Annotated in this window: 53 protein-coding genes, 1 other RNA gene, 2 pseudogenes and 1 riboswitch (2 of these 57 cut by a window edge); of the genes and pseudogenes, 29 read left to right on the top strand and 27 right to left on the bottom strand. The window is 71.2% G+C overall.

Annotated elements, in window-relative coordinates; translation table 11 throughout:
* From OG241_RS16700 to OG241_RS16675, 6 genes are all read left to right on the top strand, one after another.
* Positions 1–1,119, top strand: partial view of a glycoside hydrolase family 125 protein gene (locus tag OG241_RS16700; RefSeq protein WP_405816197.1) — the 3' portion only. Its footprint begins 258 nt before the window's first position; only the last 1,119 of its 1,377 coding nucleotides appear in the window; its start codon lies off the left edge, out of view; its stop codon occupies positions 1,117–1,119.
* Between the two features lie 47 nt (positions 1,120–1,166).
* Entirely contained in the window at positions 1,167–1,937 is a 771-nt protein-coding gene (locus OG241_RS16695; RefSeq protein WP_405816196.1) for a response regulator transcription factor, read from the top strand.
* A complete protein-coding gene (locus OG241_RS16690) occupies positions 1,924–4,032 on the top strand; it encodes a sensor histidine kinase (RefSeq protein WP_405816194.1) in 2,109 nt (702 codons plus the stop codon). The genes OG241_RS16695 and OG241_RS16690 overlap by 14 nt, the downstream gene beginning before the upstream one ends.
* Before the next feature lie 123 nt (positions 4,033–4,155).
* Positions 4,156–4,563 (top strand): sortase-dependent protein, encoded by a 408-nt coding sequence (locus OG241_RS16685; RefSeq protein WP_405816192.1) that lies wholly within the window; start codon positions 4,156–4,158, stop codon positions 4,561–4,563.
* Between the two features lie 100 nt (positions 4,564–4,663).
* The gene (locus tag OG241_RS16680; RefSeq protein ID WP_405816191.1) at positions 4,664–5,314 is read left to right on the top strand and encodes a class F sortase; all 651 of its coding nucleotides are present in this window, start codon (positions 4,664–4,666) and stop codon (positions 5,312–5,314) included.
* A gap of 67 nt (positions 5,315–5,381) precedes the next feature.
* Positions 5,382–7,916, top strand: coding sequence for a protein kinase domain-containing protein (locus OG241_RS16675; RefSeq protein WP_405816189.1), 2,535 nt, complete (start codon positions 5,382–5,384; stop codon positions 7,914–7,916).
* 293 nt (positions 7,917–8,209) lie between these two features.
* Here OG241_RS16675 and OG241_RS16670 read toward each other — a convergent pair whose 3' ends face one another.
* The 9 genes from OG241_RS16670 to OG241_RS16630 form a co-directional block, all read right to left on the bottom strand.
* Positions 8,210–8,431 (bottom strand): hypothetical protein, encoded by a 222-nt coding sequence (locus OG241_RS16670; protein ID WP_044473203.1) that lies wholly within the window; start codon positions 8,429–8,431, stop codon positions 8,210–8,212.
* Between the two features lie 274 nt (positions 8,432–8,705).
* Positions 8,706–9,347 carry a YoaK family protein gene (locus OG241_RS16665; RefSeq protein WP_405826264.1) on the bottom strand — a complete coding sequence of 214 codons (642 nt, stop codon included), beginning with the start codon at positions 9,345–9,347 and terminating at the stop codon, positions 8,706–8,708.
* Between the two features lie 230 nt (positions 9,348–9,577).
* Entirely contained in the window at positions 9,578–9,997 is a 420-nt protein-coding gene (locus OG241_RS16660; RefSeq protein WP_405826262.1) for a transglycosylase SLT domain-containing protein, read from the bottom strand.
* Between the two features lie 315 nt (positions 9,998–10,312).
* On the bottom strand, positions 10,313–11,173 hold the full coding sequence (locus OG241_RS16655) for an ECF transporter S component (protein ID WP_405816188.1): 861 nt from the start codon (positions 11,171–11,173) through the stop codon (positions 10,313–10,315).
* Complete coding sequence (locus OG241_RS16650) at positions 11,134–12,831, bottom strand: ABC transporter ATP-binding protein (RefSeq protein ID WP_405816187.1); 1,698 nt, start codon at positions 12,829–12,831, stop codon at positions 11,134–11,136. Before OG241_RS16650 ends, OG241_RS16655 begins: the two co-directional genes overlap by 40 nt.
* On the bottom strand, positions 12,828–14,069 hold the full coding sequence (locus OG241_RS16645; protein ID WP_405816186.1) for an energy-coupling factor transporter transmembrane component T: 1,242 nt from the start codon (positions 14,067–14,069) through the stop codon (positions 12,828–12,830). Before OG241_RS16645 ends, OG241_RS16650 begins: the two co-directional genes overlap by 4 nt.
* Positions 14,062–14,706, bottom strand: coding sequence for an SCO2322 family protein (locus OG241_RS16640; protein WP_405816185.1), 645 nt, complete (start codon positions 14,704–14,706; stop codon positions 14,062–14,064). Before OG241_RS16640 ends, OG241_RS16645 begins: the two co-directional genes overlap by 8 nt.
* On the bottom strand, positions 14,703–15,953 hold the full coding sequence (locus OG241_RS16635) for a prenyltransferase/squalene oxidase repeat-containing protein (RefSeq protein ID WP_405816184.1): 1,251 nt from the start codon (positions 15,951–15,953) through the stop codon (positions 14,703–14,705). Before OG241_RS16635 ends, OG241_RS16640 begins: the two co-directional genes overlap by 4 nt.
* A gap of 109 nt (positions 15,954–16,062) precedes the next feature.
* Positions 16,063–16,214, bottom strand: a riboswitch (cobalamin riboswitch).
* Positions 16,215–16,233: 19 nt separating this feature from the next.
* Positions 16,234–17,271: an MBL fold metallo-hydrolase gene (locus tag OG241_RS16630; protein ID WP_405816183.1), complete on the bottom strand. Its 1,038-nt coding sequence runs from the start codon at positions 17,269–17,271 to the stop codon at positions 16,234–16,236.
* 212 nt (positions 17,272–17,483) lie between these two features.
* Between OG241_RS16630 and OG241_RS16625 the strand changes: the two genes are divergently transcribed.
* Both OG241_RS16625 and OG241_RS16620 read left to right on the top strand, forming a co-directional pair.
* Positions 17,484–18,941, top strand: coding sequence for an aldehyde dehydrogenase (locus tag OG241_RS16625; protein ID WP_405816181.1), 1,458 nt, complete (start codon positions 17,484–17,486; stop codon positions 18,939–18,941).
* A 5-nt stretch (positions 18,942–18,946) separates the two neighbouring features.
* A complete protein-coding gene (locus tag OG241_RS16620) occupies positions 18,947–19,180 on the top strand; it encodes a ferredoxin (protein ID WP_405816180.1) in 234 nt (77 codons plus the stop codon).
* Positions 19,181–19,301: 121 nt separating this feature from the next.
* Here OG241_RS16620 and OG241_RS16615 read toward each other — a convergent pair whose 3' ends face one another.
* Positions 19,302–20,210 carry an NmrA/HSCARG family protein gene (locus OG241_RS16615; RefSeq protein ID WP_405816178.1) on the bottom strand — a complete coding sequence of 303 codons (909 nt, stop codon included), beginning with the start codon at positions 20,208–20,210 and terminating at the stop codon, positions 19,302–19,304.
* Between the two features lie 120 nt (positions 20,211–20,330).
* Between OG241_RS16615 and OG241_RS16610 the strand changes: the two genes are divergently transcribed.
* On the top strand, positions 20,331–21,041 hold the full coding sequence (locus OG241_RS16610) for a TetR/AcrR family transcriptional regulator (protein WP_405816176.1): 711 nt from the start codon (positions 20,331–20,333) through the stop codon (positions 21,039–21,041).
* 241 nt (positions 21,042–21,282) lie between these two features.
* Here OG241_RS16610 and OG241_RS16605 read toward each other — a convergent pair whose 3' ends face one another.
* A complete protein-coding gene (locus OG241_RS16605; protein ID WP_405816175.1) occupies positions 21,283–21,945 on the bottom strand; it encodes a TetR family transcriptional regulator in 663 nt (220 codons plus the stop codon).
* Positions 21,946–22,199: 254 nt separating this feature from the next.
* On the opposite strand from OG241_RS16605, the gene OG241_RS16600 reads away from it, so the two are divergent.
* The 3 genes from OG241_RS16600 to OG241_RS16590 are packed head-to-tail and all read left to right on the top strand — an operon-like array spanning position 22,200 to position 25,446.
* On the top strand, positions 22,200–23,630 hold the full coding sequence (locus OG241_RS16600; protein ID WP_405816173.1) for a glycosyltransferase family 4 protein: 1,431 nt from the start codon (positions 22,200–22,202) through the stop codon (positions 23,628–23,630).
* A complete protein-coding gene (locus tag OG241_RS16595; protein WP_405816171.1) occupies positions 23,624–24,379 on the top strand; it encodes a methyltransferase domain-containing protein in 756 nt (251 codons plus the stop codon). The genes OG241_RS16600 and OG241_RS16595 overlap by 7 nt, the downstream gene beginning before the upstream one ends.
* Positions 24,376–25,446 carry a prenyltransferase gene (locus tag OG241_RS16590; protein ID WP_405816169.1) on the top strand — a complete coding sequence of 357 codons (1,071 nt, stop codon included), beginning with the start codon at positions 24,376–24,378 and terminating at the stop codon, positions 25,444–25,446. Before OG241_RS16595 ends, OG241_RS16590 begins: the two co-directional genes overlap by 4 nt.
* Before the next feature lie 75 nt (positions 25,447–25,521).
* Here OG241_RS16590 and OG241_RS16585 read toward each other — a convergent pair whose 3' ends face one another.
* The 6 genes from OG241_RS16585 to OG241_RS16560 all read right to left on the bottom strand — a co-directional run bounded on the left by OG241_RS16585 (position 25,522) and on the right by OG241_RS16560 (position 31,605).
* Positions 25,522–25,815 (bottom strand): hypothetical protein, encoded by a 294-nt coding sequence (locus OG241_RS16585; protein WP_405816168.1) that lies wholly within the window; start codon positions 25,813–25,815, stop codon positions 25,522–25,524.
* 54 nt (positions 25,816–25,869) lie between these two features.
* Positions 25,870–26,880: an LLM class F420-dependent oxidoreductase gene (locus OG241_RS16580; protein WP_405816167.1), complete on the bottom strand. Its 1,011-nt coding sequence runs from the start codon at positions 26,878–26,880 to the stop codon at positions 25,870–25,872.
* Between the two features lie 111 nt (positions 26,881–26,991).
* Positions 26,992–27,834, bottom strand: coding sequence for a hypothetical protein (locus OG241_RS16575; protein WP_405816166.1), 843 nt, complete (start codon positions 27,832–27,834; stop codon positions 26,992–26,994).
* 149 nt (positions 27,835–27,983) lie between these two features.
* Positions 27,984–28,913: an N-acetylmuramoyl-L-alanine amidase gene (locus OG241_RS16570; protein ID WP_405816165.1), complete on the bottom strand. Its 930-nt coding sequence runs from the start codon at positions 28,911–28,913 to the stop codon at positions 27,984–27,986.
* A 22-nt stretch (positions 28,914–28,935) separates the two neighbouring features.
* Positions 28,936–29,589 carry a class I SAM-dependent methyltransferase gene (locus OG241_RS16565; protein ID WP_405816163.1) on the bottom strand — a complete coding sequence of 218 codons (654 nt, stop codon included), beginning with the start codon at positions 29,587–29,589 and terminating at the stop codon, positions 28,936–28,938.
* Between the two features lie 264 nt (positions 29,590–29,853).
* Positions 29,854–31,605, bottom strand: a complete 1,752-nt coding sequence (locus OG241_RS16560; protein WP_405816162.1) for an MFS transporter — start codon at positions 31,603–31,605, stop codon at positions 29,854–29,856.
* 235 nt (positions 31,606–31,840) lie between these two features.
* Here OG241_RS16560 and OG241_RS16555 point away from each other — a divergent pair, with 235 nt between their 5' ends.
* Together OG241_RS16555 and OG241_RS16550 are read left to right on the top strand one after the other, a co-directional pair.
* Positions 31,841–32,386, top strand: coding sequence for a SigE family RNA polymerase sigma factor (locus OG241_RS16555; RefSeq protein ID WP_405816160.1), 546 nt, complete (start codon positions 31,841–31,843; stop codon positions 32,384–32,386).
* Positions 32,386–33,246 (top strand): hypothetical protein, encoded by an 861-nt coding sequence (locus OG241_RS16550; RefSeq protein WP_405816159.1) that lies wholly within the window; start codon positions 32,386–32,388, stop codon positions 33,244–33,246. The genes OG241_RS16555 and OG241_RS16550 overlap by 1 nt, the downstream gene beginning before the upstream one ends.
* 152 nt (positions 33,247–33,398) lie before the next feature.
* Here OG241_RS16550 and OG241_RS16545 read toward each other — a convergent pair whose 3' ends face one another.
* Together OG241_RS16545 and OG241_RS16540 are read right to left on the bottom strand one after the other, a co-directional pair.
* Positions 33,399–34,031, bottom strand: coding sequence for a response regulator (locus OG241_RS16545; protein WP_405826260.1), 633 nt, complete (start codon positions 34,029–34,031; stop codon positions 33,399–33,401).
* Between the two features lie 5 nt (positions 34,032–34,036).
* On the bottom strand, positions 34,037–35,485 hold the full coding sequence (locus tag OG241_RS16540) for a sensor histidine kinase (protein ID WP_405816157.1): 1,449 nt from the start codon (positions 35,483–35,485) through the stop codon (positions 34,037–34,039).
* Between the two features lie 331 nt (positions 35,486–35,816).
* Here OG241_RS16540 and OG241_RS16535 point away from each other — a divergent pair, with 331 nt between their 5' ends.
* The 3 genes from OG241_RS16535 to OG241_RS16525 are packed head-to-tail and all read left to right on the top strand — an operon-like array spanning position 35,817 to position 38,820.
* Positions 35,817–36,677, top strand: a complete 861-nt coding sequence (locus OG241_RS16535) for a MaoC/PaaZ C-terminal domain-containing protein (RefSeq protein ID WP_405816156.1) — start codon at positions 35,817–35,819, stop codon at positions 36,675–36,677.
* 55 nt (positions 36,678–36,732) lie between these two features.
* The gene (locus OG241_RS16530) at positions 36,733–37,809 is read left to right on the top strand and encodes a Zn-dependent alcohol dehydrogenase (protein WP_405816155.1); all 1,077 of its coding nucleotides are present in this window, start codon (positions 36,733–36,735) and stop codon (positions 37,807–37,809) included.
* A 36-nt stretch (positions 37,810–37,845) separates the two neighbouring features.
* A complete protein-coding gene (locus OG241_RS16525) occupies positions 37,846–38,820 on the top strand; it encodes a 3-oxoacyl-ACP reductase (protein ID WP_405816154.1) in 975 nt (324 codons plus the stop codon).
* Between the two features lie 57 nt (positions 38,821–38,877).
* Here OG241_RS16525 and OG241_RS16520 read toward each other — a convergent pair whose 3' ends face one another.
* Positions 38,878–39,045, bottom strand: coding sequence for a hypothetical protein (locus OG241_RS16520; protein WP_405816152.1), 168 nt, complete (start codon positions 39,043–39,045; stop codon positions 38,878–38,880).
* 97 nt (positions 39,046–39,142) lie between these two features.
* Positions 39,143–40,402, bottom strand: coding sequence for a hypothetical protein (locus tag OG241_RS16515; protein ID WP_405816150.1), 1,260 nt, complete (start codon positions 40,400–40,402; stop codon positions 39,143–39,145).
* A 245-nt stretch (positions 40,403–40,647) separates the two neighbouring features.
* On the opposite strand from OG241_RS16515, the gene OG241_RS16510 reads away from it, so the two are divergent.
* From OG241_RS16510 to OG241_RS16500, 3 genes are all read left to right on the top strand, one after another.
* Positions 40,648–41,526, top strand: coding sequence for a Nif3-like dinuclear metal center hexameric protein (locus OG241_RS16510; protein ID WP_405816148.1), 879 nt, complete (start codon positions 40,648–40,650; stop codon positions 41,524–41,526).
* Positions 41,523–42,266, top strand: coding sequence for a zinc ribbon domain-containing protein (locus OG241_RS16505; RefSeq protein WP_405826258.1), 744 nt, complete (start codon positions 41,523–41,525; stop codon positions 42,264–42,266). The genes OG241_RS16510 and OG241_RS16505 overlap by 4 nt, the downstream gene beginning before the upstream one ends.
* 83 nt (positions 42,267–42,349) lie before the next feature.
* Positions 42,350–43,510, top strand: coding sequence for a bifunctional RNase H/acid phosphatase (locus OG241_RS16500; RefSeq protein WP_405816146.1), 1,161 nt, complete (start codon positions 42,350–42,352; stop codon positions 43,508–43,510).
* Here OG241_RS16500 and eda read toward each other — a convergent pair.
* Complete coding sequence (eda, locus tag OG241_RS16495) at positions 43,485–44,132, bottom strand: bifunctional 4-hydroxy-2-oxoglutarate aldolase/2-dehydro-3-deoxy-phosphogluconate aldolase (RefSeq protein WP_405816145.1); 648 nt, start codon at positions 44,130–44,132, stop codon at positions 43,485–43,487. The two genes, OG241_RS16500 and eda, sit on opposite strands and share 26 nt — an antisense overlap.
* A 157-nt stretch (positions 44,133–44,289) precedes the next feature.
* A complete protein-coding gene (gene yaaA, locus OG241_RS16490) occupies positions 44,290–45,072 on the bottom strand; it encodes a peroxide stress protein YaaA (RefSeq protein WP_405816143.1) in 783 nt (260 codons plus the stop codon).
* A gap of 164 nt (positions 45,073–45,236) precedes the next feature.
* Here yaaA and OG241_RS16485 point away from each other — a divergent pair.
* The 5 genes and pseudogenes from OG241_RS16485 (at position 45,237) to rnpB (ending at position 49,588) form a co-directional block, all read left to right on the top strand.
* Positions 45,237–46,680, top strand: a pseudogene (locus OG241_RS16485) (RNB domain-containing ribonuclease).
* A 119-nt stretch (positions 46,681–46,799) separates the two neighbouring features.
* On the top strand, positions 46,800–47,381 hold the full coding sequence (locus tag OG241_RS16480; protein WP_405816142.1) for a Uma2 family endonuclease: 582 nt from the start codon (positions 46,800–46,802) through the stop codon (positions 47,379–47,381).
* Between the two features lie 31 nt (positions 47,382–47,412).
* Positions 47,413–48,276: an AraC family ligand binding domain-containing protein gene (locus tag OG241_RS16475; protein ID WP_405816141.1), complete on the top strand. Its 864-nt coding sequence runs from the start codon at positions 47,413–47,415 to the stop codon at positions 48,274–48,276.
* Positions 48,273–49,103, top strand: a pseudogene (locus OG241_RS16470) (DMT family transporter); the annotation flags it as partial. The gene OG241_RS16475 and the pseudogene OG241_RS16470, both read left to right, overlap by 4 nt.
* Positions 49,104–49,170: 67 nt before the next feature.
* Positions 49,171–49,588, top strand: an RNA gene (gene rnpB / locus OG241_RS16465) — RNase P RNA component class A.
* 930 nt (positions 49,589–50,518) lie between these two features.
* Here rnpB and OG241_RS16460 read toward each other — a convergent pair.
* Both OG241_RS16460 and OG241_RS16455 read right to left on the bottom strand, forming a co-directional pair.
* A complete protein-coding gene (locus OG241_RS16460) occupies positions 50,519–51,523 on the bottom strand; it encodes a Gfo/Idh/MocA family oxidoreductase (RefSeq protein ID WP_405826256.1) in 1,005 nt (334 codons plus the stop codon).
* Positions 51,524–51,654: 131 nt separating this feature from the next.
* A complete protein-coding gene (locus OG241_RS16455) occupies positions 51,655–52,437 on the bottom strand; it encodes a TIM barrel protein (protein ID WP_319291145.1) in 783 nt (260 codons plus the stop codon).
* A 259-nt stretch (positions 52,438–52,696) separates the two neighbouring features.
* Here OG241_RS16455 and OG241_RS16450 point away from each other — a divergent pair, with 259 nt between their 5' ends.
* Entirely contained in the window at positions 52,697–53,740 is a 1,044-nt protein-coding gene (locus tag OG241_RS16450) for a LacI family DNA-binding transcriptional regulator (RefSeq protein ID WP_319291142.1), read from the top strand.
* 211 nt (positions 53,741–53,951) lie between these two features.
* Here OG241_RS16450 and OG241_RS16445 read toward each other — a convergent pair whose 3' ends face one another.
* Both OG241_RS16445 and OG241_RS16440 read right to left on the bottom strand, forming a co-directional pair.
* Positions 53,952–54,650 (bottom strand): TetR/AcrR family transcriptional regulator C-terminal domain-containing protein, encoded by a 699-nt coding sequence (locus OG241_RS16445; RefSeq protein WP_319291139.1) that lies wholly within the window; start codon positions 54,648–54,650, stop codon positions 53,952–53,954.
* Between the two features lie 59 nt (positions 54,651–54,709).
* On the bottom strand, positions 54,710–55,015 hold the full coding sequence (locus tag OG241_RS16440) for a hypothetical protein (RefSeq protein ID WP_319291137.1): 306 nt from the start codon (positions 55,013–55,015) through the stop codon (positions 54,710–54,712).
* On the opposite strand from OG241_RS16440, the gene OG241_RS16435 reads away from it, so the two are divergent.
* The 3 genes in view from OG241_RS16435 to OG241_RS16425 are tightly spaced (at most 34 nt apart) and all read left to right on the top strand, a layout consistent with a single transcriptional unit that may run on beyond the window.
* Positions 55,014–55,934: an alpha/beta hydrolase fold domain-containing protein gene (locus OG241_RS16435; RefSeq protein ID WP_319291134.1), complete on the top strand. Its 921-nt coding sequence runs from the start codon at positions 55,014–55,016 to the stop codon at positions 55,932–55,934. The genes OG241_RS16440 and OG241_RS16435 overlap by 2 nt on opposite strands.
* Positions 55,931–56,071 (top strand): hypothetical protein, encoded by a 141-nt coding sequence (locus OG241_RS16430; protein WP_319291131.1) that lies wholly within the window; start codon positions 55,931–55,933, stop codon positions 56,069–56,071. The genes OG241_RS16435 and OG241_RS16430 overlap by 4 nt, the downstream gene beginning before the upstream one ends.
* 34 nt (positions 56,072–56,105) lie before the next feature.
* Positions 56,106–56,480, top strand: the beginning of a protein-coding gene (locus OG241_RS16425) for a hypothetical protein (protein WP_319291129.1). The gene runs 729 nt beyond the window's last position; the window shows 375 of its 1,104 coding nt (coding positions 1–375); its start codon is at positions 56,106–56,108; its stop codon lies beyond the right edge, outside the window.

The following is a 56,480-nucleotide window of genomic DNA, read 5'->3' as shown; positions in this document are numbered from 1 at the left end:
CGCCCGTACCTCCTCGCCGCCGACGACCCGGTCGTCGCCGCCGCGCTCACCGGCGTCCTGCGCCGCCAGCTCTGGTACGTCCTCGCCGACCCGTACGCCAACGCCTTCAACGCCGAACCCGACGGCTCCGGCGCCGGTCACACCGACGACCCCACCCCCGACCCGCTGGTCTGGGAACAGAAGTACGAGATCGACTCGCTCTGCGCCCCGCTCCAGCTCGCCTACGGCATCTGGCGCGCCACCGGCAGCCTCGGCCACCTCACCGCCGACGACCGCTTCGTTCGCGCCGCCCGCCGGATCATCGCCCTGTGGCGGACCGAGCAGGACCACGAGAACCGCTCACCGTACGAGTTCCGGCGCCTCGGCGACTACGAGTACGACACGCTGGCACGCGGCGGCCGGGGCGCGCCGACCGCGCCCACCGGAATGACCTGGTCCGGCTTCCGCCCCAGCGACGACCGCTGCCAGTACGGCTATCTGGTCCCGGCCAACGCCATGGCGGCCGTCTCCCTCACCGGCCTCGCCGAACTGGCGACGGCGATCGGAGACCTCCACCTCGCCGCCGACGCCGCCGCCCTCTCGGGCGAGATCGCCACCGGGGTACGTACGCACGGGGTGACCGCGGGGGCAGACCCGGCGGTGTACGCGTACGAAGTCGACGGTCTCGGCGGGCAGTTGCTGATGGACGACGCCAACATCCCGAGCCTGCTCTCCCTGCCCTACCTAGGCTGGTGCGACCCGGGCAACCAACTCTACCTGCGCACCCGCGAGTTCGTCCTCAGCGACGCCAACCCCTTCTACTACGCGGGTGGTTCGGCCGTCGGCATCGGCAGCCCGCACACCCCGCCCGGCCATGTCTGGCCGCTCTCCCTCACCATGCAGGCGCTGACCAGCGACGACGGGGCCGAGCGGGTGCGGCTCGCCGAGCTGCTGCTGCGCACCGACGCGGGCACCGGCGCCATGCACGAGAGCTTCCACGTCGACGACCCCGCGACCTTCACCCGCCCCTGGTTCGGCTGGGGTGACGCCCTCTTCGCCGAGCTGCTGCTCGACCTCACGGGCCGCTCGACGACCCGTCTGCATCCGCGCCTCGCCGGCACCGAACTGCCCTCCCGGTAAAGCCGCTTACGGCTCTCCCGGCGTCGGCGCTCGCTACGATCTGCGACGTGTGCGCAAACATCATGGTCGCCGAAGACGACGCGAAGCAGGCCGAACTGGTGCGCCGCTATCTGGAGCACGAGGGCCACACGGTCACGGTCGTCGAGGACGGCCGGGCGGCTCTGGAAGCGGTCCGGCACCAGGAACCCGACCTGGTCGTCCTCGACGTGATGATGCCGGGAGCCGACGGCCTCGATGTCGTACGGATCCTGCGCGCCGAGCGCCGGGAGGTGCCGGTGCTGATGCTGACGGCCCGCAGCACCGAGGACGATCTGCTGCTCGGCCTCGATCTCGGCGCCGACGACTACATGACCAAGCCGTTCAGCCCACGCGAACTGACGGCCCGAATACGGACGTTGCTGCGCCGCAACCGGCGCGGCACCGACCCGGACCCCGTGACCATACCCGGCCTGGCTCCCGCCCCGGAACCCGAAGTGGACCCGGACGAGAAGGTGTTGGTGGTCGGTGCGCTCAGGGTCGACCCCGCGCGGCACGAGGTGTCCGTCGCCGGGGCGCCCGTCGACTGCACGCCAGGGGAGTTCCGTATCCTCGCGGCGATGGCGGCCGAACCCGGCCGGGTCTTCACCCGGGCGCGGCTCCTGGAGGAACTGCACGGCTTCGACAAGTACATCAGCGGCCGGACCGTCGACGTGCACGTCATGAACCTGCGCAAGAAGATCGAGCCCGCCCCCGGACGGCCGTCCCGCCTCGTCACCGTCTTCGGCGTCGGCTACAAACTGACCGACCCCGCGAGGAACGTGCGCCATGCGTCGTCGTGACCCGAAAGGCGCGGCGGGGAGCGCGCCGGCAACCCGGCTGCCGCTCCGAAAGAGCCTGGCCGGGCGGCTGTTGACCGTGACGGCGCTGGTGGCCTCCTGCTCGGTCGCCGCCACCGCCTGGCTCGCCGTGCAGACGACCTCCGTCGCGATCCGCCAGGAGCAGGGCCAGAACCTCAAGTCCGACGCGAAGATCTACGACACCCTCCTCGGCTACGCGGCCACCCACCCCGACTGGGACGGCGTCGACACCACCGTGCGTGAGCTGGCCCAGGAGTCCGGACGCCGGATCGTGCTCACCACCCGGGGCCGCCGCCCGTTCGTCGACTCGGCCGGCTCGCGCTCCACGCACGGCGGTTCGGCGGCCCTCTCCCTCGCGCCGCAGCCCTCGGCGGTCGTGAACCCCCTGGCCGTCGACACCGTGCTGGTGCCCGACGCGGCCGGAGCCGGCGCGGACCTCATCGATCCCCGGGCCGTGGGGCCCTTCCGGCTGCCCGCGAAGGAACGCGCCGCGCTGCGCAAGGCGTCCGCCGCGCGGGTGCAGTGCCTCAGTAAGATGGGTATCGCCGCCGACATCGTCGACACCCCGGGCGGCCGCCCCCGCGTCCAGTTCGTGAGCGACGAGACCGACGGCGGGACCGCCGGCGTGACCGAGCGCGACATGGACGCCAAGTGTCAGGCGGCCTACCCGGTCGGACCCACCCCGACCGAGCGGAAGGCCCTCAGCGCTCTCAACCAACTCGCCGACGCCTGCCTGAAACGACAGGACCGTTCGGCCGTGAAACTGAACCTCGACCTGTCCTGGGACCGCGGCTACGTGTACGGGCAGGACGACGTGGCCTCCGGTCCGGAGGGCCTCAGCAAGCGGGAGGCGGCGGCGCTGGCCGCCAAGAAGGCCGAGGACGCGGCGACGGCCGAACGCAAGGCCGCCGCCGGCGGCGCGTTCGACTACACCTCCCCCGAGGCCCGCGGCAGCGGGTACGACCGGGCCGTGGCCGCCTGCGTCAGCAGCGCCCGCAGCGAACAGCTCACGGCCTATGTCGCGGAGCCCGCCCTGCTGTTCATCGAGGGCCCCGGCGCCGCCGGAGTCCCCGGCTTCGACCTCTCCCGGGCCAACACCGCCCGTATCGCCGGAGTCACCGCCCTGGTCCTCGCCCTCACCGTCGGCGCCTCGGTGCTCGCGGGAGCCCGGCTCGTACGCCCGCTGCACGCCCTCACCGGCGCCGCCCAGCGCATGCGGGACGGCCTGGACTCCGCGCCGGAGCCCGTACGTGTCGTCTCGGACAACGAGATCGGCCGGCTGACGGCGGCCTTCAACGACATGGCCGCGCACCGGGCCCGGCTGGAGGAGCAGCGCAAGGTGATGGTCAGCGATGTCGCCCATGAACTGCGTACGCCGCTGAGCAACATCCGGGGCTGGCTGGAGGCCGCCCACGACGGACTGGCCGTACCGGACCCGGCGTTCGTCTCCTCGCTCCTGGAGGAGGCCGTGCAGCTCCAGCACCTCATCAACGACCTCCAGGACCTGGGCGCGGCCGACGCGGGCGCCCTGCGACTGCACAGGAAGCCGGTACGGATCGACGAGTTGCTCGGCCAGGTCGCCGCCGCCCACCAGGGGCCGGCCGAGACGGCGGGCGTCGCGCTCACGGTCCCCCCGCCGCCGCCGGGCGCCCCTCGCCCACCGCTCCTCGACGCCGACCCGGTACGGCTGCGCCAGGCCGTCAGCAACCTGCTCTCCAACGCGGTACGCCACACCCCGGCCGGCGGCACGGTGACCCTGCGCTCGTACGTCACCGAGGCGGGGGACGAGCTCGCCGTCGAGGTGTCCGACACCGGCAGCGGCATCCCGGCGAAGGACCTCCCGTACGTGTTCGACCGTTTCTGGCGGGCGGAGAAGTCCCGCAACCGCAGCACCGGCGGCAGCGGCCTCGGCTTGGCGATCGTCCTCAAGCTCGCCGAGGCCCACGGCGGCACGGTGGACGTGGCGAGCACGGAGGGCCAGGGGGCCACCTTCACCCTGCGGCTGCCGACGGCCGGACCGAAGGAACCGAAGGACCCGGAGGAGCCGGAGAAGACGGCGTGTCCCGGCCGACCCTGATGGGATGACCACAGCGGTCTGACAGTTTCCTGACAAGTGGTCGTCAGGGTGAGGTCATGCCCGGAACCTGGTGCGGATCGGCAACCAGGTACGACCAAGCCGGGCTGGAACTGGAGCCCTTACATGTCCCGCCGTCTCACCAAGCGCCCGCTGCGTTCGCTGCCTTCTCTCCGGATCGCCGTCCTGACCGGCGTCGCGGCCGGCGCGCTGCTCGTCCCGGCCACCGCGGCCTTCGCCACCGACCCGACTCCGACGCCGAGCGCGACCGACTCGACCTCGGCCGACAAGGAGGCCCTGGCGAAGAAGAAGGCCGAGGACGCCAGGACCCTCAAGGCGGCCGAAGCCAAGAAGAGGGCCGAAGCCCAGAAGGCCGGCAAGGGCTACCCCCGGGGCGGTGTCGCCGCGGGCGAGGCCCCCGCCCAGGACGACAACACCGGCACCCTCATCGGTTCGGCCACCGGCGCGCTGCTGCTCGCGGGCGCCGGCACCTACGTACTGCGCCGCCGCGCCACCGCCCGCCGCGACGGCTGACCCGGCAGCACAGACTCTCGTACGAAACGGCGGCGCCGCCCCTCACCGGGCGGCGCCCTGTGCGTCCCGGTGAATCCCGCACCCTGTTCTGGAGCCCGCGTTGCCCCCTGCACACCGTCCGGTCCTGTCCCGGGCCCGCCTCGCCGTCGCCATTTTCGCGACCGTCGTCCTGCTCACGCTCGTCACCGTGCTCACCGGCTGCTCGTCCACCCCCGACCCGACGGTCCGGGTCGTCCCGCCGACCGCGTCCGGCGCCCCCGAGGCGGAGCGGTCCGTGACGGCCCCGGCCCCCCAGGCGCCCGAGGCCCCGGCGGCCCCCGCCGAGGTCGCCATCCCCTCCGTGGGGATCACCAGTTCGCTGATGAAGCTCGGCCTCAACCCGGACGGCACGGTCGAGGTCCCGCCGGCCGACAAGGGGATGACCGCGGGCTGGTACACGGGCGGTGCCGTGCCCGGGGAGGTCGGCGCGGCCGTCATCATCGGCCACAACGACACCCGCTTCGGCAAGGCCGTCTTCCACGACCTCAGGAAGATCACCAAGGGCGCGGACATCACCGTCACCGACGCGTCGGGAAAAGCAGCGCACTTCTCCGTCACGGCCACGGAGAGCGTCGGCAAGACGGTCTTCCCCACGAAGAAGGTCTACGGCCCGACCCAGGACCGTGCCCTGCGGCTCATCACGTGCGACGGCGACTTCGACGCGCAGGGGCACCCTGTCAACAACCTCATCGTGTACGCGACGCTGAGCTGAGGGCCGTACCGAGGGCCGTGGGGGTGCCTGATTCGTCCTGACGTCACGAGTAACGTCCGGACAGTCCATGCCTGAAGTCTCAAGTAATGGCCATGAGTTGCTCGATTGCGTACGCCAACCGTCCCTCCAGCACCTACTCTCCCCTCAAACTCATTCGACGGGGATCAGACGGGGAACAGGCGAGCTGAGGACAATGGAGCCACTTCGTCCCACGGACCCGGAGCGGCTGGGGCCGTACCGTCCTGTCGCGCGACTCGGGGCCGGAGGGATGGGCGAGGTCTTCCTCGCCAAGGACGACCGGCAACGGACCGTGGCCGTCAAGGTCATCCGTCCCGAGCTGGCCTCGGGCAAGGCCTTCCGCGACCGGTTCCGCCGCGAGGTGGACGCCGCGCGGGCGGTGAGCGGCACCTACACGGCGTCCGTCGTCGACGCCGACCCGGACGGCCCCGTCCCATGGCTGGCCACCACGCACATCGTCGGCCCGACACTGGCCGAAGCGATCGAGGCGTACGGGCCGCTGCCCCCGAGCACGGCACTGGCGCTCGGCGCCGGACTCGCCGAGGCACTGATCGCCGTGCACTCCGCGGGGCTGGTGCACCGCGACCTCAAACCGTCCAACGTGCTGCTCTCCGCCGAGGGCCCGCGCGTCATCGACTTCGGCATCGTCCGCGCCACCGACGGCTACGAACTCACCCTGTCCGGCGTGCTGTTGGGCTCGCCGCGCTACATGTGCCCCGAGCACGCCACCGGGGACCCGATGGGCCCGGCGGGCGACGTGTTCTGCCTCGGCTCGGTCCTCGCCTACGCGGCCACCGGGAAGGCGCCCTTCGACGGTGCGTCGGCGGCCACCCTGCTGTACCAGGTGGTGCACGGCACACCCGACCTGACGGGGGTCAAGGACCCGCTGGAGACGATCATCCGGCTGTGCCTGGAGAAGTCCCCGGCGGCCCGGCCGAGCCCGGACCGCGTGTCGGCGGCATGCGCGCCCGGGGGTGCCGACGCGCTGGACTGGAACGGCTGGCTGCCGGAAACCGTCGCCTCCTCCATAAGACGCCAGGCCGCCGACCTCATGGACCTCGACCTGGAACTGGAGCTCGGCCTCGCCCCGAGAGTCGCCCCGAGTCTCGACCCGAGAGTGGACGTCGTCGGGCGGCGGCCGGCCCGTGCGACCGCGACAGCAGCCTCCGCCCCCACATCCGCCGCCGCCACCTCCGCCCCCGGCGACCTTTGCGTCGACCCGCGCCTGGCGGCCGTTCGGCGCCTCGTCACGGAACACCGGAGTAGCGGCCCCCAGAAGGTCGTCTTCCCCGAGGAACCGAAGCCCGCCCCGACCCACGAACAGCCGCCCGCGCAGCCCCCCGCCCAGTCGCCCGAGCGGGGCACCCACCGAGCCCGGCGCCCGTCACCCCGGCCGAACATCTCCCGCCGGGGTGTCCTCGCGGTCGCCGCACTCGCCCTGGGCACCGGCGTCACCGCACTGGTGATCGGCTCGAAGGACGGGTCGGGCAGCGTGGCGACACCGGCCGGTCCGGCGCCGGACCCGCTGTGGACGTACCGCAGCGAGCCGCTCGTCCAGGCACCGGCGGTCTTCTACGACGAGACAGCCCTGCTGAAGACGCAGTCCGGCACCATGTTCTGCCTCGGGCTCACCGACGGCGCCAGTCCCCGCTGGACCTACCGGGGCATCAGCCAGTCACCCACCCCGCCCCTGGTCCTCGGGGACGTCGTCGTCGCCCTCGGCACCGGCGCGACCGTGATCGGCATCGACCCGGTCACGGGCGCCGAGCGGTACTCGCTGGACTTCGGGGCGGACTTCCGGTTCGACACGCTGCTCGGCGGGGCCGTCGGAACCGTCACCATCGTCGGACTGCGGTTCGACCGGCAGGACAACGCGGACGGGTCGCGGGGTTCGGCCACCTCGACGAACGTCGTCCTCGGGACGAATCTGCGGGAGCGGCTGGCCAGCGTCATCCCCATCAGCGCACAGGACATCGGCCTCGACCTGAAACCGGTCATCGACGCCCGCCACTTCGTCTACATCGACGGGCTGCACCGGCTGACGTCCCGTGGCACCGACGGCAGCGGGGTGGTGCAGTGGAGCCAGCCCATGGCGTCCGGGTCGGAGGACCGAGCGGCTCCGGTGGAGCTCGACGGGACCGTGTTCGCGGTCGACAGCGAGCTCATCGCCGTGAATCTGGAGTCCGGGGCGCTGCGCTGGCGGGTGCGGCAGGAGAAGGGCGGCTTCGCCTCCGTCGTCGCCGCGGGCGACACGGTGTACTGCACCACGAGGAGCCCGCAAGGCGTCGCGGCGTTCGACGCCGCCGACGGCTCCCGGCGCTGGTTCTGCGAAACCCCGCGGCTGAACCTGGAGAATCCCCTTGTCGCGGGCGGTGACGCGGTGTTCGTCACGGCCGAGGCCAACAAGGACGGCTTCTACGCGATCGATGCCCGGCGGGGTGAACTGCTCTGGAACTTCACCGACGGCCGGGACACCGGCATCAACGAGTGGCAGCTCTCCTGCGGCACCGACGCCGGGACCGACCATCCGCTGATCGCCCAGCACTTCGACAGGGTGTACGCGCTTCCGATGCCTCGGTCCTGAAGGTACTCAAGGTCCTGAAGGCACCTGGGAGCCCGTGATCCGTCACTGGGCGATTCGGTCTGCGGTCACGCGGACGTGGTGGCGCGGCTCAGAGCTGCTCCCAGCTGCCGGGGTCATCGGCCAGGGTGGCGGAGGCGCCGGGAGTCCCCTCCCGGAAGGCCGGCGCCTGGAAGGGGTCGATCTCCGGGGTCGGCGAATCAGCCCTCGCGTGGAACTTGGTGGGTTCCGGCGCGGAGAACAGTGAAGTCAGCTCGATGGAAGGTCTCCTGATCCTCGAAACGGCACGGCAGATCTCACAGGACGGTCAGCTTGGCGTAGGGACTGATGATCCGTTCCTGACGCCCGCCGAAGTCGACGAGTACTGCGATGCCGTCCTCAACGGTGGTCACCCGGCCGAGGCCGAAGACGTCGTGAGTGACCCGGTCTCCTACCGCGAACAGCTTGGTAGGGGGTGCCACAGGGGCTTTGAAGGGGCTGGTGGCCAGATGGGCCCGCGTTACCGCTGTCTTTGTCATTGACGCCAGTATGCTCCGCTCCGGCCCTTCATGGGCCCGGCGGGTACCCCCGACTCTCTCCGGCCATGCCCGGGCATGATCCGTGGACGAGCGTATGGCGAGCGTGAGAGTCCCGCTCGCTGACACGGACAGTGCAGGTCATGTGGGTTGTGAGGGGGCTGGGCGAACCCCTGCGGGAGCCCGTCGGGCGGTGCCGCGCCACGGAGAGTGATCGCGAAGTGTTATGAATCAGTAGCCACTCGAGTCGCACCGCGCGGGCCCACATGGCCCCCGCTCACTCCTTTCCCGACGCGCTCACCGCCAGCACCGCCACCAGCACGGCCGAGACGAGGAGCGGAATTCCCAGGCCGTGGTGGATCACCAGCCACGCACCGAGCAGCGCGCCCAGCGCCATCGCCGCGACCGACGCGGAGCGGCGCGGCGAGTGCCTGCCCGAGCCGCCCGCCGCGCGGGAGTCGGCGGCGAGGCCGGTGAGGGTCATCGTCAGGACGGTGGTCGTCAGGTCGGGGACGCCCAGCCTGCGTACCGTCGCGTTGCGCAGGCCCATCGCGAAGGCCGTGACGGCGATCAGCGCGTAGACGGTGGCCGTCGCGTCCGGTGCCGCGAAGGCGACCGCCGAGGACGCGCCCAGGAACACCGCCTCGACGGCGAGCGTGGCCCGGGCCCACCTCCGGCGCGAGCCACCGCCCAGACGCCCCGCGACCCGCCCGCCGGCCACCGCGCCCACCACGAACGACACCAGCGACACCAGCGTGTGCGGTACGGAGAAACCGGGTGCCCCGGCGGCGGCGAAGCCCAGCACGACGACGTTGCCGGTCATATTGGCGGTGAACACATGACCGAACCCGAGATAGCTGACGGCGTCGATCAGCCCGCTGACCACCGTCAGCACCAGCAGCACGGCCACCAGACGCAGCCCGCGCGATTCGGGATCGTATGAAGGGGACGAAGGGGCTGAAGGTGATGACGGCGATGACGGCGGCGGCTCGGCCGGCTCGGTTGCCTCAGTGCTCACCGGGTCAGTCCACCACGGGGACGTGAGAGGGGGGTGTGGAGGGGCGCGGGGGTACGGAGGGAGCACGAAGGCGCCGGCCCCCGAAGTGATCGGGGGCCGGCGCCTTTTCACTGGGCTGCTGCCGGGACGGCTCAGTACCAGTGGTGGGTCTGCCAGAAGTTCCAGGCGCCGACCGGGCTGCCGTAGCGCTCGTTCATGTACTTGAGGCCCCACTCGATCTGGGTGGCTGCGCTGGTCTTCCAGTCGGAGCCGGCCGAGGCCATCTTCGAGCCGGGGAGGGCCTGGACCAGGCCGTACGCGCCGGAGGAGGCGTTCGTGGCGGCGACGTTCCAGCCGCTCTCGTGCTCGACGATCTTGCTGAAGGCGTTGTACTGCGCGTCGTTCGGGATCAGCTTCTGCGCGATCGCCTTGGCGCCGGCGGCCGAGGAGGTGGTCGAGGCCTCGGCGGGAGCGGCGGCCAGGACCATACCGGCGGTGGCGGCGGCCACGGCGGCGGTCGTGAGGGCCTTCTTCGGGGAGGCGAGGTGGCGGGCGATGCGGGAGACGAACACGGAGAACCTTTTCTTCGGGAACAGGGCCGTCGCGGCGAGCCGGTGCCACATGCTGCGGTTCTGCGTGTGTGGCGGTGACATGCGGCGGCGCCGCGACCCGTGAGGGTTCGTCGGCGCCGTGCGACTGCTCCAGAGAAACAGGCTCGAAGGCCGTCCGCAATCACCCCTTTTGCTAGTTGTGGTCGTATGTGGGCTGTACGCGCCCTTTGTGATCTGGCTCTCAATGTGCAGGTCAGAGGCGGTTTCTGTGTGGGCATGACATGGACTTCGATCTACTAATCCGCCTCGTAGGTGATCTGTGTCCTGTGGGCCGCTTCACGCGCCGGGCGCGTCGAAAGTGACCTGGCTCTCGAACGCGGCCCGTCGGGTGGCCCGGCGCAGCGCCTTGAGGACGGTCGACCCGAGGGTGAGGGTCAGGACGACGGTGAGGACCGCGCGCCCCAGGTCCCAGCCGAGCGAGGTCGCCAGGCAGTACGTGACGAAGCGGGCCAGGTTCGTGGCCAGCGGCGCGTCCGGCACGAAGGCGATGCTCGAGGTCAGCTCACCCATGAAGGGCCAGCCCGCCAGGTTCATGGCCGTGCCGTAGGCGACGGCGGCCAGGAAGCCGTAACCGGCGAGAAGGAGCAGCTCCGCCCGGCCGCGCAGGCGCTCGGCGCCCGGCAGCAGGCCCGCGCCCATCGTGAACCAGCCCATCGCCAGCATCTGGAACGGCATCCAGGGACCCACCCCGCCCGTCAGCAGCGCGGACGCGAACATGGTCACCGAGCCGAGGACGAACCCGAAGCCGGGGCCGAGGACCCGTCCGCTCAGCACCATCAGGAAGAACATGGGCTCCAGGCCGGCCGTACCGGCGCCGAGCGGGCGCAGGGCGGCCCCGGCCGCCGCCAGTACGCCGAGCATCGCCACCGCCTTCGGGCCGAGCCCCGACTCGGAGATCGTCGCCGCCACGACCGCCACGAGGAGGACGAGCAGCCCGGCGAAGAGCCAGGGCGCATCCTGCGCGTGCGCGCTGACGGCGGAGGCGGGCGGCGCGAGAAAGGGCCAGCCGAACCCCGCCACCCCCACCACGCCGACCAGGACGAGAGCGGCCGTGGAGCGCAGCCCGAGGTGTACGGGCCGGGGCCTGCCGGTCCTGCTCACTGCAGGGCCTCCCTCACCTGGGCGACCGTGAGCCATCGCTGCGGGGCCAGGATCTTGGTGACCTGCGGTGCGAAGGACGGCGACGCCACGACCACCTCCGCCGTCGGACCGTCGGCCACGACTTCTCCCTCGGCCAGGATCACCACCCGGTGGGCCAGCTCGGCGGCCAGCTCCACGTCGTGGGTGGCCAGCACGATCGCGTGGCCCTCGGCGGCCAGAGCGCGCAGGATGCCGACCAGCCTGGCCTTCGCCCCGTAGTCGAGCCCCCGGGTCGGCTCGTCGAGGAGCAGCAGAGGCGGCCGGGCGGTCAGTACGACGGCCAGCGCGAGCGCCAGACGCTGCCCCTCGGACAGATCACGCGGGTGCGTGTCGTCCGCGATGCCCGGCAGCAGCTCGGAGACCAGCGCCCGGCAGCTCCCCGGCTCGGCGCCCGCATCGGTGTCGGCCGCCGCGCACTCGGCGGCGACCGTGTCGGCGTACAGCAGGTCACGCGGCTCCTGCGGTACGAGACCCACGCGGCGTACGAGATCCCGGGGCGCCGTCCGGTGCGGGACCGCACCCCCGACGCGCACCGAACCGGCGGCCGGTTCGACGAGCCCGACCAGCGCCCCGAGCAGCGTGGACTTCCCGGCGCCGTTACGGCCCATCAGGGCGACCGTCTCGCCGGGGGAGACGGTGAGATCGACCCGCCGCAGGGCTTCGACGCGGGCGCGCCGGACGGTGAGGGCGTCGACCTCCGCCGCGTGGACGAGGGAGAGGGGTGCGGCCGGCGGTGGGTTTCTGCGGAAGAGCCGACGGCGGCCGGCGGGCGGGTCAACTGTGGCCAGTGCAAGTGTGGTCACTGGCAGGGGAGTTGGCGTGTATGCCGGGTACGGGCGGTCCATGAGGCGCGCCCGCAGGTCGCCCGCGCCGCGGCGGGCGTCGCGGACCGTCAGGGGCAGCGGGGACCAGCCCGCCAGGCGGCCCAGGGCGACCACGGGCGGGTACACCGGGGAGAGGGCCATCACGTCCGCCGGGGTGCCGACGACCGGGGGCGCGCCGGGGGAGGGGAGAAGGACGACGCGGTCGGCGTACTGCACCACCCGTTCCAGGCGGTGCTCGGCCATCAGGACCGTCGTGCCGAGATCGTGGACGAGACGCTGCAGGACTGCCAGCACCTCCTCCGCCGCCGCCGGGTCGAGCGCCGACGTCGGTTCGTCGAGGACCAGGACCCTCGGATGCGGGGTGAGGACGGAGCCGATCGCCACCCGCTGCCGCTGTCCCCCGGAGAGGGTGGCGATCGGGCGGTCGCGCAGGTCGGCCAGGCCGAGCAGGTCCAGCGTCTCCTCCACCCGGCGGCGCATCACGTCCGGCGCGAGGCCCAACGACTCCATTCCGTAGGCGAGTTCGTCCTCGACGACGTCCGTCACGAAGTGGGCGAGCGGGTCCTGGCCCACCGTGCCGACCACGTCGGCGAGTTCGCGCGGCCTGTGGGTGCGGGTGTCACGGCCGGCCACGGTCACCCGGCCACGCAGGGTGCCCCCGGTGAAGTGCGGGACGAGCCCGCTCACGGCGCCCAGCACCGTCGACTTGCCGACCCCCGACGGGCCGACCAGCAGGACCAGTTCACCCTCCGGCACCTCGAAGTCGACGTGCCGACAGGCGGGTTCGGCGGCGTCCTCGTAGGTCACGGAGACGTCCTCGAAGCGAATCACGACGGCTCCTCGGCAGCAATGGGCATACGGGGCACGGGACTTGAGGCCACGAAGGCCGGGAGCAGACCCAGCAGCACGGCAGCCGCCGGCCACAGTGGCAGGGTCGGCGACTCCAGTGGCACGACGCCGGGACGCAGCGCCGCCGAGCCGGCGGACCCGGCGGCGAGGATCATCAGCGCCGCCACCAGCACCCCCGACCCCGCGACCAGCCACGCCCGTACGCCCCACACGTCCGGCCGGTACCGGGTGCGAAGGGAACGCCGGCCCCCGAGCCACAGCCCGCCCAGCGCCGCCGCCAGCCCGGCCAGCAGCACCGGCAGCCCGTAGGTGCCGCCCGCCGCCGTCAGCAGCCCGTACGTGCCCGCGCAGACGCCGAGCAGGCCGCCCAGGGTGAGCGCGCCGGTCGTACGGCGGACGCCGGCCGGGACCTCGGCGGAGCGGCCGTAGCCGCGCGCCTCCATCGCCGCGGCCAGCGCGACCGACCGCTCCAACGCGCCCTCCAGTACCGGGAGTCCGACCTGCAGCAGCCCCCGTACGCCCCGGTCGGGACGGCCGCGCAGCCGGCGGGCGGCACGCAGCCGCTGGACGTCCGCGACGAGGTTCGGCGCGAAGGTGAGGGCCACGACGACCGCGACACCGATCTCGTACAGGGCGCCGGGGAGGGACTTGAGGAGGCGGGCCGGGTTCGCGAGGGCGTTGGCGGCGCCGACGCAGATCAGCAGCGTGGCCAGCCGCAGACCGTCGTACAGGGCGAAGACCAGCCCCTCGGCGGTCACCCGGCCACCGACGCGTACCCCCTGCGCCCAGTGGGGGAGGGGCAGTTCGGGGAGCGTGAGCAGGACGCGCGAGCCGGGGATCGGGGAGCCGAGGACCACGGCGAAGACGAGCCGGATGACGAGGACGGCCAGACCGAGCTTGACGAAGGCGGTGTAGGAACGGGCCCAAGGGGCGTCGGTGCGATGCGTGGCCACGACGTAACCGGCCACAGCGATGAGGAGGCCCAGGAGAAGGGGGTTGGTGGTACGGGTGGCGGCGGTCCCGAGCCCCAGGGACCAGACCCACCAGGCCCCGGGGTGCAGGGACGCAGAAGCGTTCCGGCCGCGGCTGATGTGGCTGAGCGGCACTGCTGAGGTCGGGTGCGAACTCGCGTCCCGAAAGGGGCGCGGGGAACTGCGCGACCAGCCCCCACCGGCCTGAGGTGAACGACGACCCGCGTATCCAGCGGAGCGCTCACGCATGGCGGCGGCGCCGCGTCTGCCAGATCGCCGCCCCGCCGAGCGCCACGACGGCCGCGATCCCCGCGAGCAGGCCGACGGACGGGCCGCCGTCCGACTCCGTCTCCGTATCCGTGGCCCCGGCGGACTTGCCCGCCCCCACCGTCTCGCCGCAGCCCGTGCGCGGATACCCGGAGATCGCGCAGAGCAACGCGCTCGCGTTGTACCGCAGGGGACCCGCGACCGACGCGAGGGCGTCCGCCGTGGTCGCGTCGGGGGACACCCGGGCGCACGCCGTACGCGGCGCGGGCGGACTCCCGCCGGACGGCGCGTCGGCCGACGTACCGAAGTCGATGACGAGCGCCACCCGCTTGTGGCCGTCCCGCGCCGGCGTCCTGGCGCAGACGACCCCGAACACGGCGTCGGCGCGCGGCCGGGCAGCGCCCTTCGAGTCCTGGCTCACGGCGAAACGGAAACCCTGGACGTCACCGTCGGAGGGCCGGGCGGTCGACGGCCCCTGTGTGGCGTACGTCCACGCGCCGCCGTCGCGCTCCCAGAAGGACCAGTAGCGGTAGCCGACGGCCTGGGCCTGCCCGGCGCTCGCCCAGAGGCCGAGGAGGAGGGCGGCCACCAGGAGCGGGAGCGCGCGGCGCCGGATCACGGCTGCTGCTTCCTCTTGTTGCGTCCGCTGATCAGGAAACCGATGCCGATACCGGCGACGAGGAACACCCCGACGGTCCAGAGCGTCCCGAACCCGTTCCCGTCGTCCTTGCCGCTGTCCTTGTCGGTGTCCTTGGCACTGTCATGGGCGGCCGGTGTCGGAGAGACGGAGGCCGGGACGGACTCGGGCGCCGGACCGGTCGCGTTGAGGAGTGTCACCAGATCCTGGCCGCCGAAGTCGCGCGGATCGGCGGTCTCGGCGTGCGCCGCGAGGATCAGCTGCGCGTACGCGGCCGGCCCCGCCCCCTTCGCCCACGGCCCGGCGTTCGCCTCCAGCCAGCGCCACGCGTCGGCCGCCCGCTGCCCCTGGCCGGCCGTCGCGAGGGCGACGACGGCATCGGCGGTGTTGCCGTAGTCGGGCTGGTCCTTGGCCCCGGCCAGCGCGGAGGTGAGGTGCTTGTCCTTGGCGAGGGCCTGTACGAGGTGGGCGGCGCCGTTACGAGCGGCCTGCCCGGGATCGTCGGAGTCCGAGCAGGCCGAAGCGGTCCCGGTCGGCTTCATGGCCTCCCCGGCGAACCCCTTCCCCAGTACGCCGACCACGGCCGCGGCCGTCGCGTCGTCGTTGGCGGCGAGAGCGCCCTTCTTGTCCGGCTGGTAGGCGAAGGCGCCCCCGCCGGTCGCGTCGCACGGAAGAGCCAGCTTCAACAGCAGGTCGTACGGGGACCTGCCGCCCTTGGCGACCGTGCCGGGCTCCTCACCGGCCGCGGCGAGGGCTCCGACGACCACGGAGGTGGAGTTCGCGTCGCTGGCCCCGCCGGCCGCGTACCCCCAGCCGCCGTCCGTGTTCTGTACGGACTTCAGCCAGGCGACGGCCTTGCCGACCCCCGCGTCCTGCCCGCCGAGGGCGGCGAGCGCCTGGACGGCGGCGCCGGTGCTGTTGGTGTCGACGAGGGTCTTGGCGTCGCAGGCCGTACCGCTGTCCGCCCGGAACGGCGCGAAGGCACCGCTCGCGCACTGCTGCCCGGCCAGCCAGTCCACGGCCGAGGCGGCCGGCTTCACCCCGACGGTGTCCTGCGCGAGCAGCGCGAGGGACTGGCGCCAGACCCCGTCGTAGGTGGGGTCGCCGGTGCCGTACAGCCCGGCGGGGAGGGCGGCCGAGGGGGACGGCGAGGCGGCGGACGCCTGACCGCCGCCGGCCAGAGTGACGGCGATGACGGCCAGAGCCGTGGCGCTGCGGCGGACATTCATGATCGGCGGGTGCCTCTCCCTGCGGGGAGCCGGACAGCACGGGACACCCCGGGCGGCTCGGCTCCGTATCCCTCGACGGTGCCGTGCACCGGCGGACCGCCGGCGACGCGAGCCGGTCACGATCCGCACAGGGCAATCCGGCTCACAGCCCCTGACGAACGCCCAGGCTGCTCACGGTTGCGGGTCAGCGCCGGATTTGCACCGGCTTCCCCCTGTACGGGTGTGATACGACCTGCCCACTGTACCGGTCCGTGCAAACGGCACCGAGTTCACGCCGCTGTCAGACCGCCACGTACGTCACCGGCTCGCTCCCCGTCACCGCCTCCGCCTGGCCCAGTTTGACCAGTCGGCGGACGTGGGCTTCCGCCTCCGAGACCGCGATGTTCCTTGAGCCCGGGGGGATTTCGGCCCAGGGGCGGTTCCACTCCATGCGTTCCGCCAGCTGCCAGGGGGTGAGGGGGGTGGTGAGAAGGGCGCGGAGGCCGGCGAGGCGTTCGTCGTGGTGGTCGAGGAGTTCCTGTACGCGCACGGTCGCGTCCGGAAAGGCGTGGCGGTGGGCCGGGAGGACCTCCGCCGGGGCCAGTCGGCCGATGCGCTCCAGGGAGTCGAGGTAGTCGCCGAGCGGGTCGGGCGCCGTCGTGTCCTCCGGGTCCTCGTACAGGCCGATGTGCGGGGTGATCCCGGGGAGCAGATGATCGCCCGAGAACAGGCGGCCGTTGCCCGGGAGTTGGGCCGGGTGGGCCTCCTCCAGGTGGAGGCAGACATGGCCCGGGGTGTGGCCCGGCGTCCAGATCGCGCGCAGTCGGCGGCCGGGGAGGTCGAGGAGTTCGCCGGGGACGATCTCGCGGTCGGGCAGCGCCGGCGAGAAGTTCGGGAGGATGCCGGCGGGTGTTCTGCCCAGGGTCGCCACATGGTCGGCCGGTGCTCCGGCCGCCGCCAGCTTCGCGGTCATGTAACCGAACCAGCGCTCGGCCCGGTTGTCGCGGGTCCGCCGGACGAGCGCGATGTCGGCCTCGTGCATCGCGATCCACGCCCCGGACGCCTCGCGGACCTGGCCGGACAGGCCGTGGTGGTCCGGGTGGTGGTGGGTGATCACCATGCCGTGGATCTCGCCGACCGCCGTGCCGCACGCCGCCAGGCCCTCGACGAGGGTGTCCCAGGACAGCGGGTCGTCCCAGCCCGTGTCGATGAGCACCGGTCCGCTGTCCGTGTCGACGACGTACACCAGCGTGTAGCCGAGGGGGTTGTTCGGGATGGGCACCCGGAGGGACCGTACGCCCCCGCCGTGATCGGTCACCTGCGTCGACACCTGTGTCATGGGCTCCCCTGTGGCTGGGCTGCAGGCAATCATAACTAGAACCGGTTTCAATGGGAGCCCGAGTCGCCTACCTCGTACACCCCGTATACCTCGTAGTGGTGCGCGAGCTGTGGACTCCTCCGGAGGGAACTGGTAACTCTCTCCGTATCCATCTATCTGACGAACCGTCAGAGACGGTACCCGGAGAGGCAGTCGGCGAGAGGCAGTCGGCCATGACCGAGCTCGTGGAACACGGACAGCTGTTCATCGGCGGGGAGTTGACCGACCCCCTCGGCAAGGACGTCATCGAGGTCATCTCCCCGCACACCGAAGAGGTCTTCGGCCGTGTGCCGCACGCGTCGCGGGCCGACGTCGACCGGGCCGTCGCCGTCGCGCGCACCGCCTTCGACGAGGGACCCTGGCCGAGGATGACCCTCGACGAGCGGATCGCCGTCGTCACCCGCATCAAGGACGGAATCGCCGCACGCTACGAGGAGATCGGCCGCGTCATCTCCTCCGAGAACGGCTCCCCGTACTCCTGGAGCATCCTCGCCCAGGCCCTCGGCGCGATGATGGTGTGGGACGCGGCGATCACCGTCGCCCGCGACTTCACGTACGAGGAGTCGCGCGAAGGCGTTCTCGGCCGCATCCTCGTCCGGCGCGAACCGGTGGGCGTCGTCGCCGCCGTGGTCCCCTGGAACGTCCCGCAGTTCACCGCGGCGGCCAAACTCGCGCCCGCGCTGCTCGCCGGCTGCACGGCGGTCCTGAAGCCGTCGCCGGAGTCGCCCCTCGACGCGTACATCCTCGCGGAGATAACGAAGGAGGCCGGACTGCCGCCCGGCGTCCTCTCCATCCTCCCGGCCGACCGCGAGGTCAGCGAGTACCTCGTCGGGCACCCCGGCATCGACAAGGTCTCCTTCACCGGCTCGGTCGCCGCGGGCAAGCGCGTGATGGAGGTGGCCTCCCGCCAACTCACCCGGGTGACACTGGAGTTGGGCGGCAAGTCGGCGGCCGTCGTCCTCCCCGACGCCGACCTCGACACCACCGTCCCCGGCATCGTCGGCGCGGCCTGGATGAACAACGGCCAGGCGTGCGTCGCCCAGACCCGCATCCTCCTCCCGCGCTCCCGCTACGACGAGTTCGCGGACGCCTTCGCCCAGGCCGCGAGCGCGCTGGTGGTCGGCGACCCGCTCGACCCGGCGACCCAGGTCGGCCCACTGGTCGCGCGGCGCCAGCAGCAGCGCAACCTCGACTACATCCGCATCGGCCAGGAGGAGGGCGCGAAGATCCTCACCGGCGGCGGACGCCCGGCCGGCCTCGACCGAGGCTGGTACGTCGAACCGACCCTCTTCGGCGACGTCGACAACTCGATGCGCATCGCCCGCGAGGAGATCTTCGGCCCGGTCATCTGCCTCCTCCCGTACGGCGACGAGTCCGAGGCCGTGAAGATCGCCAACGACTCCGACTACGGGCTCTCCGGCAGCGTGTGGACGGCCGACGTCGCGCACGGCATCGAGGTCGCCCGGCAGGTCCGTACCGGCACGTACTCGGTGAACACGTTCAGCCTCGACATGCTCGGCCCGTTCGGCGGCTACAAGAACTCGGGGCTGGGGCGGGAGTTCGGGCCCGAGGGCTTCAGCGAGTTCCTGGAGCACAAGATGATCCACCTCCCGGCCGGCTGGGAGGGGTAACGGGCATGGGCGATCGCTGGCACGTGGAGGTGGACCGCTCGCTGTGCATCGGCTCGGCCCAGTGCGTCCACCGGGCCCCGGACGGGTTCCGCCTCGACACCGGGATGCAGTCCCACCCGGTCGAACCGGACCGGGACGCCAACGAGAAGGTGCTGGCGGCGGCGGAGAACTGCCCGGTGGAGGCGATCATGATCACGCTGCTGGAGGGTGGGGAGGCGGTGTTTCCTCCGGAGGAGTGAGGGGGCCCACCCACCCACCTGCCCGTCTGTCTCGGTCCGTCCACCGGGCGCCCTTGAACCCCAGCTGTCCGGGGTTTCGACGGCGAGGGCCGTTCGGCCCCTCGTTGTGTGAGCGGCCTCGTCAGTCCGCGGTGGCGGCCAACTGTGTTTTGAGGCGGGCCCTGCCGGAGTGGTTGAGCCAGGCGCGGAAGTCCATGACGCCCGGGTGGGCCCTGCGCAGCGGGGCGAGGTCGCTGTCGTAGTAGGTGGTGTTCGCCCAGGTGAAGACTTTCGCGACCTCGGGATCGTGCTTCCACAGGACATCGACCGGGATCTGGGTGTGCGGGACGGGACGTCCGGCCGCAGCGCTGAGCTTTTCGGCAATCTGGGGGGCGGTGAGCCGGTCGCCGGTGATCTCGATGGCCCTGCCCAGGTAGGCGTCCGGGTCGGCGAAGGCCAGGGCGGCGAAGGCGCCGGTGTCGGCGATGGCGATGAGCTGCATGACCAGGTCGTCGTGCCAGGGGACGTTCAGTGAGCCGTTCTGGAAGAACCGCGCGGGGCTGGTGAAGTCCTCCATGAACCCGGCGGGACGCAGGATCGTTGTGGGTATGTCCAGCGCGCGGATGTGCTCCTCGATCTGCCACTTCTCGATCTGTCCCCAGCCCTGCTCCTGGTAGAAGCGGTTCTGGCTCTCCGCGCCGCCGACGGACGAGAAGACCAGATGCCGCACGCCCGCGGACTTCGCGGCATCCGCGACGTTGATGCCCTGGTTGAGCTCGTTGTCGTTCGCGGCCTGGACGCTGTAGAGCCCGTACGCCCCGCGTGCCGCGTCCTCGATGGAGGCGCGGTCGTCCAGGTTGCCGCGGACGAGTTCGGCTCCGGCAGCGGCAAGTGCGGCAGCCGCCGGCGTGGTGTCGTCCCGGACGAGGGCACGGACGTGCCAGCCGTCCGCGAGTAGGTGGCGGGAGGTGGCGCCGCCCTGGTTCCCGGTCGCGCCGGTGACCAGGACGGTCTTGCCACGGAGGGTCCTGGGGGTCTTGGGGGAGTTCATGTCTCGGCTCCTTGTCGTCGTCGAGATGCCGTCTCGACGTGACGATATGACGAATAATGAAAGTTCGTCAATCGTAAATGTTGTTTGACGGCATCTCGCATCCGGTCATACAGTCGGGATGTGAGTGTCAATGCCGAACGACTCCGCGACCCGCAGCAGCGCGCCGAACGGGCCGCGCGCATTCTCGACGTCGCGGCGGATCTGCTGAAGCGGCACGGCTATCGGCGGGTGACCATGGACGATGTGGCTGCCGAGGCGGGCATCGGCAAGGGCACCGTCTACCTGCACTGGAAGACCCGCGAGCAATTGTTCGGCGCGGTCTTCGCGCGTGAGGTGCTCCGGGCGGTGGACGACGTGCAGCAGGCGCTCCAGCGGGACCCGCGGACCTGCCTCCTGCACAACTTCGCGCGCGTGTACTTCCTGGCGATCGTGGACCGTCCGCTGCTACGCGGGCTGCTCCTGGGCGACTCCCACCTGCTTGGCAGGTTGACCGGCTCGCCCGACACGGCCCGCGACGACCGGCACGCCGCGATGGCGCGCGGCTACCTCGCGCTGCTCGCCGAGCACGGCCTGCTCCGCGACGACCTGAGCGCGGACGAGATCGGCTACGCCTACCAGGCGACCTTCGAAGGCTTCCTGCACGTCGAGGGCCCGACCCCGGCGGACGGCCTGGCGCAGCGCGCCGAGTTGCTCGCGCAGACCGTTCGGCACGCATTCGAGAACGAGGCGGCCCCCGACCTCCCCTTGCAGAGCCTTGCCGCAGCCACCGTCACGCTGCTCAGCGACCTGATCGAAGCCGACCGCGCCGCTTCCGGCCTGCCCGAGATCTGATCAGGGACTGGCGGCGGGTGGGGCGGGGCTGAGACCGGCTTCTTTCCCACCCACCCGCCCCCACCGCTTCTGCAGCCCAGGCCGCACGTCTCCAGAGCCGGGCCGCACCCTCCAGCGCAGGCCCGCACCTTCAGCCCGTCCGGCGATTGAGGACAAGGCCCGTTCAGAGCCGATGGGGGGTCTGGGGGCGCAGCCCCCAGGGGCAGGATGGGACGGGTAGGGGCGGCGGGGGCGAAACCCCTTACCGCGTCTCCCCGGAGGGATCCGTCAGGTCGATCAACCGGCAGACCGTCTCGATGTCGATCTTCACCTGCGCGATCGACGCCCGCCCCGACAGCCACGTCACCAGCGCCGAGTGCCACGTGTGCTCGATGACGCGAACCGCCGACAACTGCTCGGGAGTCGGGTGCCCCTGGCCCGGATCTCCCAGCCCCATCGAGTCCAGGATGATCGCCGTCGTCTGGCGGGAGACCTGGTCGACCTCCGGCGAGACACTGCGGTCCGCGAAGGTCAGCGCCCGCACCATCGCGTCCGCCAGATGCGGCTCACGCTGCAGAGCGCGGAAGGCGCGCATCAACGTCTCCGCCACCCGCTCCGCCGCCGTCTCGCCCGTCGGGGGCTTCTTGCGCAGCGTGCCGTGCATGTGTTCCAACTGGTCCTGCATCGTGGCGACCAGCAGATGGACCTTGGACGGGAAGTACCGGTAGAGCGTGCCGAGCGCGACCTGCGAGGACTCCGCGACCTCCCGCATCTGCACCGCGTCGAACCCGCCCCGGCTCGCCAACTGCGCGCTCGCGTGCAGGATCCGGCGCCGACGGGCCTCCTGCCGCTCCGTGAGCGGAGCGGAGGGCGGCGGCGAACTCGGTCGCGCCGTGTGTGCTTCCACCTTCGCGTCGGCAGGCATGGGTCCCGTTCCGTGACAGTCGGTGATCGCTCGGTCGTCGGGCGGCGATCGGTCAGTCGTGTGTCGGCGAACAGTCGGCAGCATGGCACTTCGCGTTGTGCGTCCGCCGTGGCGCGAATCACCTGATCCACTGCTCACAGCCGACCTACCTGCCGGTAGATTCGGAGCCTCCTGAACGATCAAGTCTGAAACTTGTTCTAGATTAGCGTCCCGTCGTAGTCTCGCGGGAAACCGTGGGGAGAAGGGGGCCGGGAGTGACGGCCGAGGCCAGCGAGGCAGGCCCTCCGGGGGATCCTGCAGCGGACGGCGAGCGACCGCTCAACATCGCACTTCTGACCTACAAAGGGAACCCGTTCTGCGGCGGACAGGGCGTCTACGTACGCCATCTGTCCCGCGAACTGGCCCGGCTCGGTCACCGCGTCGAGGTCATCGGCTCCCAGCCGTACCCGGTGCTGGACGTGCTCGACGGACGCGAGGGGCGGGCACCCGGTCCCGGTCCTGACCCCGCCCTCACCGAGCTGCCCAGCCTCGACCTGTACCGCCAGCCCGACCCCTTCCGCACTCCGGGGCGTGGCGAGTACCGCGACTGGATCGACGCGCTCGAAGTCGCGACGATGTGGACCGGCGGCTTTCCCGAACCGCTCACTTTCTCCCTGCGTGCCCGCCGTCAACTGCGCGCCCGCAGCGGTGAGTTCGACGTCGTGCACGACAACCAGACGCTCGGGTACGGGCTGTTGGGCGACATAGGTGCGCCGCTCGTCACCACCATCCACCACCCGATCACCGTGGACCGGCAGTTGGACCTGGACGCGGCCGACAGCAGGCGCCGGCGGATGTCCGTACGGCGCTGGTACGGCTTCACCCGTATGCAGAAGCGGGTGGCGCGCCGGCTGCCGTCCGTGCTCACCGTCTCGGGTACCTCGCGCCAGGAGATCGTCGACCATCTCGGCGTACGGGAGAGCCGCATCCACGTCGTGCACATCGGCGCGGACACCGACCTCTTCTCACCCGACCCGGCGGTACGCCAGGTACCGGGCCGCATCGTGACCACGTCCAGCGCGGACGTTCCCCTCAAGGGGCTGGTGTACCTCGTCGAGGCGCTCGCGAAGGTACGTACGGAACATCCCGCGGCCCACCTCGTGGTCGTCGGCAAGCGTGCCGAGGACGGGCCCGTCGCCCAGGCCATCGAGCGGTACGGCCTCGAAGGCGCCGTCGAGTTCGTGAAGGGCATCTCGGACGCGGAACTCGTCGGCCTGGTGCGTTCGGCGGAGATCGCCTGCGTACCGTCCCTGTACGAGGGCTTCTCGCTGCCGGCGGCCGAGGCGATGGCCACCGGTACGCCGCTGGTCGCCACCACCGGCGGAGCGATCCCGGAGGTGGCCGGCCCCGACGGCGAGACCTGCCTGGCGGTTCCGCCGGGCGACCCCGGGGCACTGGCCACCGCCCTGGCCACCCTCCTCGCCGACCCGGAGTTGCGGGCACGGCTGGGCCGGGCCGGCCGCGAACGCGTACTGGCCCGCTTCACCTGGGCCCGAGCGGCGGAGGGCACGGCAGCGCACTACCGCGAGGCCCTGGCCCGCGCGAAGGCCGGCCCGAACACCCTGGCCGGTGTCGTCCCGGTGACGGCGGCCTCGTCCAACCCCCCACTCGAATCCCCCGACCGCGAAAGCAGGACTTCGTGCTGACCGTCGACTTCACCCGGTTCCCGCTGGCGCCGGGCGACCGCGTCCTGGACCTCGGCTGCGGGGCCGGGCGGCACGCGTTCGAGTGCTACCGGCGTGGTGCCCAGGTCGTGGCGCTCGACCAGAACGGCGACGAGATCCGCGAGGTCGCCAAGTGGTTCGCGGCGATGAAGGAGGCCGGCGAGGCGCCCGCCGGGGCCACCGCGACGGCCATGGAGGGCAACGCCCTGGCACTGCCGTTCCCCGACGAGTCCTTCGACGTCGTGATCATCTCCGAGGTCATGGAGCACATCCCGGACGACAAGGGTGTCCTCGCGGAGATGGTCCGGGTACTGAAGCCCGGCGGCCGGATCGCGATCACCGTGCCGCGCTACGGGCCCGAGAAGATCTGCTGGTCCCTCTCCGACGCCTATCACGAGGTCGAGGGCGGCCACATCCGCATCTACAAGGCGGACGAACTGCTCGCGAAGATCCGGGAAGCGGGACTGAACCCCTACGGCACCCACCACGCCCACGCGCTCCACTCGCCGTACTGGTGGCTGAAGTGCGCGTTCGGCGTGGACAACGACAAGGTGCTGCCGGTGCGCGCCTACCACAAGCTGCTGGTCTGGGACATCATGAAGAAACCGTTGGCCACCCGGGTCGCCGAGCAGGCGCTGAACCCGCTGATCGGCAAGAGCTTCGTGGCGTACGCGACGAAGCCGCACCTCCCGAACCTCTCCAACTCCGAAGCCGAGGTGGCCGCCAAGTGACGACCCCCCGGACAGAACACCTCGTCCTGCCCGGGGTCCTCACCGCCGAGCAGGCCGCCCTCACCGTCCGCGGGATCCTCGCGGAGCAGCGGGAGGACGGGGCCATCCCGTGGTTCCGGGGGCACCATCTCGACCCGTGGGACCACACCGAGGCCGCGATGGCCCTGGACGCGGCCGGCGAGCACGAGGCCGCCGAGCGGGCGTACCTGTGGCTGGCCGCACACCAGGTCCAGGACGGCTCCTGGTACGCCGCGTACGCGGACGGGGACGCGGACGCCGTCACCGACCGGGGGCGGGAGACCAACTTCGTCGCCTACATAGCGGTCGGCGTCTGGCACCACTATCTGTCCACCGGCGACGACAACTTCCTGGACCGGATGTGGCCGACGGTTTTCGCCGCCGTCGAGTTCGTCCTCCAGCTGCAGCAGCCCGGCGGCGAGATCGGGTGGAAGCGCGAGGACGACGGCACCGAGGTCAAGGACGCGCTGCTGACGGGCAGTTCGTCCATCCACCACGCCCTGCGCTGCGCGCTCGCCATCGCCGAGGAACGCGAAGAGCCGCAGCCGGACTGGGAGTTGGCGGTGGGCGCGCTGCGGCACGCGATCCGCCGGCACCCCGAGCGGTTCCTCGACAAGGACCGCTACTCGATGGACTGGTACTACCCGGTCCTGGGCGGCGCGTTGACGGCTCCGGAGTCCAAGTCCCGTATCGAGGAGAGCTGGGAACGCTTCGTCGTCCCCGGCCTCGGGGTGCGCTGCGTCGTGCCCAACCCGTGGGTATCGGGCGGCGAGTCGGCCGAACTCGCCCTGGCCCTCTGGGCGGTGGGCGAGTCCGACCGTGCCCTGGAGATCCTCCAGTCGATCCAGCACCTGCGCGACGAGGAGAGCGGCCTGTACTGGACGGGCTACGTGTTCGACGCCGAGACGATCTGGCCGCGCGAACTCACCACCTGGACGGCGGGTTCACTGCTTCTCGCTGTCGCGGCACTTGGCGGTCATGAGGCGACGTGTGCGGTGTTCGGGGGCTGGTTGTTGCCCAGGGGGCTGGACCCGGACTGCTGTCCGTAGAGCTGCGGGTGCGTTGTGGCTGGTCGCGCGGTTCCCCGCGCCCCTGTCGGGGCGCCGGGCGCCCGACCGTATCGCTCAGTGACGGTTGATGCGGTTGGCGATGGCGTGGCCCACGAACAGGTAGACGACGGCGGCCAGTCCGTAGCCGGCGACGACCCGGGCCCACTGCTCGTCGAATGTGAAGAGGTCGTGCGACCAGCCTGCCAGCCAGGCGGCCGCCTCATGGACGACCTGCACGAAGTCGTTCGCGCGGTTGGCGCCCAACAGGTACATCAGGATCCAGAGGCCGAGGATGACGGCCATGACGTCGGCGACGATCGCGATGATCGTCCCGGCCTGATTGGCACCACGGTGATTTTCGGGGGACATGTCCTTCGGATTGCCCCGAAACCCCGTATGAAACCAGCCGTTGTCAGCCTGCCGTCAGGAGTTGAGCTCGGCGAGGACGCGCAGGGTGTGCGGGTCGGGGGAGAGGACGAGGAGGTCGGTCACCGGCCCCTTGCGCCACAACTCCAGCCGTTCCGCGATGCGTTCACGCGGTCCGACGAGGGAGATCTCGTCGGCGAAGGCATCCGGCACGGCGAGCACGGCCTCCTCCCGCCGTCCGGCGAGGAACAGCTCCTGGATCCGCCGGGCCTCCTCCTCGTACCCCATGCGCGCCATCAGATCGGCGTGGAAGTTGCGGGCCGCGTGTCCCATCCCGCCGATGTAGAAGCCGAGCATCGTCTTCACGGGCAGCAGCCCCTCGGAGACGTCGGCACAGACGCGGGCCTGCGCCATCGGCGCGACGAGGAACCCCTCCCCGGCACCGCTCAGCGGCTCCTCGTACACCCCGGCCCGCAGCGGGGACCAGTACAGGGGCAGCCAGCCGTCGGCGATACGGGCGGTCTGGGCGATGTTCTTGGGCCCCTCCGCGCCGAGCAGCACGGGGAGTTGGGCCCGCAGGGGGTGGGTGATCGACTTGAGCGGCTTGCCGATACCGGTGCCGTCCGGGCCGTCGTACGGGAGGGGGTGATAGCTCCCGGCCAGCCGGACGTGGGCCTCGCGGCGCAGGACCTGGCGTACGACATCGACGTACTCCCGGGTCGCGGTGAGCGGCGACTTCGGGAACGGACGCCCGTACCAGCCCTCGACGACCTGCGGGCCGGAGAGCCCCAGCCCGAGCATGACGCGTCCGCCGGAGAGATGGTCGAGGGTGAGGGCGTGCATCGCGGTGGTCGTCGGTGAGCGGGCCGCCATCTGGGCAACAGCCGTACCCAGCTTGATCCTTGACGTCTGTGCCGCGATCCAGGTCAGCGGGGTGAACGCGTCCGAGCCCCAGGACTCGGCGGTCCACACGGAGTCGTAGCCGAGCCGTTCGGCCTCCTGGGCGAGCGGCACATGGTCCGGGGAGGGACCACGACCCCAGTAGCCGAGCGCGAGACCGAGCCGCATGCCTGCCTCCTGACGGACCGTCAGCTGTGTTGACGCTGGCGGCGACTGTACGACAACGGCCCCCTGCCCGGAAGGGCAAGGGGCCGGAGCCGACGTATCCCGCAGCTGGTGTTATCCGCGCTGGATGCCGGAGGTGTCCTGCAGAACACCTCGACGGCCGTCCTGCGTCTGGGCGATGAGGCTCTGACCGCGCTGCTCGACGGCCAGGTACCAGGTACCGGGGGCCAGTTCGGCGATCGGCGTCGGCGAACCGTCCTCCGCGAACAGCGCACGCGGCACCGGCACGGCGAACCAGAACGGGGAGAAGTCCGCGGCCGGCGGCTGCGCCTGCTGCGGCTGGGCGGCACCGGCACCAGCCCCGAAGGGCTGACCGGTCTGCGGCTGGCCGCTGTACGGCTGCTGCTGCGCACCGGCACCCGGGTAGCCGTAGCCGCCCTGGGGCTGGCCACCGGGGTAGGGCTGGCCACCGTAGGGCTGCGGGGCGGCAGGCTTGGGGGCGCCGATCAGGGCGCCCTTGAGGGCCGGGACCAGGGGGGTGGCCACTGCGGCGCCCGCCATGACGACCGTGGCGACGAGGGCGAGGATCAGACCGGTGCCGGCGTCCGGGCCCGAACTGGCACTGTCGCCGACGTTGTTCGCGCCGCCCGCCGGGTCGAAGACGTTGCCGAGCGCGCTCCAGGCGGCGAAGACGGTGAAGGCGACACCGAACTGGCCGAGCTCGATGCCCGCGACCTTCGGCACCTGCGGCAGACCGTGCGACACCACGACGAGCGCGGCACCGATGAGGCCGGCGAGGACGACGCCCATCAGAACCGGCCCACTGGACCAGGCGCTCGGCATGTCGAGGCCCGTGGCGCCGTCGACGGAGAAGATGTCGAGGAACGACGCGATGAACAGCAACACCGCTGCTCCGATCACCACGCCGTCGCCTCGAGTGAGGGAGCGGATATTCACTTCAGGTCCTCAGGTCCTTCGTAGGTCGTGTCGTCGTCGTCATTCGGTCGGTCGGCCATCCGTGCTCGGGCGGCCGTCAATCCATCGTGCTTAGGGGCACGACATTATCGTCCGCTCATGTGGACTGTCCGCCGGGATGCACGCGTTGATCACGACCCGCGCAGGAAACTCACGATTCCCTCAGAGAGGCCCTGTGCCGCCTTCTGCCGCCAAGCCCCGCTGGTCAGCAGGGCCGCGTCCTTGCTGTCGCGCATGTTGCCGCACTCGATGAACACCTTCGGAACCGTTGACAGATTGAGACCGCCCAGGTCCGTGCGGGTGTCGAGACCGGTGCCGTCACCGATGTAGTTGGAAGGCGCGGAGCCGGTCTCGCGGGCGAACCCGGCCTTGACGCGCTCGCCGAGCAGCCGGGAGGAGGCGATGATCGGCCTGGTGTCGGCGGCGCCCTGGTGGACCGTCCCCGGCAGGATCACATGGAACCCGCGGTTGCCCTGCGCGCTCCCGTCGGCGTGGATGGAGACGACGGCGTCGGCGTGCGCGGCGTTCCCGATCCGGGCACGCTCGTCCACGCAGGGTCCGAAGGCGTAGTGGGACGGGTCACCGTCCTGGGTGAACTTCACGGTGGCGCCCTGCTGTTCGAGCACCGTCCGCAGTCGCCGCGCGACATCGAGGGTGAACTCGGCCTCCGTGTAACCGCTGTTGGTGGCGGTGCCGGTGGTGTCGCACTCCTTCGAGTTCGTCCCGATGTTCACCTTGCGGGCGATCTCCGCGGTGTGCTTGAAGTTGCCGGGGTTGTGTCCGGGGTCGATGACGACGACCTTGCCCGCGAGGGGAGCGGCGGGTTCGCTGGGCTCGCTGAAGCCGGGCGGTTCGATCGGTGACAGGGGTTCGTAGGCGCCACTGGACAGCGAGTTGCCCGTGCCGTCACCGCCACCACTACCGTCGTCGGCGAAGGCCTCCCAGACGAACCACCCGCCCGCCCCACCCAGCACCACCACGGCGAGGGCGACGGCCAGCGGACGGCGCAGAGAGGAACGAGGGGGCTGGGGCGGCTCGAAGCCGGGGCCTGCGTACGACACGACAGCGACTCTAACCGGGGCCTCAGATCCCGGTGCCCGTTCGCCGCAGGACGCGCAGCGAGTCGGTCGCGGAGATCTCCGTGAAGGCGTCGGAGGCGAGGGCGCGGAGGTAGACGCGGTAGGGGGCCTGGCCGGTGAACTCGTCCTCGGGCTCGGGGAAGACGTCGTGGATGAGCAGGAGGCCGCCCGGCGCGACGTGCGGGGCCCAGCCCTCGTAGTCGGCGGTGGCGTGCTCGTCGGTGTGGCCGCCGTCGATGAAGACGAAGCCGACCGGCGAGCTCCAGATCCGCGCCACCTGCGGAGACCGCCCGACGACCGCGATGACGTGGTCCTCCAGCCCGGCCGCGTGGAGCGTGCGCCGGAAGGCCGGAAGGGTGTCCATGACACCGAGCTCGGGGTCGACGGTCTCCGGGTCGTGGTACTCCCACCCCGGCTGCTGCTCCTCGCTGCCCCGGTGATGATCGACGGTCACCGCGGTGACCCCGGCCGCCCGGGCCGCGTCGGCGAGCAGGACCGTAGAACGCCCGCAGTACGTCCCGACCTCCACCAACGGCAACCCGAGCACCCCCGCCTCAACAGCGGCCGAGTACAGCGCCAGCCCTTCCCGGGCAGGCATGAACCCCTTGGCCGCCTCGAAAGCAGCCACAATCTCGGGCTTCGGCACTGCGACGGTCATGGAGTTCCTCTCGGCCGTACGAGCGGGCGGTCCCCCTCATGCTGCCGCACACCCCGAGCGACGTTGACGACGGGGGCACGCCCCCAGGGACGCGCCCCATAGGGGCGCGAGGAACTGCGCGACCAGCCACAGCGGGCGGGCAGTCAAAACGCAACCCCCCACCCCCGGCCCGGCGCGCACCTACAGGGGCGCGGGGAACTGCGCGACCAGCCACAGCGGGCCGGCAGTCAAAAACACACCCCCGACGCCCCCGGCGCGCAGCGCCTACGCGCTGACTGTCTCTTCAGGCAAGGACAGGTCCAGCTCAACCGCCCCCACCACACCCGCATGCGTCGCGGACGAGGCGAACGGCCCATGGCCGAAGGCCCGCGCGGCCAGCACGTACGCCCCCTGCGCCGGGACGGCAACCGCATAGCTGCCGTCCGCCTCCGAAAGCGTCGCCCCCGCCTGACGACCACGCTGGTCGATCAACGTGACCTTGGCCCGGGCGACAGGACTGCCGTCCGCGTCCAGAACCCGCCCACGGAACCCGGCGTCAAGCACCTCGTCGGCCCGCGCGAGCACGGCGTCCTCCTCGCTGCTGGCCCGCAGCTGCGGCTTGTTCGCCGGGCGCCGGCCCGGCAGGAACAGGGCCAGCAGCAGGCCGACCGCCACCGCGCCCGTGGCGATGAGGAAGGAGACACGGAAGCCGTGCATGGTGGGGACGGCGACGCCGCCCACATGGTTCGCGGTGTTGGCGAGCACCATGCCGATGACGGCGCTGGACACCGACGTACCGATGGAACGCATCAGGGTGTTGAGGCCGTTGGCCGCGCCGGTCTCGGAGGCCGGGACCGCGCCGACGATGAGGGCGGGGAGCGAGGAGTAGGCGAGGCCGATGCCCGCGCCCAGCACCACCGCGATGACAAGGGACTGCCACGCGGCGCTCATCAGGCCGAGGCCGGCGCCGTAGCCGATCGCGATGATCAGCAGGCCGAGGATCAGCGTCACCTTGGGCCCGTACTTCGCGGACAACCGCGCGTAGACGGGGGCGGTGAGCATCATCGTCAGGCCGAGCGGTGCCACGATCAGGCCCGCCATGACCATCGACTGGCCGAGGCCGTAGCCGGTGGAGGTGGGCAACTGGAGGAGCTGGGGCAGGACGAGCGAGACGACGAAGAAGGAGACGCCGACCATGATCGAGGCGAGGTTGGTGAAGAGGACGGCGGGCCGGGCGGTGGTCCGCAGGTCCACCAGCGGGGCCTCCAGGCGCAGCTCCAGCACGCCCCACAGGAGCAGTACGACGGCGGACGCGCCGAACAGGCCGAGCGTGGTGCCGGAGGTCCAGCCCCAGTCGCTGCCCTTGGTGATCGGCAGCAGGAAGAGGACGAGGCCGACGGAGAGTCCGATGGCCCCGAGCACGTCGAAGGTACCCTCGGCGCGCATCCGGGACTCGGGTACGACGAGCAGGGTGAGGACGATGGCGAGGGCGCCGAGACCGGCGGCGCCGTAGAAGAGGGCGTGCCAGTCGGAGTGCTGGGCGGTCAGCGCGGCGAGGGGGAGGGCGAGGCCGCCGCCGATGCCGATGGAGGAGCTCATCAGGGCCATCGCCGAGGGGAGCTTCTCGCGGGGCAGCAGGTCGCGCATCAGACCGATGCCGAGGGGTATGGCACCCATGGCGAAGCCCTGGAGGCTGCGTCCCACGATCATGATCAGCAGGTCGCTGGTGAGCGCGCTGATCAGGGCGCCGACCACCATCACGGAGAGGCTGGCGATCAGCAGGCGTCGCTTGCCGTACAGGTCACCGAGCCGGCCCATGATCGGCGTGGCCACGGCTCCGGTGAGGAGCGTCGAGGTCAGCACCCAGGTGGCGTTGCTGGGCGAGGTGCTCAGCAGCTGGGGCAGGTCCTTGATGACGGGGACGAGCAGGGTCTGCATGACCGCGACAACAATGCCCGCGAAGGCGAGCACCGGGACGATGGCCCCGCCCGTTCTGCCGGTTTCGCCGGCGGGTCGGTCGGTCGTCGTGTGCGTCATGGGGTGGAGCCTCCAGGCGGGTCCGGGCGGGGTGGTCTGCGGGTTACGTGAGTGATGAACCCGTGTGCCTGGGCAACTATTCCGATGTTTTGGCGTACTAACTAATCCTTGACCCGCTCATGGGGATCTGATCCGCCGTCACGTCTGCCCTCCTGCCGGGATGCGGAAAATGTTCTGGGATCGGGGCAACGGTTCGGGCGGCTCATGGACTCCTTTGAACATCTAGGAGGTGCTCATGGGGGAACGGGATCGAGAAGTGACTCGGGACGAGGAGTTTCAGGGCTTCGTCATCGGCCGCTGGCCACGGCTGCTGCGTACGGCGTTTCTGCTCACGGGGGAGCAGCACGCGGCGGAGGACCTGGTCCAGTCGACGCTGGAGCAGGTCTATGTGGCCTGGCGGAGAGTCGGTTCGGCCGATGACCCCGAGGCGTATGTGCGGCGCGTGATGATCAACGCGCACGCCCGCAAGCACCGCAGGCGGCTCAAGGAGTTCCTGGCACCCAAGGACGACGAGGGCCTGGCGCACGAGCTGCCCGACACCGGCGACCACATTGCCAGGGCCGACGACCGCGGGGCGCTGCTCAAGGCGCTGGCCCAGTTGCCGCCCCGGCAGCGGGAGGCGGTGGTGCTGCGGTACTGGGAGGACCTGACCGAGACGCAGGCCGCACAGGCGATGGGCTGCTCTGTGGGCGCGGTGAAGAGCAACACGGCCAAGGGGATCGCGAAACTCCGCGCCATACCGGGCCTGGCGGAGACGGTGACACACGGAGGGCGGAAGTGATGGGCGCGGACCGGGAGAAGAACCAGGACATGGCACAGGTGGCACACGGGGACACCGCACACTCGGACATCACCTTCCTGCTGGCCGGCGCGGCGGACGGGGTCGAGATCGGCATAGCCCCCTACCAGGCGGTGGTCCGCGGCGGCCGACGCCGCAGGGCCCGCCGCTGGGCGGTGGCGACAGCGGCGGCCCTGGCGATCGCCGCGTCGACGGGAACCCTGGCCCTGGCGGGCATCGGTGGTGGCGACGGTGACCGAGTGACCCAGGCGACTCAGCCGGAGACTCGGCCACCGTCGCCGGCGGAGCGCCGCCTGTACGCGCCGCAGTGGACCACGCTCGCGTCGGGTACGGACCGGGGCAGGGAGTGGTGGGTCGACATCGGCATCTGGGGAGCACCGCGGAACGAGGCGGAGGCGAAGCGGCAGATCAGTGCCATGGCTGAGCGCGGGGTGAAGCCGTCGGACGCGAAGACACCCAAGGAGCTTGTGGGGAAGGCCTCGTTCTTCGTCAACAGAGACTTCGACGGAGTCAAGTCGCCGCTCATGCTGGGCGAGATCGGCAAGGGCGCCGACATGGCGGGTAAAGACATACAGTCCGCCGCGGTACCTCTGGAACCGAATGTCTCCGGCGATACCGACACGCGTAACCGTCTGGTGATCGGCCAGGTGGCCCCCACGGCCAGGGCAGTCACCTGCACCTGGGACGACGGCACGACGACGGTCGCCCGCAAGGTCCCGTACTCCACGATGGACAACATCCAGGATCCGGCGATCAGGTCGGTCCCGGGTTCACAGGCTGCCTGGTTCGTGTGCCTGGCGGGGGAGGGGAGGGAGTACAAGTCGGTGAAGGTCACTGAGTGAGGCCTCCAGCCCGTCCGGGGATTCCCTGGGCGCTGGGTGGAGCTTGAGGGCGAGCGCGGTCGGCACGATACGGGGGTGTTCGGGGGCGGAGTCCCCGAGGATCGGACGGGTAGGGGCGGTGGGGGCGAGATTCGTCAGACCGACACCGACGCCTACAGCCATCCCTGCTGGCGCGCTTCCCTCACCGCCTCCGTCCGGTTGCGGGTCCCCGTCTTGCCGATGGCGGCCGAGAGGTAGTTGCGGACCGTCGACTCGGAGAGGTGGAGCTTCGCGGCGACATCGGCGACCGTCGCCCCGTCCACCGAGGCGTTCAGTACGTCGCACTCCCGCCCCGAGAGCGGATTGGGCCCGGCGCTGAGCGCGGCGGCGGCAAGGGCGGGGTCGATGACCGTCTCCCCGGTCAGTACCCGTCGGATCGCCGCCGCCAGCTCCTCCACGGGACCGTCCTTGACGAGGAACCCGGCGGCCCCCGCCTCCATGGCCCGGCGCAGATAGCCGGGGCGGCCGAAGGTGGTCAGGATCAGCACCCGGCAGTCCGGGGCCTCGTCGCGGAGCAGCGCGGCGGCGTCCAGACCGCTGATCCCGGGCAGCTCGATGTCGAGGAGGGCCACGTCAGGGCGGTGGAGCAGCGCCGCGTCGACGATCGCGTCACCGGCCCCGACCTGGGCGACGACCTTGATGTCCGGCTCCATCCCGAGCAGCAGGGCGAGCGCGCCTCGCATCATTTGCTGGTCCTCGGCGAGGAGGACTCTGATGGACTTCGCGGGACGGTGATCCCGGGGCATCTCGTTCACGGGGTAAGGGTAGGGCGGACATGGGGGCTGAGCTGGGAGAGAGGCGGGGACTCGACCGCCAGGTCGGGCAGTTCGGCCGTCACCAGGAACCCGCCCTGCGGCATCGGGGCCGCCGACAGCGAGCCTCCCACCGCCGCCAGGCGTTCCGTGAGCCCCTTGAGCCCCGTACCGCCGACGCCCGGCCGCGTGGACGCCATGGGCGCCGCCAGGCCTGTCCCGTTGTCGGCGATCGTCAGGCGCACCGTTTTCACCGTGCCGCCGGCGTTTGCGCCCGCGCCTGTGCCGCCTGGGCCTGTGCTGCCCGCGTCCGTGCCAGCCGCACCCGAGCCGCCCATGCCCGTTGGGCCTCCGACGGTGCCCTCGGCTCCCTGCGGCCTCGCCCCCTCCGTAACCGCCTCCTCCGTACCCGCTCCCTCCACCGTGATCTCGCATCGGGTGGCGCCGCTGTGCCGCAGGACGTTCGTGACCGCCTCCCGTACCACCCACCCCAGCAGCGCCTCCGCCGCCGGCGACAGGGGCGGGCCCGAGCGGTGGATCGCCGGAGTGACGGCCGCCGCCGTCAGGGCCGAGTCCGCCCGGTCCAGTTCCATGGCCAGGCTGCTGCCCTGCCGGTAGCCGGTCACCGCCTCGCGGATCTCCGTCAGGGCCTGGCGGCCCACCGACTCGATGTCGGTGATCTGGAGCAGGGCCGCGTCCATGTTCCGGGGCGCCAGACGACGGGCCGCCTCCGACTTCACCACGATCACCGACAGGGTGTGGCCCAGCAGATCGTGCAGGTCGCGGGAGAAGCGCAGCCGTTCCTCCTCGACCGCCCGGTGCGCCAACTCCTCACGCGCCGCCCGCAGTTCACGTACGGCCTCGCTCAGGGAAAGGATCGCGGCCGTCACCATCGTCGACAGGAAGGTTCCGTACGCCACGTTCAGCGCGTCCCAGCCGTCCCGCACCGCGGAGACGCCCGCCGCGAGGGCGGTGAGGGCGAGTCCGGTGCGGCCCAGCCACGGGCCCCGCATCACCGCGCCCGTAGCCAGCCCGAGCAGCGGGAAGAAGTACAGCCAGCTGCCGCCGTACACGATCGCCAGGGCGCAGGTCACCGCGCCCATCACGACGAGGGCCACCCGTGTCGACCGGGCGTCCCGGGTCTGCTTCACGAAGGCGCGGAACGTGACGTAGATGTAGAGGGAGTTGAAGACGAGGAGGCCCACCGCGCCGATCCAGGGCAGCGGGGTCCGGCCCTGGAGGAGGTTGGAGAAGGAGCCCATGCCCATCAGCAGCCAGGGCAGCAGGGAGAAGCCGGTGGGCGGCGGCCCGGGGTTCTCCGGTTCAGGCACACCGGCCTTCCGCGCGGCACGCTTGGCGGCCTTGTACCGCTCCATGTCCGCCCGCCAGCGCACCCGCTCGGCCCGCCAGTCGCTCACCTGACAGGCGGCCTTTCGCATCCAGAACATGGACGACAGCGTACGAAGCGAGCGTCGGGCCGGGCAGATGCCGATGTACGGACTTCGGCAGGACAAATGTCCTGCCCGTGTCCTTCCCCGTGCCCTGTCCTGTGTCCTGCCCCGGAGTGCCGGGCTCCCGTCACCCGGCCGCCGGACCGCATACCTGACACAGTGTCAGGAGTATTCACAACTCGGGACCGCTCGGCTATACAACAGGGGGCGCCGGACTGGAACGCGTTCTAGATCGGCCCGTATCGACCTCGGTACGGCCGACGGTGCGGACGGTCGTACCGAGGTCTCAGTCCTACGACTCGCCCGTCACGCAAGCATCAGGAGACCCATGCCCATTGACGCCGCCAAGGCCGTCGCCGCCGAACCCCGGTCCGCAGAGATCGCCTGGGGTCGCAAGGACGTCCAGCTCTACCACCTCGGCATCGGCGCCGGTGTCCCCGCCATCGATCCCGGTGAGCTGCGCTACACCCTCGAATCCCGGCTGCACGTCCTGCCCAGCTTCGCCACCGTCGCCGGCAACGACTCCCCGGACGTGATCAGCGGCCTCTCCATGCCCGGCGTCGACGTCGACCTGGCCCACGTCCTGCACGGCGGCCAGAGCATCGAGCTGCACCGCCCGATCCCGGTCGAGGGCAGGGCGCGCGCCACCGGGAGCATCGCCGCCGTGTACGACAAGGGCAGCGCGGCGATCCTCGTCATGCGCACCGAAGTCGCGGACGACGAGGGCCCGTTGTGGACGAGCGACGCGCAGATCTTCGTCCGGGGAGAGGGCGGCTGGGGCGGCGACAGGGGGCCCTCGAACCGGCTCCCGACGCCCGACGTCGAGCCCGCGAAGGTCGTCGAGCGGACCGTCCGGGAGGACCAGGCGCTGCTCTACCGGCTCTCCGGCGACTGGAACCCCCTGCACGCCGACCCCGAGTTCGCCGCACGCGCCGGGTTCGAGCGGCCCATCCTGCACGGGCTGTGCACCTACGGCATGACACTCAAGGCGGTCGTCGACACGGTGCTCGGCGGGGACGTCGGCCGGGTCCGCGCGTACCGCACCCGCTTCGCCGGGGTCGTGTTCCCCGGGGAGACCCTGCGCATCCGGATGTGGACGCCCGAGCCGGACCGCGTCCAGGTGTCGGTCACCGCCGTCGAGCGGGACGACGCGCCCGTACTGGCCGACACCGTCGTCGAACACTCGTGAACTGAACCGCACACACGTGGGTTGAGCCAAGCACGTTCCTGAGGGGAGCCGCATCATGCGCGCAGCCGTACTGCACGAGATCGGGCAGGACAAGCTCGACGTCCTCGACGACGTCGAGGCCGTGGGCTTCGGCCCCGGCAAGGTGAGGATCCGGGTACGGGCCACCGGGCTGTGCCACTCGGACCTCTCCGCGATGAACGGCGTACTGCCGCAACCCGCGCCCTTCGTCCCCGGCCACGAGGGCGCCGGGGAGATCCTCGAAGTCGGGGAGGGCGTAAGCCATGTGAAGGCCGGTGACCGGGTCGTCGTCTGCTGGCTGCCCGCCTGCGGTGAGTGTCCCGCCTGCAAGCGCGGCCAGACCGAACTGTGTCTCGCCGGGTTCATGAACGCGGGCACCCCCAACTTCCGTCGCCCCGGCGGCGATGTCTTCGGCATGGCAGGCACCGGCACCTTCGCCGAGGAGGTCGTCGTGGCCGCCGGCTGCGCCGTACCCATCCCCGACGACGTGCCCTTCGACATCGCCGCCCTCATCGGCTGCGGGGTCACCACCGGACTCGGCGCCGCCCTCAACACCGCGGACGTGCAGGCCGGTTCGTCGGTCGCCGTCATCGGCTGCGGAGGCGTCGGCATCTCCGCGATACAGGGAGCGCGACTCCAGGGCGCCGCCGAGATCGTCGCCGTCGACCCGGTGCTCTCGCGCCGGGAGTCCGCGCTCAAGTTCGGTGCCACGAAGGCCGTTTCGCCGGAGGAGCTGGCCGACGCCAAGCAACAGATCACCGCCGGCGAGGGGTTCGACTACGTCTTCGAGGTCGTCGGCCGCTCCACCACCGCCCGCACCGCCTACGACACCACCCGGCGCGGCGGCACCATGGTCGTCGTCGGCGCGGGCGCCATGGACGACAACCTCCAACTCAACATGTTCGAGCTGTTCTTCGACGAGAAGCGCATCCTGCCGTCCATGTACGGCGGCGGCGACGTCCTGCGGTCCTACGAGCGCACGATCGCCCTCTGGCGCGCCGGACGCGTCGACCTCGCGGGCCTCATCACCCACCGTGTGCCGCTCGCCGGCATCAACGAGGCCCTCGACCAGATGCGCACGGGAACCTCGCTGCGTACGTGCATCGAGATCTGAGAACCGGAGGACGAGAGTTGAGGGTGGAGAGCGCTGATGTCACTGCCACTTGAGGGGCTCGCCGCGATCGTCACGGGCGCGGGGCGTGGTCTGGGCCGGGTCGAGGCGCTGGAGCTGGCCCGGCTCGGCGCGGCCGTCGTCGTCAACGACTACGGGCAGAGCGGCCGGGACGGCTCCGGCGAGGCGTCCGCCACCCCCGCCGAGGAGGTCGCCGCCGAGATCCGTGCGGCGGGCGGTACGGCGACCGCCCACACCGGAGACGTCGCCGATCACCAACAGGCCCGTGAGCTGGTCGAGTTGGCCATCACCGAGTTCGGCAGGCTGGACGTCCTCGTCAACAACGCGGGCATCCTGCGCGACCGAATGGTCTTCTCCATGTCGGAGGGGGAGTGGGACGCCGTCATACGGGTCCACCTCAAGGGACACTTCAACACGACCCACTTCGCCGCCGCGCACTGGCGGGGGCGAGCCAAGGCGACCGGCGCACCGGTGTACGGGCGGATCGTGAACACGTCCTCGGAGGCGTTTCTCGCCGGGTCGGCGGGACAGCCCAACTACGCGGCGGCGAAGGGCGGAATCGTCGGACTGACCACCTCCACCGCCCTGGCCCTCGCCAAGTACGGTGTGACGGCGAACGCGATCTGCCCGCGCGCCAGGACCCGGATGACCGAGGACGTCTTCGGGGAATTCGAGCCGTCCGAGCCGTCCGAGCCGTCCGAGCAGTCCGAGAACGGCAACAGCCGCCTCGACCCCCTCGCCCCCGAGCATGTCGCCCCGCTCGTCGGCTACCTGGCCTCCCCGGCCGCCGCGCACGTCAACGGACAGCTGCTGGTCGTCCACGGCGGGATGGTCGCCGTCGTCGAACGCCCCAGGGTGGCGGCCAAGTTCGACAGCAAGCAGGACACCTTCACCTACGACGAACTGGACGCACTCCTCACCCCCCACTACGCGGGGCGGCCCACCGGGGAGACGTTCGCGGCGGCGGAGGTCCTGGGCCTCAAGCGCGGCTGAAAAAAGCGGCCCCGCCCGGAGTCAACCGGGCAGGGCCGCGCATGACTTGACGTTCCGTCAGGCCCTGTTCTCGGCCTGCTCGGACGGTTTGCGGTGACGGCCGTGCGGGGTCGTCTCGTCTTTGTGGGCCGAGACGGGCCCCCGGTGCTTGCCCTGGCCGTAGCTGTGGCCCGAGGCCTCGTGGGCATCGGCGGACAGCGGCTGCATGGTGCTTGCGTCGTTCATCGGAAAGTCTTCACCCCGTCAACATGATCCTTCTAACAGCCGGATGATCTTAACCAAGGCACCTCAAGGTGACACGAGCCGCACACGCCCACCGGGACTAGTTCGTTACAAGCTTCGCCACTTCGTTACCGGGCTTCCCGACCTTCGTCACGAGCCGCCCGAGCGGAGCCTGCTGCAACGGCACCGGCCGAGCCACCACGGCGGGCGCGACAGGCGCGACAGCCGCGACAGGCGCGGCAACGGCAGAATCCCCGCCCGATTCCGCGCCCGCCTCCGTCCCCGACCCCGGCGCCCCACCCGCCTTGGGCCCTACGGACGTCTCGCCCCGCACCCGGGCGACCCCGCACGGCATCTCCCCCGTCACGTACGGAAGTTGAAGCTCCCCGTCCCTGCTCCACAGCCCCGCCCCCGGCAACCACCCCTCCGGCGCCGGAAGATGCCGCAGCCGGCGCTCCGACGGCCGCCACACGCCCACCCAGCTCCCCGCCGAACCGTCCACGCGCAGTGCCACCCCGCAGCTCTCCGGCGTCAGCACCTGCCCCGGCTGGATCGCGAAGGGCGTGAGGGTGCACCCCTCGATCCGCAGGCACTCCGGGAAACGCACCGGCAGCGTGCTGCCGAGCACTCCCCAGCCGAGCCGTTGCCGCCCGCCGGGCGAGGGCGCGTCCGAGCCGATCAGCAGCAGTCCGCTGTCCGCGTCCGCGAGCAGCAGCCGGTCGTCGCTCTCCGCCGAGATCTGGAGCAGCGGCGACACCTCGCCGTCACGCTCCAGGTCGACCACGATCGCCTTCGTGCGCCCCCCGACCTCCCGGTCCAGGGCGAGCAGTCGCCCCGTGCGGTCCAGCCAGACCCCGCCCGAGCAGCGGCCGGGCACCTCCGTGACGTACTCGGGCCCGAAGGCGCCACCCGCGACCAGCCACACCGTCGTCGAACGCCTGCCCAGGGCGAGGGCGTACGCGCGGTCGCCGCCCGGAGCCGGGGGCAGCAGCCGCAGCGGGGTCCCGGCGTCCGGGCACTCGACCGCGCCGAGGGGGAGTTCGCCGGTGCGGGGGCCGGTCGGGTAGAGAAGCGCGAAGGCGTGGCGGCCGTCGATCGGGCGGTGGATGAGGACGCGCCCGTCGCTCATCGGCAGAACCTGTGTACCGGGCTCCTCCGGCTGGTTGCCGGGCAGTGGCACGGCGTACGGCTCGGGCCCGTCGAGCGTCCAGCGCTCCGGAAACCAGGAGTCACCACTGCGCGTGAGTCGGGCCGCGTAGGCCCCGTCCGCCGTGATCGCCAACTCCGCCCCGGGACGGGGTCCGTCCTCCGCCATTGGTTCGATCATGGGCTCGATCGCTTCCATCGCACAGGCCGTCATCGATCGGTCACCTCCGGCGACGAAGGTAGTTTTCGCACGTACAGACGTGGGATCGGGTGGCGGCCTTTTCACACATAAGGATGGCCAAGTAACGATTCGCCTGAGGAAACGGTGGCGCCTGTGCTGGCCGAGACCGGGGACGACAGCGGAGACGGCAGCAGGGACCGGCAGAGGCATGCCAGAGGCGTGGCGCTGAGGCGGGCGCACCGGTTCGGCCGTACGGAACGGCCAGGTAGCCTAGCGTCGTGCCCCGTCTGTCTGAAGTCATCGCCGCGCTGGACGCCCTCTGGCCCCCCGAGCGGGCCGAGTCCTGGGACGCGGTCGGCACGGTCGTGGGCGACCCCGACCAGGAGGTCTCCCGGGTCCTGTTCGCCGTGGACCCCGTCCAGGACATCGTCGACGAGGCCGTGAAGCTGGGCGCCGACCTGCTGGTCACCCACCACCCGCTCTATCTGCGCGGTACGACCACGGTCGCGGCGGACACCTTCAAGGGCCGGGTCGTGCACACCCTCATCAAGCACGACATCGCCCTGCACGTCGCCCACACCAACGCCGACCGCGCCGACCCGGGAGTCAGCGACGCCCTCGCCGGCGCCCTCGACCTGCGGGTCGTACGACCGCTCGTACCGGACCCCTCCGACCCCGCCGGCCGACGCGGCCTCGGCCGGGTCTGCGAGCTGGACCACCCGCTGACCGTGCGCGAGTTCGCCGCCCGCGCCGCCGAACGGCTGCCCGCGACCGTGCAGGGCATCCGGGTCGCCGGCGACCCCGAGGCCCTCGTCCGCACGGTCGCCGTCAGCGGCGGCTCCGGCGACAGCCTCTTCGACGACGTACGCGCGGCCGGTGTAGACGCCTTCCTCACCGCGGACCTGCGCCACCACCCGACGTCCGAAGCCCGCGCCCACAGCACCGGCGCCGGCACCCACAGTCCCCTCGCGCTGCTCGACGCGGCGCACTGGGCCACCGAGTGGCCCTGGTGCGAGCTGGCCGCCGCCCAGCTCGACGAGATCTCCGACCGGAACGGCTGGGGCCTTCGGGTCCATGTCTCCGCCACGGTCACCGACCCCTGGACCGCCCACGCGGCGTCCACCACCACCTCTGAAGCACTGGGAGCCCCCAACTGAACGCCGCGCCCGCCGATCAGATTCGCCTTCTCGACGTCCAGGCCCTCGACGTACGCCTCCAGCAGCTCGCGCACAAGCGCAAGTCGCTGCCCGAGCACGCCGAGATCGAGTCGCTGACCAAGGACCTCACGCAGCTGCGCGACCTGCTGGTGGCCGCGACGACCGAGGAGAGCGACTGCGCCCGCGAGCAGACCAAGGCCGAGCAGGACGTGGACCAGGTGCGGCAGCGCGCCACCCGCGACCAGCAGCGCCTGGACTCCGGCACCGTCAGCTCCTCCAAGGACCTGGAGAACCTCCAGCGCGAGATCGTCTCCCTCGCCAAGCGGCAGGGCGACCTGGAGGACATCGTCCTGGAGGTCATGGAGCGCCGTGAGTCCGCGCAGGAGCGGGTCGCCGAACTGACCGAGCGGGTCGGTGCCGTCCAGGGCAAGATCGACGACGCGACCGCACGGCGCGAGGCGTCGTACGAGTCCCTCGCCGGTGAGGTGGCCACGGCGACGAAGGAGCGCGAGGTCATCGCGGGTTCGGTGCCCGACGATCTCCTCAAGCTGTACGACAAGCTGCGCCAGCAGCAGGGCGGAGTCGGCGCCGCCCGGCTCTTCCAGCGCCGCTGCGAGGGCTGCCGCCTGGAGCTGAACATCACCGAGGTCAACGAGGTGAAGGCGGCCCCCCGTGACGCCGTACTGCGCTGCGAGAACTGCCGCCGCATCCTGGTGCGCACGTCGGAATCGGGACTGTAGGCAACCAAGTAGGTCGGTACAAGCCTGCACAGGAGTCTGTGCAGAAGTCTGAGGTCTGTGCGGGTCAGTAAGGGGCGTGTGGCGTGCGGGAGTTCATCGTCGAGGCCGACGGCGGTTCCCGGGGCAACCCGGGGCCGGCGGGCTACGGCGCCGTCGTCATCGACGCGGCCACGGGCGAGACGCTGGTGGAGGTGGCCGAGTACATCGGCATCGCCACGAACAACGTCGCCGAGTACCGGGGCCTGATCGCGGGCCTGCGCGCGGCCCACGCCCTGGACCCGACCGCCACCGTCCACGTCCGTATGGACTCCAAGCTGGTCGTCGAGCAGATGTCCGGCCGCTGGAAGATCAAGCACCCGGACATGAAGCCCCTGGCGGCGGAGGCGGCCCGGGTGTTCTCGGTCGTCGGGCAGGTGACGTACGAGTGGATCCCGCGCGGCAGGAACAAGCACGCGGACCGCTTGGCGAACGAGGCGATGGACGCGGGCAAGCGCGGCGAACAGTGGTCGGCGTCCACGTCGACGGCGGAACCGGACGCGGGCGCCGGCTCCACGGCCGCCGAAGCCGACACCGGTGCCGCCACGAAGGTGGCTGCCGGATGGTCCGCGCCCGCAGACCTCGGTTCGCCCACGACCTTCGTACTCCTGCGCCACGGCGAGACCCTGCTCACCCCGCAGAAGCGCTTCTCGGGCAGCGGCGGTACGGACCCGTCCCTCTCGGATGTGGGCCGGGACCAGGCCGAGCGGGTGGCCGAGTCCCTGGCCCGGCTCGGCACGATCGAGGCGATCGTCGCGTCCCCGCTGACCCGAACGCGCCAGACCGCCGCCGCGGTGGCGACCCGCCTCGGCCTCGACGTGACCATCGACGAGGGCCTGCGCGAGACGGACTTCGGCGCCTGGGAGGGCTTGACCTTCGGCGAGGTGCGCGAGCGCTACCCGGACGACATGAACGCCTGGCTGGCCTCCCCGAAGGCCGAACCGACGGGCGGCGGCGAGAGCTTCGCGGCGACCGCACGCCGGATGGCCGTCACCCGCGACAAGCTGATCGCGGCCCACGCGGGCCGTACGGTCCTGCTGGTCACCCACGTGACCCCCATCAAGACCCTCATCCGCCTGGCCCTGGGCGCCCCGCCCGAGTCCCTGTTCCGCATGGAACTCTCGGCGGCCGCACTGTCGGCGGTGGCCTACTACGCCGACGGCAACGCGAGCGTACGGCTCTTCAACGACACGTCCCACCTGCGCTGAGCGCCGAGGCCTGACGGGCGAGAGCCTCGACCCGGTCCCAGTCGCGCGCGGCGATCGCATCCGCCGGGAGCATCCAACTCCCGCCCACACAACCGACGTTGGGCAGCGCGAGATACTCGGGCGCGTTTGCGGGGCCGATCCCCCCGGTCGGGCAGAACCGGGCCTGGGGGAGTGGCCCGGACAGCGACTTCAGATACGCGGTGCCGCCCGCCGCCTGGGCCGGGAAGAACTTCATCTCCCGCACCCCACGCTCCAACAGCGCCACGACCTCCGACGTCGTCGACACCCCCGGCAAAAATGGCACCCCTGACGCCCGCATGGACTCCAGCAGTACGTCGGTCCACCCCGGGCTGACGAGAAAGCGGGCCCCGGCGGCGAGCGCGTCGGACACCTGCCCCGGCGAGATGAGGGTCCCCGCGCCGACCACTGCGTCCGGAACGGCATCGGCGACGGCCCGGATGGCGTCGAGCGCAACGGGCGTACGCAGCGTGACCTCGATGACCGGCAGCCCCCCGGCGACAAGCGCCCGAGCAAGCGGCACGGCATCCACCAGTTCCTCGACGACGACCACGGGAACAACGGACGCGAGATCGAGAACGGAGGCAGCGGGGAGAGGGGCCATACGCCTCATCCTGCCCGCGCCATGCACCATGCGCAAAGGACGTTGCACATGATGCAATAGGGAGGCGCGATCAAAGGGGCGCGGGGAACTGCGCGACAAGCCACAACGGCGCAGCAGACGCCAAACAACCCGGCACCCCCCCCGCGGAGCGCGCGCTTCAGTGAACCTCGTCCACCAACACATCAAGCTCCCAGGCAACCCCGGCCCCCTTAGGCGCCGCAACCTCCACCACATACCCAAGATCCCGCAACGCCTCCACCAACTCGCCGGGCCCGGAGGGCACCGCCCCCGCACTCACCAGACTCCGTACGATCCGCCCCTTGGTCGCCTTGTTGAAGTGGCTGACAACCTTCCGGGTCGGCGCGTGCAACACCCGCACAGTCGCCGTCCGCCCGGCAACCTCCCCCTTCGGCCTCCAGGCGGAGCCATACGCGGAGGAACGCAGATCGAGGACCAGCCCGTCACCGGCCACCTCGGGCAGGACGGCAGCCATCGGGGCCCGCCAGTACGCGCCCAGCGCGCCGAGCCCGGGCAGCTTCACGCCCATCGAGCAGCGGTACGAGGGGATACGGTCCGTGACCCGGACGGCACCCCACAGCCCCGAGAAGACCAGCAGCGAACGCGCGGCCCGCCTCTTCGCGGCGGCGTCGAGAGAGGCGAGGTCGAGGGCGTCGTACAGTACCCCCGTGTAGACCTGCCCGGCGGGCCGCGCCCCGGCCGTACGCAGGTCGACGTTCTTGGCGACCTCACCCCGCAGCCCCTCGCTCAGCCCCAGCACCTCACGCGCCTTGTCCTCGTCACCGACGCACAGCTCGACAAGCTCCCCGAGCACGGCCTCGCGGGCGCCGTTGAGCCCGGGCAGGGACAGCGACTCCAGCTTCAGGGGGGCGCCGCGCCCCGAAGCGGCCTTGCCTTCGGAGGGAGGCAGCAGGACAAGCACGGTGAATTCTCCAAACAGGTACGCGGAGGGTCGAGTCGCGCCAGATTACGTGGTGACGCGGGTCCGGTGCCGTCGCTGGGGGCGGCGCCCCCAGACCCCCGCTTCGGCCTGAACGGCCTCGTCCTCAATCGCCGGACGGGCTGGACTGTGCCTACGCTCGTTTCATGCCCCGCCGCCACATACGCGTGACCGGCGCCCCCGAAGCCCCCCCTCCGGGCCGCCCTCACCGCGCTGCGCACCGAACTAGGCGTCCCCGACAGCTTCCCGCCCGCGGTACTGGCGGAAGCGGACCGGGCGGCGAAGGCCCCCGTTCTCCCGGCGACGGACGCCACGGACATCCCGTTCCTCACCATCGACCCGCCCACGTCCACGGACCTGGACCAGGCGATGCACCTCTCCCGCCGCTCCGACGGCGGCTACCGCGTCCGGTACGCCATCGCGGACGTCGCCGCCTTCGTCGTACCCGGCGGGCCACTGGACACGGAGACGCACCGCAGGGTCACCACCCTCTACTTCCCCGACGAGAAGACTCCGCTGCACCCGCCGGTACTCAGCGAGGACGCGGCGAGCCTCCTCCCGGGCCGGACCCGTCCGGCGGCCCTCTGGACGCTCGACCTCGACACGGACGGCCGTACGGTAGCCGTAGACGTCCGCCGATCCCTGATCCGCAGCCGCGCCAAACTCGACTACGCGGGAGTGCAGCGCGAACTGGACGCCGGTACGGCGGAGGAGCCGCTGGCCCTGCTCAAGGAGATCGGCGAGGCCAGGGAACGCCTGGAGGTCGAACGCGGCGGCATCTCCCTCAACGTCCCCGAGCAGGAGATCGTCGAGCAGGACCACACGTACTCACTCACCTACCGCGCACCACTGCCCGCCGAGGGCTGGAACGCCCAGATCTCCCTCCTGACGGGCATGGCGGCGGCCGACCTGATGCTGACGCACGGCACGGGAGTACTCCGCACCCTCCCCGCCGCCCCGGACGGCGCTGTCGGCCGCCTGCGCCGCACCGCGCACGCCCTGCACATCGACTGGCCGCACCATGTCTCGTACGCCGCCCTGATCCGCTCCCTGGACCCGCACCGCCCCGACCACGCGGCCTTCCTCCAGGAGTGCACGACGCTGCTGAGAGGCGCCGGCTACACGGTCTTCCGCGACGGCAACCTCCCGGAGATCACGACCCACTCGGCCGTAGCCGCCCCCTACGCCCACTGCACGGCCCCCCTACGCCGCCTCGCCGACCGGTACGCCTCGGAGATCTGCCTCGCCGCCGTCGCCGAACAGCCCACGCCCGACTGGGTGTTGGCGGCACTGGACGCCCTCCCCAAGGAGATGGCAGAGGGCGGGCGACGAGCGGGCGCGGTGGAACGCGGCTGCGTGGACATCGTCGAGGCGGCACTGCTCAAGGACCGGGTGGGGGAGCTGTTCGAGGGCTGCGTGGTGGACGTGGAGGAACACAGACCGACAGCCGGCACGGTCCAGCTGGACTCTCCGGCGGTGGTAGCACGGATAGAGGCCGACGACGTCCCGCTGCCCCTCGGCGAGCGCCTGCCGGTACGGCTCACCCGGGCCGACCTGGGGGCGGGCGGGGTACGGTTCGCTCCCGCGTGACGGTGGCGAAAGGTAGCGCGAACGAGGGAACGCCCCTCGACTCCGGGGCGGTACGGCCACGCGATGGCGCACGCTGATCTCCTGGCCCATGACAAAGGGGGTCAATGACAGGGGGCGAGATGCCAGGTCTCACAGAGGACCAGCTGCGGCGGGCGGGACAGGAAGTGCTGGCCGGTTTCCTGGAGTTGGACCTCCCCATGGGTTTTCGGGCACAACTGGTCGAGGGCCAGATCCACCTGGCACCTGTGCCCGACGGCTGGCACGAGCACTGCCTCAGCGAGATCGGCCGCCAGATCTACCTGAAGTCCAGGACAGGCATGCAGCTCTCCGGGCACAAGGGGCTGAAGTTGCCCAGCTTCGGCGCCCACCCGGACGATCACGTGATCCCGGACAGCACGGTGGCCCCCGACAAGCCACGGCTCTTCCGCGGAGCGCCCCCGTGGATGCCATGCGCCGGAGTGGCATTGGTCGTCGAAGTCACCCACCTCTACCCGTGGATCGACCGCGAGACCAAGCCCCGCTGCTACGCCCGCGCAGAGATCCCCCTCTACCTGCTCGTCGATCGAGACGCGACCTCGGTCACGCTCTTCAGCGACCCGGGCGAGGGCAGCTACAGCCAGTCCCGCACCGTCCCCTTCGGTAAGCCACTCGCCCTCCCCGAACCCTTCGCCTTCGACCTGGACACGACAGAGTTTCTCTGAGCCCCCCGAGTCCCCGAAGTACGGTGGAACCGTGAACACCGTCGGGGGCACACGGGAGCAGGCACTCTGGACCAGAGCGAGGCTCGGCCGCTGCGGCCCCGCTCTCGACCTGCTCACCGCCCGCTTCGACCGGCACGTCTACGCCCCGCACGCCCACGACGAGTTCACCGTCGGGCTGTGCGTCGGCGGCTCCGAGGTCATCGACTACCGGGGCGGCCGGGTCCGCCCCAGGCCCGGCTCGATCGTCGTACTGGAGCCCGGCGAGATGCACACCGGCGGCCCGGACACGGCCGACGGCTACGCCTACCGGGCCCTGTACGCCGACGTCTCCCTCCTCACGGACGGCACCACCGGCGGCCTCCCCCACTTCCGCGAGCCCCTCCTCGACGACCCCGAACTGGCCGCCGCCTTCCGCGCCGCGCACACGGACCTGAGCACCTGCCCGGACCCCCTGGAGGCCGAGTCCCGTCTCCCCTGGCTGCTCACCGCCCTGGCCCGCCGCCACTCCACGGCCCGCCCGACGACGGACAACCTCCCCGGCGCGGACCGCATAGCCCACGCCGTACGAACCCGCCTGGCCGACGAGCTGACCACCCCGCCCTCCCTCGCCGACCTCGCCACCGACCTGGGCCTGTCCCGCTACCAGCTCCTGCGCGCCTTCCGTACGACGGTCGGGATACCCCCGTACGCCTGGCTGGCACAGCACCGCGTGGCCCGGGCCCGGGGCCTGCTGGAGACCGGGCTGCGGCCGGCCGAGGTCGCGTCTCTCGTCGGCTTCGCCGACCAGGCACACCTGACCCGCTGGTTCCGGCGGGTGCTGGGGGTGACGCCGGCGGTGTACCGCAACAGCGTTCAAGACGGCGGGCGGGGGAGCGGCCGACACTTGCCCGCATGACTGCACGCGGCTGGTTCTTGTTCTCCCTGATGGGAGTGGTCTGGGGTATTCCGTATCTGCTGATCAAGGTGGCGGTGGACGCGGACCTGTCCCCGTCGACGGTCGTGTTCACCCGGTGTCTGCTGGGCGCCGCGCTGCTCCTGCCCTTCGCGATCCGCCAGGGCGGCCTGCCGCGCACGATACGAACCCACTGGCGCCCGATGCTGGCCTTCGCGGTCATCGAGATCATCGGCCCGTGGTGGACCCTGACGGACGCGGAACGCCACCTCTCCAGCTCCACGGCGGGCCTCCTGATCGCAGGGGTACCGATAGTCGGGCTCGCGCTCGCCCGCTTCTTCGGCAGCACGGAGAAGCTGGGGGTCCGACGGCTCACGGGCCTGACCCTGGGCCTGGCGGGCGTCGCGGTCCTGACCGTCCCGCACCTGACGGGCGGCGACGCGCGGTCGCTGGCGGAGGTGCTGCTGACGGTGATCGGCTATGCCACGGCTCCACTGGTCGTGGCGCGCCATCTGAAGGACGTCCCGTCGCTCCACCTCACCGCGCCCTGCCTGGCCCTGGCGGCTCTGGTGTACGCCCCGGCGGCGGTGCTCACCCGCCCGGCGACACTTCCGTCCACGCACGTACTGCTGGCCCTGGCCGTCCTGGGCGTGGTCTGCACGGCCCTCGCCTTCGTGGCGTTCCTGGAGCTGATCAAGGAGGTCGGTCCGACCCGGGCGACGGTGTTCACATACGTCAATCCGGCGGTCGCGGTGGCGGCGGGCGCCCTGTTCCTGGACGAGCCGCTGACGGCCGGCGTCCTCGCCGCCTTCGCCCTGATCCTGGCCGGTTCCGTCCTCGCGACGGCCACTGGACCGAGGCAGGGCGGACGCCCGGTAGCATGGTCGACACGGCAGACGAGCCGGGCGGACGGCCGCGTGGACTCCCCTTCGGGGGTGCTCCCCGAGGAACGTCCGGGCTCCACAGGGCAGGGTGATGGCTAACGGCCACCCGGGGTGACCCGCGGGACAGTGCCACAGAAAACAGACCGCCGAGGGCTCCGGCCCCCGGTAAGGGTGAAACGGTGGTGTAAGAGACCACCAGTGCCCAGGGCGACCTGGGCAGCTAGGTAAACCCCACCCGGAGCAAGGTCAAAAGGGAACGTCCCCAAGGATTTGGACGACGCTCCTGCGAGGACGTTCGAGGGCTGCCCGCCCGAGTCCTCGGGTAGACCGCACGAGGCCGGCGGCAACGCCGGCCCTAGATGGATGGCCGTCTCCCCGGCCGCCGCGAGGCGACCGGGCGACAGAACCCGGCGTACAGCCTGACTCGTCTGCCGCTCCTTATTTCCGCAGGTCAGAGGCTATGTTTGCTTACTGAACAAATCCTCGGGGGCGAATCCGGGGCGATTTCAGGCCCGGGTATCGTCGTTTCTGTCTGCTGACCATGCGGCATATCCGGGCATTCCGGGCGTCAAATGTGGTCCAGTGCCGTTCTGGGGGAGACATCTCGGATGCGGTGCGCTCGGAAGTACATGTACGAGGTGTCCTCTTGCCGGTCTACTCTGGCTGAACTTGAGCACGGATGGTGTGTCCTCCAGCGCGCCGCGCCCGGGCCGGGACAGGTCACATTGCTCGCGCGGCATATCGAGTGCAGCTCAATGGCGCGCTCTCGGGCACCGTTGGACGCGCCGGACTGAACCCCCGTGCGGCGGTTAAGGCTGCCGTGGGCGGGCATGGGCGCTTGTGTGCGGCACGGACTTGAATGAGAAGCGGCGTGCGCGACGCCGCGGTGGACAGCGCGCACGGGGTGGTGGAAAAGCGCCTCGGAAGTCTCAGAGCAATGGTGTTGCCATTGGCCGGGGTCGGGAACGGTTTACTCGGCAGAAGTCGCATCGCCGCAGATCAGACATGATTATTTCCGCGCAGCGAGGTCATGGGCTGGAGTCCGGGTCGAAGTTGGTGCCCGACGTGCTCCCCGGAACTGCGGAGACTGCTTCGAAAGGGCGGAGCCGGCTGGCAGCCGTGGCTGTACTTCGCTGATGGGCGCAAGCTGCGTGCCTGACGCCGCCCGGGCATCAGGCTGCCCTTTGGCGTCGATGTGTTCCCGTTGGCGTCGCACCTGGAGATCCAGTGGGACGAGAAAGGCCGGGCGACGGGCCTGAAGGACCTGAACTGAAGTGACGTGAACCGACGGCCTCCCGAGCCCTCACCGGCACAACATGGTCCTGTCGCCCTGTCTTGGCTGGCCTCGTCCTCACTCGGCCTTACTCACCCTTGAGTTCCGCGATGCCGACAGGGACGCCGGTGGTGACCGACCGGACGGCGGCGAGCGCGATGGACAGTGCGGCCCGGGCGTCCTCGCCGGTGGCGAGGGGGGTGTGCCCGCTACGGACGCTGTCGGCGAAGTCGGCGAGTTCGGCGACGTATGCGTCGTGGAACAGGTCCTGGTCGTAGGTGAGGCAGTCGGCGGCGGCGCCCTCCGGGCCGTACGAGGTGAGATGGGTGCGGCGTATGTCGCCCATGGTGAGCATTCCGGCGGAGCCGAAGACCTCGCCGCGCACGTCATAGCCGTACACGGCCTGGAAGTTGGCCTCGGCGGTGGCGAGGGTGCCGTTGTCGAACCGGATCGTGACCACGGCGGTGTCGAGCAGGCCGCGGTTCTTGAAGTCGGGGCGGACCAGGGCGTCGGCCCAGGCGAAGACCTCGACCGGTTCGGCGCCCGGGTTGAGGAACCGCAGGGTGTCGAAGTCGTGGATGAGGGTCTCCAGGAAGATCGTCCACGGCGGGATGCGGGCCGGGTCGTTCAGCTTGGGGTCCCGGGTGAGTGAGCGCAGCAGTTGGGGCGTGCCGATGCCGCCGGCGACGATCTTGTCGTGGGCGGCGCGGAAGCCGGGGTCGTAGCGGCGGTTGAAGCCCACCTGGAGCGGCACGCCCGCGTCACGGGCCGCGGCGATGTCCCGGTCGGCCTCCGCGAGGGTGGCGGCCATGGGCTTCTCGCAGTAGACCGCCTTGCCCGCCCGGGCCGCGGCCACGACCAGGTCGGCGTGGGTGCGGCCCGGGGTAGAGATCACCACCGCCTCGATCCGCGGGTCGGCCAGGAGTTCGCCGATCTCGGTGTACGCCGTGGGACGGCCGAGGTGGTCCGCAAGCCGGTCCGAAAGCTGGTTCGCGGCGTCCGGCGCCGGGTCGGCGACCGCGGCGAGGCGGACACCGGGGAGGCGGCGGGCGAGCGTCGCGGCGTGGAAGGAGCCCATCCGTCCGGCACCGATGAGGCCGACGGCGAGGGGCTGGTGTGGTCATCCGGGTTCTCCCTACGTCTGCGAGCGGGTGCTGGCGGGAAGGGGGGCGTGTGGAATGCGGTGCCATGCGGAGTGTGGCGCCCTGTGGAGTTGCGGCGCCCTCAAGGCGTGAAGGCCGAGCGGAACCTCTCCAGCGCGAGGTCGCTGTCGGTGGAGGCCCAGGCCTCCATGGCGACGGTGCCCTCATAGCCGAGGTCGACAAGGGCGCTCGCGACGGCCGGGTAGTTGATCTCCCCCGTCCCCGGCTCGCAGCGGCCGGGTACGTCGGCGACCTGGATCTCGCCGATCAGGCCCAGGCCGTGGGCCCGGCGGACCAGTTCGACGAGGTTCCCCTCGCCGATCTGCGCGTGGTAGAGGTCGAGGTTCATCCGCAGTCCGGGGCGGTCCACGGCGGCGACCAGGGCCAGGGTGTCGGCGGCCTTGGCGAACGGCACCCCGGGGTGGTCCACGGCGGTGTTGAGGTTCTCCAGGGTGAAGGTGATCCCGGCGCTCTCGCCCAGCTCGGCGAGGCGGGTGAGCGTGCGGTGGGCGGCGATCCACATCTCCCCGGTGGGCTCGCCGGTCACCGGCACCACGGGCAGGCCCTCGCCGTCCAGGCCGGTGCCGTGGAGGTTCAGCCGGGGGCAGCTGAGTTGCTCGGCCGCGCGGATCGACTCCTCGGCAGTGCGCAGGAGTTCGACGGCACCATCCTCGTCGGTGAGGCTGCCGCGGATGTAGCCGGTCATCGAGGAGAACTCGGCCGGGGTCCGGGCCAGGGCGTCGAGATCGTGCCGGGTCCAGTCCCAGATCTCGACCTGGAATCCGGCGTCGTGAACGCGCCGTGCCCGCTCGGGTATCGGCAGGTCCCGGAAGACCATCTCGGCACAGACCGCCAACGTGAACATCGCTGCTCGCCCTCTCTCGTTCGCCACGGGGGCACGTCCGACCAAAACATCCGACTAGAACGTTCTAGAATCGGTCGGGAGCAGCAGTACGCCAGCCACCAAGGCGCTGTGTCAAGCTCCGGGACGGCTCGGACCTAGAACGTTGCAGGTCTCTCCGACCAGTGCGTTCACCCTTGGCCTACGATCGTCGGCGGAAGCAGACACCTCGGCGGGGCACGCCCCTCGACCGAGTCACACACCTCGATCAGGGAGGCCGGCGGTGCCACCAACCCCCGTGGTCCCGGACGGAAAGCGGCCGACCCTCGCCGACGTGGCGGCCCGGGCCGGTGTGTCCACGGCGCTGGTCTCCATCGTGATGCGCGAGACCAAGGGCGCCAGCGCGGCCACCCGCGAGCGGGTGCTCCAGGCGGCGCGGGAGATCGGCTACCGGCCGGACTCCCGGGCCCGGTTGCTGCGCAGCAACCGCTCGCGACTGCTCGGGGTGCAGTTCGGTCTCCAGCATCCCTTCCACACCGACCTCGTGGAGGGCATCTACACCGCGGCCGAGTCCGCCGGCTACCAGGTCGCCCTCAGCGCGGTCGCCCCCAGCCGCAGTGAGCGGCAGGCGGTGGAGACGCTGCTCGGTGACCGCTGCGAGGCCCTGATCCTGCTCGGTCCACAGGTGCCCGCCGCACGGCTGGCCGAGCTGTCGGCGTACCTGCCGGTGGTCTCCGTGGTGCGGCGGCTGCGGCCGCCCGCCGCCGGTGTGGACGTCGTACGCACCGCCGACGACGAGGGTGCGCGCCAGGCCGTCGACCATCTGGTGGCCCTCGGACATCGCGACATCGCCCACGTCGACGGCGGAAAGGCACCCGGCGCCGCCGACCGGCGCCGTGGCTACCGCACCGCCATGAACCGCCACGGTCTCGCCGACCGTGCGCGCGTTCTGCCCGGCGGCCTGACCGAGGAGGACGGTGCCACGGCCGCCCGCGCGCTCCTCGACGCCCGGCCGCGGCCCACCGCTGTCCTCGCCTTCAACGACCGCTGCGCCACGGGCGTACTCGACGCGTTCCTGCGCGCCCGGGTGCCCGTTCCCGAGGAGATCTCCGTGGTCGGCTTCGACAACAGCCACCTCGCCCGCCTCGCCCACATCGACCTCACCACCGTCGGCCAGGACGCCTCCCGCCTCGCCGAACTCGCCGTCGGCCGGGCCGTCGCACGGCTGGAGGACGAGGAGCGGACCGGTACGGAGACCGTCATCGCCCCGCATCTCGTGACACGCGGCACCACTGCGGCGCCACCGGACGGCGTCCAGGCTTCGTAAGCCCGCGCTAGAAGGGTAGGACAAGCTAGTCCTGTCGGGGAGCTGAAGTGGGCGGTCTGCGGCGTGGTGCCCCCGCCTCGCGCAGTCGCTGCTTGCCGTTCTCGTGGGTGCGGCGGGAGCTCATCGCGCTGACGTATCCGAGGGGGAGACTCAGCGCCGCTTCGTGCCGCCGTGCGTCCCGTGCCTGACCTGGCCGGGGTGCCGGGGAGCGTCATGTTCGTGGTCCGGTGGGCAGGCCACCGTCGTACGCCAGACCCGCCCGCGTCGCCAACCCGGTGATCAGCAGCTCGATGCCGTACTCGAACTCCACGTCATGGTCGCTGACGGCCAGGTAGGGCGCGGTGGAGGCCAGAAGGGGATCGCCCGTAGCCGTGATCTCGTCGATCCGCTGCTGCACCTGATCGGGTTCCACCGTGCCCACGGTGATGGCCGAGCCCAGTTCCCGCATGATCGTGCCGACGAGGAAGGCGACGTAGCTGCGCAGCACGTGGACCTGCTCCTCCGGTGCGAGGCCGAACTCGGTGATGGCGCCCAGTGCGGAGCGGATGCTCTCCAGAGCCGCCGGTGACTGCGTGGGGCGGGTGCAGACCAGCTGAAACGCCTTGGGGTGCTGCTTGGCGGCGGTACGGAAGGCGGCGGCGTGCGCCCGGATGCGGTCCTGCCAGGTGCCGGTGACCGCTCCGGAGAAGTCGATCCGGGCGAGCAGCATCTCGGCCACGCCGTCCAGGAGGGCGTCCTTGTTCGGGACGTGGTTGTAGAGCGACATGACCTCGACGTCGAGTTCGGTGGCCAGCCGCCGCAAGGAGAAGGAGTCGGGACCCTCGCGGTCGATCACCTTCACCGCCGCGGCGATCACCTTCTCCCGCGTCAGTCCAAGGCGTCTGCCCCGGCCTGTGCCTCGGACGCTCATGCGCAGTCTCCTTTCTACGGTCGTGGCGCAGCGATCGTATCGGGGACCCTTGACATCACTTACAGCGCAAGTCTAGCTTCAGCGAAGACATACACCATAAGTGTTTTCGTCCGCCTCTCCCGTGCCTGACCGACCGACAGCTCGCCGACCAACTCCTCGAACAGGGCATCCGCAACGCCCTCGCACTGCTGGACGCCGAGGAGCACGACTGAGACGCCATCCGTGCCGATCAGAAACTGGTCCGGTCGAACAAGGTCGGCGACTCCCTCGACAACCGCATCCGCGTCACTCTCGACGCCGGCCACCCGCCGGGTGGCCAGACGATCCGTACACCCCTCAATGAGGGGAAAGAACGAGGACCCCATGAGTGCCTTCCACCCCGATCTCAAACGAGGTCGCTTCCTCCCCAATGTGTCCTACGGACGTCTGTCGTCGCGCCTGATGCGGAGCGTGAAGTGGCGCTCGACCGATCCAGGGCCGGACGTCACGGTCCAGGAGATCGTCGTGCCCGGGCCCAAGGGCGCCCCGCCCGTCTCGCTTCGCGTCTTCCAGCCGACCGGCCTGAAGACGGCGGCTCCGGCGCTGCTCTGGATCCACGGAGGCGGGCTGATCTTCGGAGCTCCCGAGCGGGACGACCGTACGAACATCGCCTTCGCCCGCGAGCTGGGCATCACCGTCGCCGCGGTCCGTTACCGACTGGGTCCTGACCACCCCGCGCCCGCCGCGGTCGAGGACGCCTACGCCGGGCTGCGCGGGCTGGCCGAGCGCGCGGACGATCTGCACATCGACACCGATCGCATCGCGATCGGCGGTGCCAGCGCGGGCGGCGGACTCGCCGCCGCCCTCGCCCTCCTCGCCCATGACCGGGCTGAGATCCGGCCGGTGTTCCAGCTGCTTCTCTACCCCATGCTGGACGACCGCACGACGACGAGAACCGACCTGGACACCTTCGAGGTGCGCGTCTGGACACCCAAGAGCAACCGGTACGGCTGGTCGTCCTACCTCGGCGACACCGTCGCGGGCCCCGACGTCTCCCCCTACACCGCCGCAGCCCGCCGCGAAGATCTCACCGGTCTCCCCCCGGCCTGGATCGGCGTCGGCAATCTCGACCTCTTCCACGACGAAGACGTCGAGTACGCACGCCGGCTGAATGACAGCGGCGTCCCCTGCCACCTCGATGTCATCCCCGGCGCCTTCCACGGCTTCGACGTCGTGTTCCCCAAAGCCGAGATCTCGCGGGAGTTCTGGCGCCGACAGGCACGAGCGCTGAAGGACGCACTTTGAGACCGCCCGAAACCAAGGCAGACCGACGCGCGGATCGCGGAGAGGTTTCCGTCCACACGGTCGGCTTTTACCAGCTCGTCAGCAACTTCCTCAACACCTTCGGCGTGACGACCGAGGGCGAGACCACCCCGTACTGAGACACCTACCCAATTGAGTATCCCAGGAGGACCGATGAAGCTCGCCTGGCAGGATGCCGATGTCCCCGACATGCCCACGCTCGGCACACGGATCACCACCTTCGACGGCCTGGACGAGGTCGCCGGCGGGTACGGCGCCAAGCTCGCCTTCGCCCGCACCCGCGCCCAGGCGTTCCGCGCCGAGTTCGCCGCCACCGGCACACCCGACAGCGTGACCACCTGCGACCTGATCACCCTCCCGTACCCGACCAAGTTCGGTCTCTTCCGGGCCAGTCGAGCCATCGCCCCGTTCCTGTCCATCACCAACCGCATGCTGGTCATCCGGTGGACAGAGAGCGACGGACGCCGGCGGGTGCTGCTGTTCGAGCCCAGCGACGTGGCACTCGGCCGGAACACCCCGTACTTCGCC

Source organism: Streptomyces sp. NBC_01390, from assembly GCF_045040105.1.
Classification (GTDB): domain Bacteria; phylum Actinomycetota; class Actinomycetes; order Streptomycetales; family Streptomycetaceae; genus Streptomyces.
The sequence above is the reverse complement of the archived record's forward strand: the minus strand, read 5'-3'. Positions and strand labels throughout refer to the sequence as shown.

What these genes read in the sequence shown, in the direction of transcription:
- OG241_RS16690 (WP_405816194.1), top strand. Translation starts at nt 1,924, where the DNA reads ATGCGTCGTCGTGACCCGAAAGGCGCGGCGGGGAGCGCGCCGGCAACC.
- OG241_RS16685 (WP_405816192.1), top strand. Translation starts at nt 4,156, where the DNA reads ATGTCCCGCCGTCTCACCAAGCGCCCGCTGCGTTCGCTGCCTTCTCTC.
- OG241_RS16675 (WP_405816189.1), top strand. Translation starts at nt 5,382, where the DNA reads ATGCCTGAAGTCTCAAGTAATGGCCATGAGTTGCTCGATTGCGTACGC.
- OG241_RS16670 (WP_044473203.1), bottom strand. Translation starts at nt 8,431, where the DNA reads ATGACAAAGACAGCGGTAACGCGGGCCCATCTGGCCACCAGCCCCTTC.
- OG241_RS16655 (WP_405816188.1), bottom strand. Translation starts at nt 11,173, where the DNA reads ATGGCTCACGGTCGCCCAGGTGAGGGAGGCCCTGCAGTGAGCAGGACC.
- OG241_RS16645 (WP_405816186.1), bottom strand. Translation starts at nt 14,069, where the DNA reads ATGCGTGAGCGCTCCGCTGGATACGCGGGTCGTCGTTCACCTCAGGCC.
- OG241_RS16635 (WP_405816184.1), bottom strand. Translation starts at nt 15,953, where the DNA reads ATGAATGTCCGCCGCAGCGCCACGGCTCTGGCCGTCATCGCCGTCACT.
- OG241_RS16630 (WP_405816183.1), bottom strand. Translation starts at nt 17,271, where the DNA reads ATGACACAGGTGTCGACGCAGGTGACCGATCACGGCGGGGGCGTACGG.
- OG241_RS16625 (WP_405816181.1), top strand. Translation starts at nt 17,484, where the DNA reads ATGACCGAGCTCGTGGAACACGGACAGCTGTTCATCGGCGGGGAGTTG.
- OG241_RS16620 (WP_405816180.1), top strand. Translation starts at nt 18,947, where the DNA reads ATGGGCGATCGCTGGCACGTGGAGGTGGACCGCTCGCTGTGCATCGGC.
- OG241_RS16615 (WP_405816178.1), bottom strand. Translation starts at nt 20,210, where the DNA reads ATGAACTCCCCCAAGACCCCCAGGACCCTCCGTGGCAAGACCGTCCTG.
- OG241_RS16605 (WP_405816175.1), bottom strand. Translation starts at nt 21,945, where the DNA reads ATGCCTGCCGACGCGAAGGTGGAAGCACACACGGCGCGACCGAGTTCG.
- OG241_RS16585 (WP_405816168.1), bottom strand. Translation starts at nt 25,815, where the DNA reads ATGTCCCCCGAAAATCACCGTGGTGCCAATCAGGCCGGGACGATCATC.
- OG241_RS16580 (WP_405816167.1), bottom strand. Translation starts at nt 26,880, where the DNA reads ATGCGGCTCGGTCTCGCGCTCGGCTACTGGGGTCGTGGTCCCTCCCCG.
- OG241_RS16565 (WP_405816163.1), bottom strand. Translation starts at nt 29,589, where the DNA reads ATGACCGTCGCAGTGCCGAAGCCCGAGATTGTGGCTGCTTTCGAGGCG.
- OG241_RS16560 (WP_405816162.1), bottom strand. Translation starts at nt 31,605, where the DNA reads ATGACGCACACGACGACCGACCGACCCGCCGGCGAAACCGGCAGAACG.
- OG241_RS16555 (WP_405816160.1), top strand. Translation starts at nt 31,841, where the DNA reads ATGGGGGAACGGGATCGAGAAGTGACTCGGGACGAGGAGTTTCAGGGC.
- OG241_RS16550 (WP_405816159.1), top strand. Translation starts at nt 32,386, where the DNA reads ATGGGCGCGGACCGGGAGAAGAACCAGGACATGGCACAGGTGGCACAC.
- OG241_RS16545 (WP_405826260.1), bottom strand. Translation starts at nt 34,031, where the DNA reads ATGCCCCGGGATCACCGTCCCGCGAAGTCCATCAGAGTCCTCCTCGCC.
- OG241_RS16540 (WP_405816157.1), bottom strand. Translation starts at nt 35,485, where the DNA reads ATGTTCTGGATGCGAAAGGCCGCCTGTCAGGTGAGCGACTGGCGGGCC.
- OG241_RS16535 (WP_405816156.1), top strand. Translation starts at nt 35,817, where the DNA reads ATGCCCATTGACGCCGCCAAGGCCGTCGCCGCCGAACCCCGGTCCGCA.
- OG241_RS16530 (WP_405816155.1), top strand. Translation starts at nt 36,733, where the DNA reads ATGCGCGCAGCCGTACTGCACGAGATCGGGCAGGACAAGCTCGACGTC.
- OG241_RS16525 (WP_405816154.1), top strand. Translation starts at nt 37,846, where the DNA reads ATGTCACTGCCACTTGAGGGGCTCGCCGCGATCGTCACGGGCGCGGGG.
- OG241_RS16520 (WP_405816152.1), bottom strand. Translation starts at nt 39,045, where the DNA reads ATGAACGACGCAAGCACCATGCAGCCGCTGTCCGCCGATGCCCACGAG.
- OG241_RS16515 (WP_405816150.1), bottom strand. Translation starts at nt 40,402, where the DNA reads ATGACGGCCTGTGCGATGGAAGCGATCGAGCCCATGATCGAACCAATG.
- eda (WP_405816145.1), bottom strand. Translation starts at nt 44,132, where the DNA reads ATGGCCCCTCTCCCCGCTGCCTCCGTTCTCGATCTCGCGTCCGTTGTT.
- OG241_RS16480 (WP_405816142.1), top strand. Translation starts at nt 46,800, where the DNA reads ATGCCAGGTCTCACAGAGGACCAGCTGCGGCGGGCGGGACAGGAAGTG.
- OG241_RS16455 (WP_319291145.1), bottom strand. Translation starts at nt 52,437, where the DNA reads ATGTTCACGTTGGCGGTCTGTGCCGAGATGGTCTTCCGGGACCTGCCG.
- OG241_RS16445 (WP_319291139.1), bottom strand. Translation starts at nt 54,650, where the DNA reads ATGAGCGTCCGAGGCACAGGCCGGGGCAGACGCCTTGGACTGACGCGG.
- OG241_RS16435 (WP_319291134.1), top strand. Translation starts at nt 55,014, where the DNA reads ATGAGTGCCTTCCACCCCGATCTCAAACGAGGTCGCTTCCTCCCCAAT.
- OG241_RS16440 (WP_319291137.1), bottom strand. Translation starts at nt 55,015, where the DNA reads ATGGGGTCCTCGTTCTTTCCCCTCATTGAGGGGTGTACGGATCGTCTG.